A 57671-nucleotide genomic window follows, 5' to 3' on the forward strand; every position below is an offset into this window, starting at 1 on the left:
TTTATTTTTATTTTTTCAACCTAAAAAAGAAAACTAATACCCCTTTTTTAAAGCGGACGGCAAAGATACAAACTTTATACCCCTAAAACCTAATTAATTTTTACTTCTTTCTAAAATCAAACAAACTATCAATGAACGATACTAACCTACTCGTATTTCCGTTAGCGGGTGCAAATATACACCTCTTTTTAATAATCACAACACCTTTTTCAACTTTTTTATCCCAAAATGAAATACAAATCCGCAAGGTACTGGAATTGAAATATTTATAGATTAAAATTTTTTATTTACTATTTACCCAAAAAAACATAAAGAGAACAAATAAAGCTTTAGCAGCTCTTTTATCCCTTTTAGATTAAATCATCTATACTTTAAAAATCTTTAATTAGAGTATACAAGTCTTACTAAAAAACAAAACTCATTTATTCAAAATATAGTCTACTGCAGCTTCTGAATGTATTTTAGTAGTATTAAAAATAGGAATCTTTAAATCTTCATCAAAAATCATTAATGGAAATTCTGTACAACCTAAAACCACACCTTCTGCTCCTTTTTCTACCAAATCTTGAATAACATTTAAAACGTACGTTTTAGAAACTGGCTTTATAACCCCATAAGTAAGTTCTTCTTCTATAATTCGCTGTAATTCTATAAGTACTTCCTTTTCTTCTGGCACAAAAACTTCAACACCATTATCTTCAATTCTTTTGGTTATAAAATTAGCTTCCATGGTGTAAATGGTTCCTAAAAAAGCGACACTTTTAACCCCTTTATTTTTTATGGATTTTGCAGTAGCATCTCCTATATGGATGATCGGAAAATCTAATTGGTTTTGCACAACATCAAAAACCTTATGCGGCGTATTAGCACAAAACATAACAGAAGTTGCTCCTCCGTTATGCAAACCAATTGCTGCTTCTTTTAACAATGCAGCAATTACATTCCATTCGTCTATTTTTTGTAAACGATGTACTTCTGCCTGATTAATTGTATACACCAATAAAGGCGGATTTGTATTATTACCATAATAATCGTTGATAGATTGATTAATAGCAGCATAATATTCTATAGTAGAATGCCAAGAAGTTCCGCCAATCAATCCTAATGTATTCATTTTTTGATGTGGTAATTTATTTTGTTCCATTTCTCTTTTGGTACTAATTATTGTTTTTGTTTTATCTACCACTTTGTTACAAGAAATCAAGATAAAAAATAACATAGCGTAACTTATCTTTTTTAAAAATGCTTTTTTCATAAACTTGTTTTTTTATAATCTGGATAAAAAACAGTATTCTTTCTTAGGTTTGATTATAATACACTTTTAGGCAATGCTCCTTTCCATCCTTTAGATAATTGAACTGACAAACTTTTTATTACTTCTACTTTATCAGAATGCCCTGCAATATTTTCGGTTTCGTTTGGATCTATATAATGATCATACAATTCTGTAGCTGCAAAATCTCCTTTTTCTTTTTTAACATTATCCCAATGATACCATTCTATATAATGATATTGTTTTGTTTGCATTGAGTACCCCATATATTCTTGTCCGTCTTTAGATATTCTTGGTCTTCGTCTAAACTGTGTAAAAACAGCATCTTTCCATTCTAAATCTGGATTTTCGAAAACTGGAGTTAAACTTGTTCCTTGAAAATAATCTGCTTTATCCACACCTGTTAAATCACACAATGTTGGAAACATATCTACCAATTCTGAAAGTGCCTCTATTTTTTTTCCTTTTGTTTGATTTGCTCCTTTAATTATTAACGGAACATGAGTATCAATATAAAAATTAGTCATTTTTCCCCAACCATTGTGGTCTCCTAACTTCCAACCATGATCTCCCCAAAGTACAATTACTGTATTTTCATACAAACCACGCTCTTTTAAACCAACTACTAATTTACCCACACAAGCATCAACAAAACTAACACTTGCATAATATCCTCTTTTTAAAGAATCCGTATAAGATTCTGGCAAAGGCTCGTCTTCTGGACGACCAATTTTATGTGGATTTGTATAAGCTCTTAATTCGTAATTTGCATTTGCAGACATTGCAGGCGCATTTTTTGGCAACTTAGGGTTTGCCGCTGGCGATACAGAACCAACAGGATATAAATCCCAATATTTTTTAGGCGCTACAAAAGGTAAATGCGGTCTATACAAACCAAGCCCCATAAAAAAAGGTTCTTTTTTATCCTTAATTCTATCAATGGTTTCTAGTGCTAATTTAGTTTGCATGGCATCATAAAACAAAGAATCTGGCACATCTGCATCTTCAATAGCAGGTCCTCTATTCCATCCATCACCATAAACAACTTTACCCTTTCTTTTTTCTAGAAGAATTTCTCTTTTTTCTTTTTGATCTTTTAAAGAAGCAGGCTTATAATAATAAGTCTCTGCATCTCTCTTTGCATATTCTTCTGTATTATATGGGTAAGGTTTTAAATCAGGTTCATCCCAAGAAATAGAATCTGGCATGTAATTATGAAAAATTTTACCAATATTTACAGTATAATATCCTGCTTTGTTAAAATATTGTGGCATAGTAACCGCATCAGGATTTATCTCTCTAAACTTATCACCTAAATGCCAAACTTTTGTTGAATCTGGCCTGTAACCAAGTAAGGCACTCGCCCTAGATGGTGCACAAACTGCAGCTTGAGAATGCGTATTTAGCATTACCATTGATGTTTCTGCTAAAGCATCTATGTTTGGTGTTTTAATTTCTTTGTTACCATAAACACCTAAATCTGTTCTTAAATCATCTATTGATAAAAAAATGATATTTGGTTTTTGTTGTGATTCTTTTTTATCTTGTTGACTACAAGATATTATTAAAAGAAATAAGGATAGTAATCCTATTAAAATTCTCATGTTCGTTTTTATTTAATTCTTTTTAATATTATAAACTTCCACTTTAATTGCCTTTTCCTAACAACTCTATCCATTGTGTTTTGTAACCTATATTTCTAACACCATCAGAATGTCCTTTTCTACCTTCTGGAACTTTTAAATTAAAAGGATAAATATGATCTTCTGAAATCTCCATAGCTTCATAAGTTTCTTTAATTGTTTTTGCTCTAGGTTCTGTAACGTGATAAGTACCATACCATAAATTAGCAGGCGTTATACTTTTATTAAAATACCAATTTGCTATTTGTCCTTTCTTTGCATAATCCCAACCGCCAGAAAAATCAACAACCCTAGCAACTAAATGTTTTTTTGCAATAAATGCCGCCATTCCTCCTCCTTGCGATTGACCAGAAACAGCAATTTCACTCCATTTAGGCTTGCCATCCTCTAAATAAGCGTCCCAGTTACCCGCTTTATCATTTTCCGATAGATAAACTAACAGTTTTGTTAATCGATTTACAATTGCATCTTGAGATTGATCTGCAATCAAAGAGAAGTTGTTATCTCCAAAAATACGTTTTGTTCTAAATTCTGATGTACACTTAACGTTGTTTACCAAATTTACACCACGACAAATTTGCGCAACTGCAGGTCTGTTGATATAAGAAATATTAATAACATGATAACCTTGCTCTACCGCAGTTGCAAATAATTTTTTGGGTCCTTTTAAAGCGATTCCTCCTGTACCTGGCATAAAAAAAAATAATTTGCCTTGTTTTACTGATGGATTGTAAACCACTAAATGCGGAGTATCTGCATCTGTTATTTTGTCATCTGTATCCGAAGGTTTTATTTTTAATACTTTATACTCTTTAGGAAAAGAAAAAGAAGATTGCGCAAATAAGGTGTTAAAAATGCAAGAAATTAAAAAAAATAAAGACAAAAAAAATTTCATTTGGTATTGATTTTAAATTATAATTAGTATTATTTATGTAATTAATAAATTTTTGCAACAAACCTACTTAATACATTTTATTTAACAAAAACCTTAATTAACTATTCTTTTTTTAAGCTTTTAAAGCAAATATAAATAAATATTACACTTTCTATAACAAATCATTAACTAAATCACATCACAACTTAATAGTATTTTGAAATTTATGTTTAACTTTTTTTAATATTAATTAAACATTTGTTATATTTGATTAAATTATAATACGTTTAATTCTAATACACAAGCATTTAAAATTGATAAGATTAGATTTGAGTTAAGTAATCTATCATAGAATAAATTAAATCTATCTACCGATTAATTAAATGGCACAACAATTGACGGAATACTTAGAAGGATTTTAGGAAAACAGAAGTCCTTTTGAATCAATTAAATTGTGATTCGAGTTAAAAGAACAAGATATTCTTAATTTAATTAGAAAAAAACTAAAATCTTTAAATTAGAATAAAAAAGAGTTCGGAGCAGAAATACAAAACATTTAAAGTTTAAAACCGTTACCAAAAGTAAATTTAAATGTTTTAAACAAAAAGCAATACCTAATAATACTATTGCTAAAATGAAACTAGTATATTAACCAATATAAATAATAAGAAAATGGATTTAATTAACAAGGCAAAAGAATTTGAAACAAGAAAAATGAAGTTTCCAACAACTAGTGATAGAATTATGGCAGCTAGAGAAGCAAAGTCTTTAATATTAAGTTTAAACGAGATTTACAAAAAAAATAAAGATTCTCAAATCATGGATATCATGAAACGTTTAACTGTAATTAAACAAAAAATAGAGAAACGTTTAAAAGGAAAACCATTAACTGCATAATAAAGAAAAGTTTTTACTTGTTTTTCTAACTTTTATAATTATATTCACAAAATTATAGAATAAAAATAGAAGAATTAAGAATGGATTTATTAGAAAGAGCTGTAGAGTTTGAAAATAGAAAATTTTCATTTAAAACTACAAGCGATAGAATTTTAGCATCTAGAGAAGTAAAAGCTTTAATATTAGAGCTTAACCAAGTATACAAACAAGATAAAGATCCAGAAATAATGGATCAAATGAAACGCTTAACAGCTGTAAAACAAAAAATAGAAAAAAGATTAAAAGGAAGGCCTTAATGTTTTAAAATTTATTTTCTCTTTTTTAAGTGTTATAAAATTAGAAAATAAACTTTAAATTTTAACGCTAATTAAGTTTCTTAAAACACTTTTTAATCTTTTTTTATTGACAAAAAAGAATTTTCAAAATACTTACTATTAAAAATTGTAAGTATTTTTTTTATATCTAACTGATAAAAAAGAGATTACATTTTTTAAAATTTTATCATCAATAATTATTACAGAAATTATTTAAAAAAAGTGAATTTTATCTTGCCGTATTTAGATATTTGTATTTAATTTGCGCTCGGAAATTTAAAAGCCGATGTAGCTCAGCTGGCTAGAGCAGCTGATTTGTAATCAGCAGGTCGTGGGTTCGAGTCCCTCCATCGGCTCTTTTTAAAAAAAGTCTCAAAAAAATATTTTTGAGACTTTTTTTTTAAATTAAAAACTATTTAACTTAAAAATGAATTCAACTTTCATTTTTGATAACTCTAATGGTAATAAAACATTTATTAAAATAAAAAAACTTAAATAAGTTTAAAAATCTTTATTATTTTAGTAGATAAATTACCCTAATTATAATTATTATGCTAATTATTGGAATTGCTGGAGGTACAGGATGTGGTAAAACCACTGTTGTAAATAAAATAATTAAAGAACTACCTACAGATGAAGTTTGTGTAATATCACAAGATTCTTATTATAATAAAACTGAAAATTTATCATACGAAGAAAGATCTAAAATTAACTTTGACCATCCTAGAGCTATAGATTTTGATTTAATAGTTAAACACTTAAAAAAATTAAAATCAGGAAAAACAATAGAACAACCTGTGTACTCTTTTGTAACCCATAACAGAACCACAGATACTATTAAAACACATCCTAGAAAAGTTGTTATTGTAGAAGGCATTTTAATTTTAAACAATAAAGAATTAAGAAATTTATTTGATATTAAAATATTTGTACATGCAGATACAGATGAACGCCTAATAAGAAGAATAAGAAGAGATATTACAGAAAGAGGTAGAGATATAGATGAAGTTTTAAGCAGGTACCAAACAACATTAAAACCTATGCATCAACAATTTATAGAGCCAACTAAAAATTATGCAGACATTATTATACCTAATAACAAACACAATACAGTTGCAATTGACGTTGTAAAAACTGTTATAAATGATCGTTTATAATGAACTTTCTTTCTAATTTAAAAAAGAACCCCTATTTTAAAATATTTACAAATATTTATATTTTAATCTTAGTTCCTTTTGTTATTTGGATGCTTTTCTTTGATGATAATTCTTATTTAGTCCATAGAAAATTTGATCAAGAAATTAAAGATTTAGAAAATACAGTTTCTTTTTACGAAAAAAGATTGGCTGAAGACAAAAAAACAATAAAAGACCTGCAAGATTCTCTTTTATTAGAAAAATTTGCCAGAGAAAAATATCTTTTAAAAAAAGAAAACGAAGATATTTATATTATAGAATTTGATACTTTAAAAAACTAAATGAGTACGTCTCTATTTGATGAATTTAAAAAAACTTCACCTTCTGCTTGGAAACAAAAAATTCAGGTAGATTTAAACGGTGCAGATTACAATAATACACTTCTTTGGAAAAGTCCAGAAGGTATTGTTGTAAAACCTTTTTACACATCAGAAGATAGAACAAATCAAAAAATAAAAACCCCAGAACAAGGTTTTAACACCTGCCAATCTATCTTTGTTGGTGATGAAAAAATAGCTAATTTATTAGCTATAGAAGCTTTAAAAAACGGTGTAAATTCAATACAATTTATAGCTAACAACACTTTTGATTATAAGAAACTTTTAATTAATATAAACATTAAAGAAGTTTACTTTTATTTTCAATTTAAATTTATAGATAGTCATTTTCAGGTTCAGTTATCAAAATTTATAAATTCAGAAAAAACATATTTTCAAACTGATATTATTGGCAATTTAGCTGAAACAGGTAATTGGTATAGTAATCTACAATCAGATTTTAATGCGCTAAATAACATTCAAAAAAGCACAACAAATTGTATTTCTGTTTCTGGTGATTTATATCAAAACAGTGGGGCAACAATTACACAGCAACTTGCTTACTCTTTAGCACATGCTAATGAATATTTAAATAAATTTGGTGCTGATGTTGCCAAAAAAATACACTTTTCTTTTTCTGTAGGTAATAATTATTTTTTTGAAATTGCAAAATTAAGAGCTTTTAGAACCTTATGGGCTACACTTATTACAGAATACTCCGTAGATAATTTAGAAGCACATCTTTTTGTAAAACCTAGTTTAAGAAATAAGACTTTATACAATAGCAATCTAAACATTGTAAAAACAACTTCGGAATGTATGAGTGCCATTCTTGGAGGAGCCAATACAATTTGTAATATTTCTTATGATACTATTTATAAAAAATCTAATAAATTTGGAGAACGCATTGCCAGGAATCAACTACTAATTTTACAACAAGAGAGTCTACTAAACAAAGCACAAGACTTTGCAGACGGCTCTTATTATATAGAATCTATAACCCAACAATTAGCTGAAAATGCCCTATTGGTTTTTAAGCAAATAGAAAAAAATGGAGGCTTTTTACATCAACTAAAAACAGGTAATATATATAGAAAAATTAAAGAAAATGCTATTAAAGAAGAAACAAGTTATTTAGAAGAAAACCCTGATTTATTGCTACATAAAGACGAATTGATGCAAGAAAAATTAGAGTTATACCCGTTTCTTAAACAACGAAATATAAAAACTTTAATACAGCCAATACATCTAAACAGAACTTCAGAATCACTTGAAAAAGAATATTTAAATTCTGAAACTAATTTAAATTCTTTTTAAATGAATAATACTAAAAAAATATTGTCGAAGCAGAGAAGACAAAAAAAATTAAAATCTGAGGTTAAAAGAATTAAAAAGAAACTTCCTAGGTTTGTTGTTTGGTTTTTATTTTTCTTTTTTGTGAGTCTTTATTTTTTTAATGATAAATTTTTTCTTTTTTTCGGAAACAGTGTTAATGCCATTATAGCTACTGTTATAATTTTATCTTTGTTTTTATTATTTTACATATTAAGAAGTCTTATTCTCATCAAAAACAAACAGAGAGAAAGTAAAGAGATTGGTTTTGAACTGTACAACCTCATGAAATTAGAATCTGAAGTTAAAAATGAGTAGAAAAAATTTACAAAACATAAAACTTAAAAATAGTATTTTAAAAACAAAACCTTTTTTTAATCAAGAAGGTTTTGTTGCTGGTATCCCTCCTTTTTTAAGAGGTCCTTACTCTACTATGTACATACAAAAACCTTGGGTAACAAGACATTTTTCTGGCTTTTCTACCGCAGAGGACAGTAATTATTTTTATCGTGAACAACTAAAAAAAGGGCAAACAGAATTATCTATCTTATTTGATAATGCCACTAATAAAGGTTACGATTCTGATCATAAAAACGTACAAGAAGTTATAGGTAAAAAAGGTGTTGCAATAGATTCTGTAGAAGATATAAAAGTCCTGTTTTATAAAATACCTTTGGATAAAATATCTGTTTTTATAAAAACAGATATAAACTTTTTACCAATTTTAGCATTTTATATTGCTGCAGCAGAAGAACAAAACATCAATACCAGCGATTTGTCTTTAACAATAGAAAGCAATATTCTAAAAAATTCTAATCTATATTCAGCCTCAATTATTACAGATGTTTTTGAATATAGCAGTAAAAATAAATTAGATTTTAATTACTCTATTTCTGATTATTCTTCATTAGAAACAGTTAATAATCCAGAAAAAACTTTGGCTTTTTCTCTTACAGAAGGTTTAGAATTCTTAAGAAAAGCTATTGAAGCAGGAATAAATATTGATGATATTGCTCCAAAATTATCCTATTCTTGGTCAATTAACATGAATCATTTTGCAGAAATTGCAAAAATTCGTGCAGCTAGAATGTTATGGGCTAAAATGGTAAAACAATTTGATGCTAAAAACTCAGAATCTTTCATTTTAAAATCTCACTGTAAAACCAGTGATTCTTCTTTAACACAACAAGATCCTTTTAATAATATTACAAGAGTAACTACAGAGGCAATGGCAGCTATTTTTGGCGGTACACAAAGTTTGCATACAAATGCTTTAGATGAAACTTTTGCTTTACCATCAGAAGTTTCTGCTCAAGTTGCTAAAGACACGCAGATTTACCTGCAAAAAGAAACTAATATAACACAAACTGTAGATCCTTGGGCAGGAAGTTATCACTTAGAAAATTTAACAGAAGATCTTGCTAATAAAGCTTGGAAATTAATCTGTAAAATAGAAGAAAGTGGTGGTATAAGTAATTTTTTTGAAAACGGAACTCCTAAGACAGAAACTAAAAACACAAATAATGATACTAAAATTGGTGTAAATAAATACCAATTAGAAAAAGAAGATCCTTTAACTTTTTTAGAAATAGACGGTAAAGCTGTACAAGATTTACAAATTAAAAAATTAGACAAATTAAAGCCTATAAGAAATAATTTGGCCGTAAAAGAATCTTTAAATAACATTTCTAAAGCGATAAAACATCAAAAAGGTAATTTATTAGAACTAACAATAATAGCAGCAAAATACAGAGCTACTTTAGAGGAAATATCAAATGCATTGTTAAAAGAATAGATAATTTCCTATTTAAAAATTAACATTTTTTTACTCTTTACCTAAACATACAACTACACAATTTTAACTATTTATGTTTTATGAATGTGGTATATTTGTTTAAATTTTACAAAATATAATTAATGAAAAAACTTAGTCTAGCACTTTTAACAATATTATTAGTAGCTTCTTGCTCTAAAGAACACTCTAAAGATTACATTTCTCTTTCTGGAGAATTAACAAACAACAAAGACTCTTTAGTAACAATATCTAGTAGAACAGGCATTATTAAAACAATTTCTATTGACAAAAATGGTTCTTTTAAAGACACATTAACTGTTACAAATGCAGACATCTACACGCTTCAAACAAACAGTCTACAGAGAATTCCCTTATATTTAAAAAATGGATTTGATATTTCTTTAAAAGGAGATTCTGAAGATTTTATGTCTAGTGTTAAATATTCTGGAACAGGAGCCGATAACTCTCAATTAATAATAGCACATTTAGAACAAAGTAAAAAGATTGGAAATCCTGCAGATATACTTGCTTTAGACAAAGCATCTTTTACCAAAAAAATAGATTTATTAAAAAAATCATACGACAGTATTTTAACGGCTTATAACGATTTAGACAGTTCTTTAGTTAGCTTAATTAAAACTCAAAATAAACAAATGTTTGATTATTTTGATAACACCTACAGTAGTAGTCAAAAAATGGCAAAAGGTAAAGTTTCTCCTAAATTTGAAAACTATACAGACTTTAAAGGTGGTAAAAAATCTTTAGATTCTTTTAAAGGTAAATATGTTTATATAGATGTTTGGGCTACTTGGTGCGGACCATGTATTAGAGAAATCCCTTCTTTAAAAGCGTTAGAAAAAGAATATCATAATAAAAATATAGAATTTATTAGTATCTCTACAGACGAATCTAGAAGAAGCGGTGGTTCTTGGGAAGCTGCAGAAAAAAAATGGAGAGACTTTGTTAAAGACAAACAATTAAGCGGAGTTCAACTTTGGGCTGGACAAGATTTTTCTTTTCAACAAGCATATCAAATTACAGGAATACCAAGATTTATTCTAATTGATACTGAAGGAAAAATTGTAGACTCTAATGCACCTAGACCATCTGATCCTAGATTAAAAACATTATTAAATTCTATTCTATAAAAAGAATTTAAATCACTAAAAAAGCTGAACAATTATAAAATTGTTCAGCTTTTTTTTATTTTAATAATTTTAACTATTAATGTTTTTCTGAGTCCTTTAATAAACTAGGAAATTTAGCTTTAAATGCATTTAATCTTGGTATAGAAACAGCTTTTACATAACCTTGGTTTGGATTCCTTTTTTCAAAATTTTGATGATAATCCTTTGCCTTATAAAATTTAGTAAACTTAGTTACTTCCGTAGCTATTTTACCATCATAAACCTCTTTATTTAATTTTACAATCATATTATTAATAATATTTTTTTCTTCGTCATTAGAATAAAAAGCAATTGAACGATATTGGCTACCATAATCTGGGTGTTGTCCGTTTACTGTTGTAGGATTATGAGATCCATAAAACACCGTTACCAACGTTTTAAAACTTACTATTTTAGGATTATAATATACTGCAACAGTTTCTGCATGGCCTGTTGTTCCTGTTCCTGTAGATTTGTATGTAGGATTATTTGTGTGGCCGCCAGCATAACCAGAAACAGCTTCTTCTACCCCTTTTACACTTTCAAAAATAGCTTCTACACACCAAAAACAGCCACTTGCAAAATAAGCTACTTTTGTTTCTTGAGAAGGTATATATGTAGATTTAGATTTACTTACTTCTTCTTTTTTTGTAAAACTTAAACAAGAAAATAAAAGCAAAAAAGCACTAAGAGAAAAAACAGATTTTATCATATTTATAAATTAAATTAATTATTAAATAAAATTTGCATCAAGCATACATAACTGTTTCTTGATGCAAATTTCTTGACTTTTAATTCGATAATAAACTCGAAATTACAATTTTAGTCGTAAGAAATTAAACACTTATACAATTTGTTTACAACTTTAGCATTTTATTAAGAATCCTAGTTGTGCAAAAGCGAATAGATAATTACTTTTGTTATTCATCAAAAAAAAATAAATGGAGCATTTTGTAGTATCTGCACGTAAATATCGTCCTCAAAATTTTGAAGATGTTGTTGGGCAACAAGCCATAACTAATACGTTAGAAAACGCTATAAAAAACAATCATTTAGCGCAAGCTTTATTATTTACAGGACCACGTGGAGTTGGTAAAACTTCTTGTGCTAGAATCTTAGCAAAAAAAATAAATCAACAAGAAGCTGGTCTTTCTGAAGAAGAAGATTTTGCATTTAATATTTTTGAATTGGATGCTGCTTCTAACAACTCTGTTGATGATATTAGAAGTTTAACAGACCAAGTTCGTATTCCGCCACAAACCGGTAAATATAAAGTTTATATTATTGATGAGGTACACATGTTATCTCAGGCAGCTTTTAATGCTTTCTTAAAAACATTAGAAGAACCGCCAGCGCATGCTATATTTATCTTGGCAACTACAGAAAAACATAAAATAATTCCAACTATTTTATCTCGTTGTCAAATTTTCGATTTTAAAAGAATTGGTGTTTTAGATGCTAAAAACTATCTTAAAACAATCTGCGAAAAAGAAAATATAACTACAGATGATGATGCTTTACATATTATAGCTCAAAAAGCTGATGGTGCAATGCGTGACGCTTTATCTATTTTTGATAGAGTTATTAGTTTTTCTGGTAAAAATTTAACTAGAGAAGCTGTTGCAGAAAACTTAAATGTATTAGACTACGATACGTATTTTAATATGACAGATTTATTGTTAACAAACAAAATACCAAACGTTTTAAATGCATTTAATACAATCTTAGCAAAAGGTTTTGAAGGAAATCATTTTATAAACGGATTAGCTAGTCATTTTAGAGATTTATTAGTAGCAAAAGATAAAATAACTATTGATTTATTAGAAGTTGGTGATGCTGCAAAAAAGAAATATTTAGAACAAGCTACAAAAGCAAGTATTCCTTTTTTAATGCAAGCAATTAACAAAGCTAATGATTGCGATTTAAACTATAAAACAAGTAAAAACCAACGACTGCTGGTCGAATTAACATTAATGCAAATTGCCTCTATCACTTTTGATGGAGAAAAAAAAAAGCCAGCTAACTACATAATTCCGGCTACTTTTTTTCAAGCACTTTCTCCTCCTAAAAAAGAGATTGTAAAACCTGTTGAGAAAAAAACAGTAATTGCACAATCAGAAAAAGTAGAAAAACCAAAGCCTAAGTTAGCAAAACCTATTTTAAAATCTGTAGGCCGCAGAGCCTCTTCTTTATCTTTAAAAAGTATTTACGAGAAAAAAGAAGTAAAAAAAGCTGATATTGAAGAAAACTTTGACAATCATCCTAAAGATTTATTTACGGAAAAAGAACTACAAGAACACTGGAAAAAATATGTTGCTCTTTTAAATAAAAAAGGAGAAAGAAGTATGGCTTCTATTGTAGGTACAGATTTACCTAAATTAGGACAAAATTTTAAAATCTACTTTACAGTACCTAATAAATTAATGCAGGATCAATTTAAAAAAGGACGTCCTAAATTATTAAGTTTTTTACGTGAAAACTTAAATAATTACGGTATTGATATTCTTGTAAAATTAAACGAAACTGTAGAAAAAAAGTTTGCTTACACTCCCCAAGAAAAATTTAATAAGATGAAAACAATAAACCCTCTTTTAGATAAATTACGTCAAACTTTTGAGTTAGATATGTAAAAACTAACCTATTAAAACATCAATTTTTCTAATTTTTGTTTATTAAAAAATAGAGTCAAAAAATTATTCTTCTTTTAAAACTCTATCTCTTTACCTAAATAACACAGTTTTAAATTTTCTTTAGGCAGTTCGGCTTTTTCAAACTCTGCAACTAAATAAATTCCTTTACCCTTTTCTATAAATAAAGGTACAGATTTTTCTTCTTTAGCTAATACTTTTAATGCTCTAGAATAAGCTTCTTCATCAGCTATTTTTACCTCATTAATTTCAGGATTTTCTCTATAAGCTTCACTTAAATTTATATAATCATCGTAAGGTGTAAAAAAACGAGATCTGTCTTTTATAGTAGTATCTACACTTTCTTCTGATGAGGCTAACTTATAAGATCCTTGCTCTCCAAAAACATCAGAAAATGTAACTAAAGCATGTTTATTAACAGCATCACTACCAGATAAAGCTATTAAATACCCAACATCATTTAACTCTATATTATTGGTTAACCCATCATCATAAATATCAACTTCAAAAGCTTCTAAATCTTCATCAAGAGCATTTTGCACAAAAAATCTATTAGAATCTATTAAAATAATTCTTTTTCCTTTATCTCTTAAATACTTAGCAATTAATATTGCTGGAAAAGAAGCTCCTACAAATAAAATAGCATCCGATTTTTTTAAAAATACACCAATCATTTTTGCAAACAATCTGGCTGTAGTTGCATTTAATAAAACTGTACCTAAAACAACCATAAATACTAATGGTGTAATATACTCTGCTCCTTCTACACCTTGCTTTAATAATTTACTTCCAAATAAAGAAGCTATACCTGCAGCCACAATTCCACGTGGACCAACCCAACTAATAAATACCTTTTCATTAAATTTTAGTTTAGATTTACGTGTACTTGCAAAAACAGCCAACGGTCTTATTATAAAAACTACAGATGCAAACAAAGCAGCTGTTTTCCATGTATACAGCAACAACAAATCTTCTATATTAATATTTGCTGCTAATAAAATAAACAGTATAGAAATTAATAAAACACTTAAAGATTCTTTAAAGTATAATAACTCTTTTAGGTTACTTAATTTTCCGTTACCTAAAACCATTCCCATTACAACAACAGCTAATAAACCAGACTCATGTGCAAACATTTCTGATAAAACAAAAACCAATAAAACAGCAGATAATGAAACTACATTTAATAGATAATGTGGAATTAATTTTTTGTTTACTGCATAAGCTAAAGCATGTGCAAACGTAAACCCGAAAGTAGTACCAAAAAGTAAAATTTTTGCAAACTCTATTAATGCTGTTTTAGTAAAACCGCCACCACCACCAACACTTATAAATTCAAAAACCAATACGGCAACTAAAGCCCCTATTGGATCTATCAAAATTCCTTCCCATTTTAATACAGTAGAAATATCTTTTTTTAGAGGTATGTTTCTTAAAATTGGTGTTATTACTGTTGGCCCAGTTACTATTATTAAACCTGCAAAAAGAAAAGAAAGTTCCCAACCTAAATCAAACGTATAATGTGCTACAAAACCAGCTCCGAAAAAAGTAATAGTAGAACCTAATGTTATTAATTTTGTAATTACCGGACCTACATTTTTAATTTCGCTTCGTTTAAGTGTTAAACCACCTTCAAAAAGAATAATACTTATTGCAAGAGACACAAAATAATACAAACTTTCTCCAGGAAAAAGTCCTTTTTCTCCATTCCAAACAGGTTCTATCCATTTAGATCCGTCATCACTTAAAAACTCTGCTGCAATAGGACCAACTAATAGACCTATTAAAATCAAAGGTAAAATTGCAGGAATCTTAAATTTCCAAGCAAACCATTGTGCTAATATTCCTAAAATGATAATTCCAGCTAATTCTATCATATTTTTTATTAAATCTATTAAAAAGTAAATTTAAGAATGTTTAACTCTCATCAAAATAAAATTTATATTTTTTTTCAATTTTATAAATTTTATTTATTTTTTATATTACTTAATTAGTTTAAACCTTATTTTTTTGGTAATTTTTCATAAAAACGACTTAACAGTTTTATAGTTTAATAACTAGTATGCTTTTATTTCTAATAAAAAAGAGAAATAATTAGATATCTTTTAATAGATGAATTAATTTTGTATTCTCTAAAGAACTAATAATTCTTTATAAACATAAAATAACTTCTTCTTTTAAGGTAGAAATCAAAAAAAAAGACAATAAATGTTAGGCTTACAATTTGAAACAGAAACTTCTTGGGCAGACATTGCAAAAGATAATTTACAGCAAATATTAACAGATCATGCTTTTTTAGAGCAAAAAGCAGCTTCTAATGCAGTTTCTATTATCATAAATTATTCTGAAGAAACAGAATTAGTAAAAGAAATGAGCAATATTGCTATTGAAGAAATGCAGCATTTTAAAATGGTACATTTATTAATGGTGAAACGTGGAATGGTTTTAGGTAGAGAACAAAAAAATGATTACGCTGTTCGTTTACAAAAATTCTTTACTAAAACTAAAGATAGAACAAACGCTTTAATACAACGTTTATTAATTGCTGCTTTAATAGAAGCTAGAAGTTGCGAGCGGTTTAAAGTGTTTTCTGAAAACATGGAAGATGAAGAGTTATCTAAATTCTACAAAAATTTAATGATTTCTGAAGCGAACCATTATACCACATTTTTACAATTTGCCAGAAAATACCAAGACAGAGAAATTGTTGACGAAAAATGGAATGCTTTGTTAGCTTTTGAAGCAGAAATGATGCGTGAACGTGGAAAAACTGCTAAAATTCACGGATAGTTTTTGCTTAGTTATTATAATTAAAAAATTACTCTTAGATATCTAGTAAGTTAAGAACCTTATCTTTTAAACTTAAACAAAAAATGTTCTCTAAAGAAGAAGCTGCACTTTTACGTAAAGAATTTTGGACAAGTTTTGGAAAATCTTTTCCAAGAAAATGGTTGTTGTATAACACCAAAATAAAAGGTTTTTCTTTTAAATTTGTTGGAGAAAGAAAACAAGCTATGGTTTGTTTAGATATAGAAAATCCGGATGAATTGGTTAACTTACTTTATTACGACCAAATGCTTTCTTTAAAAACATTGTTAGAAGCAGAATTACCAGAAGTTATTTTTGATGATGATTACTTATTAGAAAGCGGTAAATCTATTCATAGAATTTATGTGCCTTTTGATAAAAAATTTAGTATTTACAACAAAAATTCTTGGAGGGATTGTTTTGAATTTTATGTTGAAACAATGGAAAAATTCGAGCTTTTTTTCTACGAATACGAAGATGTTATAAAAAATATATAACGCTTATTATTGCTATTTGTTTATTAATAAGTTTGCGTTAAGGATTGAAACGGCATCCTTTTTTATTTGGTATTGCTGCCTTAGTAGCAATACCAAATAAAAAAGATATAGTGGAAAGTCTGACCTGAAAGGTAACGCCCTAAAAAAAATCGTTCAAACAAATGAACGATTTTTAATGCACTTTTCCTTCTTTCTTTACTTTATAAATTTTATGCTTAACGGATAATTTGGTTCTTGATTGTTACTTACTTTAATTGCATTAATTATTGGAAAAATTAAATAGAAAAATCCGATTGCAATTAGTCCTAATATTCCTAATCCTAAAAGTAAAATTAGCGGAATACAGATTAATATATAAATGAACATAGATATTCTAAAATTTATAATTGCTTTACCATGCTCATCCATTCCAAAAACTTCGTCTTTTTTAGTTAGCCATAAAATTAATGGAACAATAAAACCACCAATACCTGTTACAAAATCTAATAATTGACTTAAGTGTGTTAGTACTAATAATTGTTTATCTTCTTTCATAAATTATTTAAGTTTGGTTCTATTTATTTGACGACAACTTTCTTTATTTGTTACAATTTATAAAAAAATCTTCATATTTATCTAAAAATAAGCCATTAAGCTTTATATAAAGTATAAATAATGTTAAATGGGTTAATTAACATCCAAATGGGTTAACATCTAATTTATATGAGCAAAGCACTGTTTTACTTAAAAAATATCTTTGTATCAATAATAATTTAAAACCCAAAACAATATGGATTACTTGAATATAGACAATCAAAAAATTTTACCTGTAGTATCAGAATTAAATGTACTACTAGCAGACTATCATGTGTATTATCAAAAATTAAGAAATTTTCATTGGAATATTTTAGGAAAAAACTTCTTTGACTTACATAATAAGTTCGAAAATATGTATAATGATACTAGACTTAAAATTGATGAAATTGCAGAGAGAATTGTAACTCTTAAATACCACCCTATTAGTAAACTATCTGATTATATAGAGGTTTCTAAAATTAAAGAATCTAGCCCGTTATTAACCGATGAAGAAATGGTGGCAGAAATTATTGAAGATCATAGAATATTATTAGAACAACTTAGTAAAGTTATAGATAGATCTGAAAAAGCAAAAGATGAAGGTACAATAGATTTAATTGGTGCTTATATAAGAGAGTTAGAAAAATCTACATGGATGTTAAGTGCATGGTCTAAAGATACTAAAGAAGAACTAAATAGCAGTTTTGTAAAATAGTAATTTCTTTAAAAAAAAAGAAAATAAACATTTATAAAACTTAAAAATCATCATGGATAAAATAATAGAGAAACTACAAAATTGGAAAGACATTTTTATAAAAAACATACCCAACCTTGCTATTGCAATGGTTGTGGTTGTAATTGCATACTTTGCTTCTAGAGCTATAAATAGTTTTATTACTAAAACTTTAAGTAATAAAATAAAACAAGAATCTGTACGGAATCTAGTTTCTAGGGTTGCTTCTGCAATTATCTTTTTAACAGGTTTATATATTGCAATGACGGTTTTAAAGTTTGATGATACTTTAAAAGCAATTGTATCTGCCGCTGGGGTGTCTGGTATTGTTATAGGTTTGGCCTTACAAGGTACTTTATCTAATACTATATCTGGTGTTGTATTATCTTTTAGACAAAATTTAAATATAGGTAATTGGGTAGAAACCAATGGTTATGCAGGTGAAGTTATAGATATAAACCTAAATTATTTTGTTATTAAAGAAGCAGATAATAATATGGTAGTTATACCTAATAAAACCATTTTAGAAAGCCCATTTAAAAACTATTCTTTAACCACAAAAATGAGAGTTGCTTTAGAATGTGGTGTAGAATATGGCGCAGATTTAGAAAGAGTAGAAGAATTAACAAGACAAACAATACAAGATAATTTTGATCAAAAACAATTTGACAAAAGTGTTGAATTCTATTTTACCGAGTTTGGTGATAGTTCAATTAATTTTTTATGCCGATTTTGGATAGAATCTGAAAATGCTCTTGAACGTTTAAAAGGAAAAAGTAAAGCCATTATAGAAATTAAAAAGGCTTTTGATAAAGAAGATATTAATATACCGTTCCCAATAAGAACTTTAGAGTTTACAAACAAATTAAATGTAAACAACGATATTGCTAAAAAGAATATTTCTGCTAATTAATCTTATTTTTATCTTTCAATAAATTTTTAAAAGAAGCTCAACGTAAAATGTTGAGCTTTTTCTTTTGGGATAAAATCTTTATGTATTTTTGCAATATGATTAAAAACGATACTATTATTGCTTTGGCAACGCCTGCTGGGGTTGGTGCTATTTCTGTTATTAGACTTTCTGGTGAAAAATCTATTGATATTGTTGATGCTTTTTTTAAATCGATTAAAAAAGGAAAAACTCTTAAAAGTCAAAAAACACACACCATACATTTAGGACACATTGTACAAAATAATGTTCTTTTAGATGAAGTTTTAGTGTCCGTTTTTAAAAACCCAAACTCTTATACTGGAGAAAATGTGGTAGAAATTTCTTGTCATGGTTCTAGCTTTATTCAACAAGAAATTATTCAGTTGTTTTTACAAAATGGCTGTAGAATGGCCGATAATGGTGAATTTACCATGCGTGCTTTTTTAAATGGTAAAATGGATTTAAGCCAAGCAGAAGCTGTTGCAGATGTTATCGCTTCTAATTCTGCTGCTAGTCATCAAGTTGCCATACAACAAATGCGTGGTGGTATTGCAAATGAACTAAAAGATTTACGTGCTAAATTATTAGATTTTGCCGCTTTAATTGAGCTTGAATTAGATTTTTCTGGTGAAGATGTTGAGTTTGCAGACAGAACTAAATTTAAAGAATTAGTAGCTAAAATTACATTTGTTTTAAAACGTTTAATTGATAGTTTTTCTTTTGGTAATGCCATGAAAAACGGAATTCCGGTTGCTATTATTGGAGAACCTAATGTTGGTAAATCTACTTTATTAAATACACTTTTAAATGAAGAAAAAGCCATTGTTTCTGATATTGCAGGTACAACTAGAGATGCTATAGAAGATGAAATTATTATTGATGGTGTTGCCTTTAGATTTATTGATACTGCCGGAATTAGAGAAACAGAAGATGTTGTAGAAAGTATTGGTATAAAAAAAGCTTATGAAAAAGCAGAAAATGCTCAATTAATTATTTTCTTAATCGATTCTAATAAGTACGCCTACTCTAGTGAGGAATTTTTGGCTGAAATAGAAACCATAAAAAAACGTTTTCCTAACAAACGCTTGCTTGTAATTGCTAATAAAATTGATACTTTGTCTTGCCATGATTCTGCAATTTTACAATCAGAAATTGAGAATCTAATTTTGCTTTCTGCAAAAAATAAAACTGGAATTGAAGAACTAAAAAACGAATTGACTTCTTTAGTTAATATTGGTGCTTTAAGTAATAATGAAACGATTGTGACCAATTCTCGTCATTTTGAGGCTTTAAACAATGCTTTAATTGCCATTACTTCTGTTCAAGAAGGTATCGATTTAGAAATTTCTACTGATTTATTTTCTATTGATATTAGAGAATGTTTACGTCACCTTGGCAACATCACCGGAGAGTACGATATTGATAAAGACATACTTGGACACATATTTGGAAATTTTTGTATCGGAAAATAATCTGGTTTTTATTAAAATAAAGCTAAGAGCTATAGCAAGAATTAATAGACAAAAAACTTATTTATGATATCCTTTTTTTCTAAGGTAGTTTAACAACACTTGTGGTCTGTCAGTTTGTATAATATCTACATTATTATTGATGTACCAATCGTAAACCGAATTATCTAAAACTGCTTTTTCATCATCATGCCCAATATTGTGCTGTTTCCATAAAGCATTTACCCAAACACTTGCTCCTTTAGCACGAATATCATCAAAATAAGATAACAACTCTGTTTCTTCTGGAATTGTAAATTCAAAAGCGATGGCTAATTTATTGTCTAAATAATCATCAATTATCTCTTTAGCTTTTGGGTTTGGCAATCTAACAATAGGCATAAAATGAACTTTATCTAAATACTCTCCAAATTCTTTTTCTACAACATCTCTTGTTTTATTCCCTTTTATAATCACTTGATTTATTGTGCCTGTTTTTTCTAAAAGTGCATAACATTTATCAAAAATAGCATAGCTTTTATCTAAATTGATTAATATTTTATCTTTTGATAAATTTAATACTTCTTCTAAAGTAGGTATTTTATGCGTTGTTTCTACACCTAACCCATCAACTAAATTTAGTTTTTTTAAATCTGATAAAGTCCAATCTTTTACTAAACCTTTGGCTTTTGTTGTTCTATCTATACTCACATCATGTATTACCACCAATTGCCCATCTTTAGTTTCTCTAACATCTATTTCTACCATATCTACTCCCATATCTATACAGTTTTGGATAGCTTGTAAAGAATTTTCTGGAGCATTACGCCAATCTCCTCTATGAGCAACTACAATAATATCTTTGTTGGTTGAGTCTTCTAAATTAGTTAATAATTCTTCTATTGATGTAACTTTTTCTTGATCATTTATTATTCTGTTAGCTTCTTTTTTACAAGAAATTAATAGAGTTAATAACGCTAATATTAAAAAATTTAGTTTCATAATCTTTACCTTTATGTTGTTAATATTAGAAGTACATTTATTTGAAAGCCTAATAACAACATCAACAAAGAAAAAGATATTAATCTCTTTCAGTTTTAAATAATTGTAAAAAAAATATTTTCTTTTTTAACATTCTTAACTTAAAACTTTATTAATATTGATGTTAATTTTAATTACTTAAACAACTAATGTTTTTAACAGTAGTAAAATATATCCCTAAATAAAAAACGAAAAATGAAATGTCCTTGTAATCCTTCTAAATCATATGATGATTGTTGCAAAAAAGCACATTTAAACATACATTCTGTAACTACACCAGAAGTTTTAATGAGGTCTAGATATAGCGCTTTTGTAATGGCTAATATAGATTATCTTCAAAAAAGTCATCATAGTAAAACCAGACCTTCTAAACGTAAAAAAATGAAATACTTGCTTGGACAAAATCTGTAGAATGGATAAAATTAGATGTTTTACAATCTACCAAAAATACAGTTGAGTTTAAAGCTTATTTTTATGAAAAAGGCTCTTTGAATGTAATACACGAAAATTCTTTTTTTGAAAAAGAAAACAATTATTGGGTGTATAAAAATGCCTTATAAATTAAAATAGGAACAATAAAATTCTTTCTTCTAAAAAGTTAGTTTAATGGTGTAATCCTTTACTTCTTAAAAGTTCTAATAACATTTCTGGTTCATCAGTTTGAATTATATTAGCACCATTCTTTATCAATTCTTCAATTACTTTTTCTCCGTTTCCATAACGAATTTCTGCATCTTTTTCTCCTAAGGTATTTATCCAAATTCTGGCATTATTTTCTTTTAAAAAATCGCCTGTTTCTTTAGTGTTAAAATCAGAATCTATATGAATTACTTTTGGACCAAATTTTACCATTGCAGAATCTGCCATTTGTAAAGAATATGCTCTTGGCATTAATTGTGCAGATTCATCTAAACTTTTAATACTGTCTAATTGATGGTAATCATTATCAAAATAAAAAACCTCATCTTTATTTCCATATTTATTTACCGCTTTTACCAACCCGTCTACATTATCAGTTTTCATATCTACATCAACCATAATTTTACCTTTTACTACCTTTAAAAATTCTTTAAAAGTTGGTACAGATTCTTTACTAACTCTTCCATATGGTGCTTTTAATTTAAAAGCTTTAATTTCGGCTAAGGTTAAGTCTTCTACTTTTCCACTGCCCGTTGTTGTACGATCTATTGTATTATCATGCATTAATACAAGGTAACCATCCTTGGTAGTTTTTACATCAACTTCTATAATATCTACACCTAATTCAATTGATTTTAAAGTAGATGCTATAGAATTTTCAAAATTACCCATATGTGCTCCTCTATGAGCTGCTACTAAAACATTTTTAGAATTAGCATTTTTAAATTCATTTAAAGTCTTTGTTATATTAGTTGCTGTTTTAGGTAGTTTAGCAACTGAAACTTCTTTTTCTTTTACACAAGATATTTCTAAAATAAAAACTAATAAAACAATTATATACTTTGTAATTTTCATTCTTTAATGATTAAAAAAATATTTGAAACGTCTAAGTTAGTTGCCTTTTTCTAAATCTTTCTTTAATCTAATAGCTGTGTCTGGCACTTTATTAATCAACGTTTTTTTACCATCCTTTTTAGTTATCTCAAAAGCATCATATAATGTACCAATAGGTGTATAAGCACCATATTTAATAGTATCTTTTGATACTGTTATAATTTGAAAAAGCTGAGTATATTCACCTCTTCTAACCATCCATTCTTGATCTTTAGATTCGTACATTTTTGGTCCACTTACAGAAACTGCATATATAGTACCTGCATCTTCTACAACCGTTAATCCTTTACCTTCATTTTTAGGAAATCCTCTTGCATACGTATGATCATGACCTTGTAAAACCAAATCAACTTTATATTTATCTATTAAAGGCTTTATAGCTTCTCTTAATTCTTTGTTATCACGCCCTTTTGCAGTAGAGTATACTGGGTAATGTGTTGTAATTACAGTCCATTTTTTTGTGTTTGATTGCAATACAGAATCTAGCCACTTTACTTGTGCGTCTCTTGCTTTTTTACTTTCATCAAATCCTTCGCTATCTAAAGAAATTATTTTCATTCCTTGATAATCTATCGCAAAACAAGTTTCTTTTAAAGATTCTATTGGTCCGTTTTCTGGCAAGGTAAATTGTGGTCTCCATAAAGAGGATAAAACACCTTTTCTGTATTCATGATTACCAGGAGTCATCATACTTGGTACCGTTGCATGTATAAAACTACCTGCATAAAACCACTCTCCCCATTCTAAATTTGCATCTCTATCGTTAATTAAATCACCTGCATGTAGCATAAAATCTACTTGAGGAAATTGACGATAAGAATTACGAATAACTCTAGACCATAATGATTTTACGTTATTTTGAGCATCACCAAAATAAATAAAACTAAATGGTTTTTCTTCTCCAACATTAGCTGTTTTATATTGCAACCATTCACTCCAATAAGCATTATCTTTACCTCCATTACCTACTCTATATACATAAATTGTATTTGGTTGTAAATTATTTACAACAGCAGAATGATATGTAGCTTTAACAAGAGGTTCTCTTCTATTTTGATTCTCAAATTTTTGGGATATTGCATTTACTTTTCTTACATCTCTTAATAAAAATTCTGGCCCATCTGTTGCCAAAGCTATTTCTACAACACCATTAGATACTTGTTGATCTGTACGCCAATTTACAGCTAAACTATGTGCTGCATCTGTTGTAAGGTTAGCTATAACTCGATCTGGTGTACTAGATGGAAATATTAATTTATGAGCAACTATAGAATCGTAAGCAGAATAATGTGTATGCTTTGTACCATCTTCATGTGTGTGCTGTGCTTGTAATAAAGAACCAAACATTATTGTTATTACTAAAAAAACTAAACTCCTTTGTATTTTCATTATAGATATTTTTATAATATCAAAATTATTTTATCGCATAATAAAAACCTATTTCCTATTGTCAATTAATAGTTAAGTATTCGTTAGTTTTTTCAATTTTTAACAAAAAAAACGTATTTATTTAAACTACACATTACATTAAATTAAACTCTACATTAAATTAATTATATAGTATTGACACCTTAAACAAACTCCCTTAAACATGCAATTTGTCTTTGAAAAAATTTTTGTACCCAACAATCATACATTTATTTCTAGACAAATAAGAAGTGATAAACGATTTAATAAAAGTCTTTTATTTTCTACATTATTATTTTTTCATTTATCAGTTTTTGCTCAATTAGATAAACTACCTTTAAAAGGTATTTGTGCTCATAGAGGTGCTAATAAAACACATCCAGAAAATACAATTACAGCTTTTAAAGAAGCTATTCGTTTAGGGGTACAAATGATTGAATTTGATGTACAATTAACAAAAGACAAGAAACTTGTTATTATGCATGATGATACAGTTGATAGAACCACTAATGGATCTGGTAAAGTTTCTGAATTAACATTAAATGAAATTAAAGAATTAGATGCTGGATCATGGAAATCTAAAAAATTTACTGATGAAAAAGTACCAACACTAAAAGAAGTTCTACAAATAATGCCAAAAAATATTTGGCTTAACATCCATTTAAAAGGCAATAAAAAAATAGGAATAGAAACTGCTAAAATGATAATTGCAGAAGACAGAGTTCTTCAATCTGTAATTGCTTGTGGTAAAAAAGCTGCTAAAGGGGTATTAAGTATAAATTCTAATATTAAAATATGTAATATGGAACGCCTAGATTCTCGTACAGATTATATTAATAAAACTATCGAGAAAAATTTTGCCTTTTTACAAATAAAAAGTAGTAGAAATAATGACAATATGCTAAGTGATCTAAAAAAGTTAAAACTAAAGGGCATTCGTATTAACTATTTTCATTCTGAAAAAAAAGAGCAAATACAAGAGTTGCTAGATTTAGGTGTTGATTTTATTTTAACGGATAATTTAGCTGAAATGTTAGATGCTTTTTCTGAAATAAAATAATAAGATAAATCCATAATCCTACAACAGAATACAACACAAAATTATTTGATTTTTTTACTTATCCTTTCTCGTATAAAATTTGTTGCGTTTTAGTTATGCTAAAAGTAAGCAATTTATTAAACAACTTTGTGCCTGCGTATTTTTCCGAAGGAAAAATTTAGCAGCAATAAAGTTTATACAGTGTTGTGTATAGTTTTATTCTATTTCATCAGTTACTTCAAGAAAATATTCAGTCAGATTTTGATATTCCTCTTCTCCAGGAATCCAACTGGCAAATTTCCAATATTTCCAACTTTCATTTTCCTTTGTTGGAGGAATTATGAGAAACCACTGTTCTTCATTTTTTCCTCCAATTATTATACTTTTAAATAATTCCTTACTTACTTCTACATTACCTGCTTTTCTCCATATTTCAATTATTTCAGAGTTGAAATTTTTCAAGAACTGAATTTGAGATACTTTTTCAAAACTTGGTTCAACAGCATTATTATAAGTTGGAAAACCATTCGCGATTTTCAAGAATTCTTTATAGTCTTTGGGTAATTCAATTCCAAGTCTTAATTCAGTTTCTTTAATTTCTTCATTTGTTGCAGGAGGGTTTCCAATCCATTTATTTTTCTTCTGTTCTGATGTGAAATTATTATTGTCTTTTGTAGTTAAAGATTTTTCAAAAAGTTCAGTAATAATTTCTTTCATTCCAATTGATTTAAAGGATTTTTGTGAAAACATATTCTCACATTTTCCAATTAATACTAGATTCAATAAAATTCCAAAAGTTAGTTTTTTAATCACTGCTGTCAATTGTACACAACTATTAATAACTAATATTAAATTTATTCTTTTTTAATACTTAAGCTGTTCTAAAAATAATACAAAGCTTTTCTTTATTTAAGATCATTTACATTTTTTTTTTAGCCAAGTTATAAATTGTTCTTTTTTATTAGTATTCTAAATATTACTAATTTTAAAATATAGTTCCCTTTTTAGCACTAAAAAACAATTAGCATAAAACCAATTGCTGTTATAGTCTTTTGCCCTTTAAAATAAGGGAAAATGGGCTATAATTTACACAAATGGAACATAAATTATAGAAAACTACTTGGTTGATTTTTAGATTTACATTTTAAAACCTAACAATTATATTTTTTAATTATATAAAATTTACTATTTAAAAATTATGGAAACAAGTTATACAACCCGCTACGCATCTAGTCCTAAAACTGTAAAAAAATACGATACAGAAGAATTAAGAGAAGAATTTTTAATTCCTGATTTAATGGAAGCAGGAAAAGTAAAATTTACATACACTCATTACGATCGTTATATCGTTGGTGGAGCTGTACCTGTAGAACCTTTAAAATTAGAAACTATAGATCCTTTAAAATCTGATTTCTTTTTAGAAAGAAGAGAAATGGGTATTATAAATGCCGGAGCAAGTGGAACCATTTCTGTTGATGGGGAAGTTTTTAAAATGAATCATAAAGATGCTTTATACATTGGTAAAGGAGCTAAAGAAGTTCTTTTTATGAGTGATGATAAAGATAACCCATCAAAATTTTACATTAACTCTTCTCCTGCTCACACAGCATACCCTACAAAACATGTTACAAAAGAAGCTGCTAATAAAGTTGAATTAGGAAGTTTAGAAACAGCAAACCATAGAACAGTAAACCAAATGATAATTGGCGGAATTGTAACAACTTGTCAATTACAAATGGGAATGACAGAATTAAAAACAGGTTCTGTTTGGAACACAATGCCAGCGCATGTACATGATAGAAGAATGGAAATCTATTATTATTTAGACATTCCACAAGACCAAGCCGTATGTCATTTTATGGGACAACCACAAGAAACTCGTCATATTTGGATGAACAATCATCAAGCAGTAATTTCACCACCATGGTCTATTCACTCAGGAGCAGGAACATCAAACTATACTTTTATTTGGGGAATGGCGGGTGAAAATTTAGATTATAATGATATGGATGTTGCTAAAATTACCGATTTAAAATAAAAAACATGTCACAAACATTATTTAACATACAAGGAAAAATTGCTCTCGTTACAGGATCCACACATGGTTTAGGAATGGCAATGGCAATGGGTTTAGGAAAAGCAGGTGCTACTATTATTGTAAACGGAAATTCATCTCAAGAAAAAATTGATGATGCTATTAAAGAATATCAAAAAGAAGGTATTACTGCATACGGATATAAATTTAATGTGGCAGATGAAAAACAAGTAATAGAAGCTGTTAAAAAAATAGAAACAGAAGTGGGTTCTATAGATATTTTGGTAAACAATGCCGGAATAATTAAAAGAACTCCTTTAGTAGATATGGAAGTAGCAGATTTTAAGCAGGTTGTAGATATAGATTTAGTAAGTCCTTTTATCGTTTCTAAACACGTTGTAAAAGGCATGATGGAAAGAAAAGAAGGAAAAATCATTAATATTTGTTCTATGATGAGTGAGCTAGGTAGAAATACCGTTGGTGCTTACGCTGCAGCAAAAGGTGGTTTAGTAATGCTTACTAAAAATATGGCTACAGAATGGGCTCGTTTTAATATACAAATAAATGGTATTGGCCCTGGTTATTTTGCAACTTCGCAAACAGCACCTATTAGAGTTGATGGACATCCTTTTAACGATTTTATTGTAAACAGAACGCCTGCAAAAAAATGGGGAGATCCTAATGACTTGGCAGGTGCTGCAATTTTCTTATCATCAAAAGCTAGTGATTTTGTAAACGGACATATTTTATATGTAGATGGTGGAATTTTAGCAACTATTGGTAAACCCTCAAACGAAGAATAATGAAAAAAATAATATTCCTTTCTTTTGCACTTGCCGTTTTTATGTCTTGTGATAAAGAAAACAAACCAATTTCTAATATTGTAATTAAAAATAATTTAAATCTCGATAGAGAATTTGAAACTGTAGAAATAGACATTTCTGCAGTTCAATTAAAAGAAAATTCGTCATTTATTATTCTTGATAAAAATACAAATCAAGAAATAATATCTCAAGTAATAGATAATGATTTAGATGGTAAAAATGATATTATTATTTTTCAACCTAAAATAAAGGCAAATTCATCTAAAGAGTATATTTTAACAAGTACAGATATTAAAAAAGATTCTGTACCTGTTTACTGTTATTCTCGTTTTGTGCCAGAAAGAACAGACGATTATACTTGGGAAAACAATAGAGTTGCCTTTAGAACTTATGGGCCTGTTGCTCAAAAAATGGTAGAAGATTCTTTACCTGGTGGTACACTTTCTAGTGGTATAGATGCTTGGTTAAAAAGAGTAGAATATCCTATTATTAATAAGTGGTACAAGAAAAATTCGTTAGATATTGGTGCTTATCATAAAGATTCTGGCGAAGGTTTAGATAACTTTCATGTTGGTTCTAGTCGTGGTGTTGGTGGTACTGCTGTTAAAATTGATACTTCTTTTTATTTTTCTAAAAACTTTACTTCTTACAAAACCATTACAACTGGTCCTATTAGAACAAGTTTTGTATTAACTTATCCAAATTGGGATGCCAACGGAAAAAAAATAACAGAAACAAAACATATTTCTTTAGATTACGGACAAAACTTAACTCGTTTTGAGATTGATGTTAAAGGTACTAACAACATTTCTGTAGGTTTAACTCTACATAAAAAAGACGGTAAAACTTCATCAAGTGATAATTGGATTAGTTACTGGGAACCGTTTGATGATTCTGAATTAGGACAAGGTGTTGTAACCACAGATGAGTATTTTATCAATTCAGAAAAATACCTAACTTCTAAAATAGACCAAAGTAATTACTTTGCTCATTTAAAAGTTATTAATAATAAAATAATTTATTATGCTGGTTTTGGTTGGAAAAAAAGTAATCAGTTTACAACACAAAAAGAATGGGAAAATTATTTAGAAGATTTTTCTAAAAAAATAAATAATCCATTAGAAGTTTTATAAAAAATTATAAACTTAACACATAATTTATTCCGTTTAAGAATTATTAAAAAACAATAACTCTTAGGCGGAATCTATTTACAAGAAAAACGGAATTCTTTAGTAAACTGCTATTACTGTACCCAAAAACTACAAGACAAGTATATTACCTAAATTGTATATAATATTAACAATTTACTAGTGGAAAAAGAAGGAATTCTAGAAATTTATTTGTAATATCGTCTTCTATTAAACTACCTAAAAGGTAGTTATATCGATAAGCAAATAAAAACTAAACTTACTATTTAGATTAATAATTAAAATGAATTTAAAACTCTACATATTCTTCTTCTTTTGTGTAATTTCTAGTGTAACATTTGGGCAATTTAACAACCTTAAATTTGAAAACATCGATACTATAGACGGGCTTTCTAGTAGTACCTGTGTAGAGATTTTTCAAGATAAAGAAGGTTTTATGTGGTTTGGTACCATTGATGGTCTAAACAAATATAATGGTTATGAGTTCGAAATTTTTAGATCTGTTTTGGGTAATTCAGAATCTATAAGTAATAATAGAATTAATGCAATAGAAGAAGATAATGAAGGGAACCTTTGGATAGGAACCAACAATGGTTTAAATTTTTTTAATAAAAGAACCAATAAATTTTCTCAAATAAACCTTTATAAACAGCTTTCTTTATCTAACAGTTCTCAAAAAAATATTAACGATTTATTATACGATAGCATCAACAATATAATTTGGGTAGCAACAAATAATGGCGCTATTAAAATTGTACTTGGTGATGATAATGTAAACACCAAAAACTATCATTTTTCTTACTATATAAACGATCAATCTAATTTAAACTCAATAGATAATAATGGAGTTAATGTAATTTTAAAAGATGATGATAATAAAATATGGATTGGTACAAACGGTAAACATTTAAACCAATACAATCCTTTAAAAGACAACTTTAATCGTGTTTATATTGATCATAAAAAACCATATGAACTAAATCATATACCTAAAAGAATTTTTATAGATGCAGATGGCGATTTTTGGATTGGTAATGATTTAAATAATTTTATTTTATGGAATCGAGAAAGAAATCGATTTAGTCATGTTTCTTTAGCAGAAAATCATACTCCTATTTTTAGTATTTTTCAAGATAATGATGGTTTATTTTGGGTTCCTACAGAAGGTCAAGGTTTGTATTTACTTAATAAAAACGATGAAAATATTAAAATAGAAAAACATCTTAAAAATACAATTTCAGATCCTTTTTCTCTTCCTAATAATAAACCTTCTAAAGTTTTTCAAGATAAAAATGGTATTTATTGGATTGGTAGTTATGATAAAGGTGTAAGCAAATTAGATCTTACAAAACATTCTTTTGGGCATTATTATTACAAACAAGATAATGATAACGGATTAAGTGCTAAAACCGTACAATCTGTTTTACAAGATCATAAAGGAAGAATTTGGATTAGCTCTTATAACGGTGGTTTAAATTTATTTGATGAAGAAAACAATCAATTTAAAAAAGACATACATAATGTTAAAAATAAAAATTCTTTAAGTTCTAATAAAATTCTTTACACGTTTGAAAGCCATGATGGATATATTTGGATTTGTACTTTAGATGGAGGCTTAAACAGGTTTAATCCAGAAACCAATCAAATTAAACAATTTTTACATAGTGATAATGATTCTTTATCAATTGGTCAAAACTCTGTTTGGGCAGGTGTAGAAGATGATAAAAATAGAATCTGGTTTGGCTTAAGAACCGAAGGGTTAAGCATGTATAACCCTAAGAATAATCATTTTACAAATTATAAAAATAATTATGGTAAAAAGAATAATTTAACGAGTAATAATATATTATGTGTTTTTATAGATTCTAACAATAGGTTACTTATTGGTACTTCTTTAGGTGTAAATATGGTCGATTTAAATACACTAGAAGATTTTACACCTAAACATATAGAGTTTACAGAAATTAAAGGTAACGGAATAGAAAATAACGGAATAAATTACATTACAGAAGACCATAATAAAAATATTTGGATAGGTACCGATAGTGGTGTTCATCAACTAGACAACAATTTAAAACTAAAAAAATCGTACACTTCTCAAAACGGATTGCCAAACAATCTTGTAGTAGGTATTGTAGAAGATGATAATTATAATTTTTGGATTACAACCAAAGGTGGTTTGTCTTTTTTAAACTCTAAAACACAAAAATTTAAAAATTTCAATATTCACGATGGTTTACAAGGACCAGAGTTTCAAAGTAAATCTATAGAGAAAACAAAAGATGGACGTATAATTATTGGAGGTATAAACGGATTTAATATTTTTAACCCTAACGATATTAATGCTCCAGAACCGGTATTACTTCAACCTAAAATAACTGCTTTTAAATTAAACAATAAACTTGTTAAAGTTGGCGATTCTATCAACAAAAGAGTTCTCTTAAAAAAGACTATTTCAGAAACAAAAAATTTAGAACTACATTACAATGAAAACTATATTTCATTTGAGTTCTTATCATTATATTTTGAAAATCCAGGGCAAATACAATATGCTTATAAAATGGATGGTATTGATAATGATTTTATTAACATAGGAAACAACAGAGTAGTTAACCATTCTAATTTACAAGCTGGTAACTATACTTTTGAAGTAAAATCTTCTATTGATGGCCAATGGGATAAAGCTAAAATCACTAAAATAAATATAAAAATATTACCACCTATGTGGTTAACCTGGTGGGCATATCTACTATATTTCTTAGTAGGATCATTATTTTTTGGTATAATTTTACATTATTACACACGTAAGGTAAAAGAATCTCAAGAGCACGAATTAGATCAAATGAAACTTAAATTTTTTATTAATGTTTCTCATGAGTTTAGAACACCATTAACTTTAATATTAAATCCTGCAGATAAAATATTATCTAATTTCCACTCAGACAACGAAATAAAAAACTCTGCTATTACCATACAAAGATCTGCTAGAAGACTTTTACATTTAGTAAATCAGCTACTAGATTATAGAAAAATGGATGTTGGTATGGCTCCTTTACAGTACGAAAAAGGTGATATTGTTTCTTTTAGTAGAGAAATTTTTTGCCTTTTTAAAGATTTAGCTGCAAAAAAAGAAATCCATTACGAGTTTAAAACATCTTTTAATGCCATAAATACATTGTTTGACTTTGATAAAGTTGAAAAAATTATTACTAATCTAATTTCTAATGCTATAAAGTTTACAAATAATGATGGACGCATTACAGTATCTATTGATAAAATAAAAGAAGTTAAAACAAAATCTAAATTTTCATTTTTTAAGAAAGAACATTTAACTGATTATGTAGAAATAATTGTAGAAGATACTGGAGTGGGGCTTAATAAACATCAAATTAAAAATGTTTTTTCGCGTTTTTATAACTTAGACATTACAAAGGCTGGTACTGGTATAGGGCTTAATTTTACAAGAGGATTGGTAGAGTTATGTGGTGGAGAAATTTTTATAGAAAGCGAGCAAAAAAAAGGAAGTAAATTTATTGTACGTTTACCATTAAACATTAAAGCTAAAGCAGAAAAAGTTGAAAATATTAAAAATGAATTTTTAATAAACTCTATGAAAGCTGTAGAATATGATATGTTTATTTCTAACGATTCTTTAAAAGACAATAATACTGAAGAACAAAAACCTTCTGCTGATAAAAAATTACCTACAGTATTAATTGTTGAAGACAACATAGAATTAAGGAGACATTTAACAAACGATTTAAAAGATTCTTATATCATTAAAGAAGCTCCTAATGGAGCTTCTGGTTTAAAAATGACGAAAAAATATTATCCAGACATTGTAATAAGTGATGTAATGATGCCTAAAATGGATGGTTTTGAAATGTGTAAAATGATAAAAACAGATTTTGAAACATGTCATATTCCTGTGTTACTTTTAACTGCAAGAACTTTAGATGAAGACAAAATAAACGGTTATGATAATGGTGCTGATGGATATATTTCTAAACCTTTTGTAACAAGTTTATTAAAAGCTAGAGTAAATAATTTACTTGAAACTAAAAAAAGGTTAAGAGATCGTTTTTCTAAAATTGGTGGTTCTATCTTAGCAAATGAGGTTACTACCACTAATATTGATGAAGTTTTTCTTGACAAGGTTACAAAAGTAATTTTAGAAAACATAAGTGATATCGATTTTAAACAAGATCATTTATTAAAAGAAATAGGTATTGGTAAATCTCAATTTTACAGAAAAATTAACGCTTTAACAGGCTTAAATCCTAGTGGTTATATTAGAAATATTAGATTAAAACATGCTTCTGAGTTATTATTACAAAAGCAATACTCTATAAAAGAGGTTACGCATATGTGTGGTTTTAATTCTACTGCTTATTTTAGCAAAACATTTAAAGAATTATTCAATCAAACACCTACACAATACATAGAAAATAAAACTGATACTAATAATAACGATGATTAAAATAAACATCAGACTATCAAATTAAAGTAAAAAAGGTTCATTATTAAATTAATGAACCTTTTTTAATGTAACAGATAAAATACGTTTCTATTTTGGTGATAATTTGTAGACTTTAAAATTATCTACTGTCATGTGATTTTTAACTGTTCTTAAACCAAAATATCCCGAAGTATAAGGGTTTGCATCTTTAAAATCTGCAAACAAAACATCATCTCTGTAATATTGAATAGTACCTTTGTGTGCAACAATTTTAATATGATATTCTTTGTTAGCTTCTAACATAAATTCATCATCTTTTAAATCATGCTCTGGTAATAAAGGTCTTTCTCCGTTACCAACATATCTTCTAAACCTAGTTGTTCCGTTATCATTTCCTCCAACTCCCATATAGTACAATTGAAGACTATCATAATTAGAAAACTTACCTCCTCTTTTTTCAGAATTAGCAAACAAATCATTAGGATTCTTAGGATCTTTTGCCATCCAAAAACAGTTTAAATCAGAAACACGATCATTAGGTCCTTCATTTTGTATCAGAAAAACATCATATTCTATTTGAATTGATCCAGAAAATTTTTCTTTTAACCAAACCGTACAACCAGCAACATCATCAATTTCTAACTTACTATCTAAAATCTTTACAGTTCCTTTTGGCATTTGTTCTATTTGCCAATTTGTTAAACCGTTATTAAAGTCTTCTTCAAAAATTAACTCTTTTTTTAAATCTTCTCCTTTAATAGTTACAGATTTATTGCTTGAAGAACAAGCAGCTATCAACCCTAAAAAAAAGGTTGCTAAGATTAACTTTCTTATTTTTATCCAATTTATTTTCATTTAATTTACTTGTTCTATTAAAACCAAACTCCATGGTGTAATTTGGTGATTTATGGTTAATACTCCTTTTTTATCAGCTTTTACATAAGTAGTTTTCATTGTATTGGCATATTCTTTCATTTCTTTAATTTCTTCTCTTGTTGGTGGCTCTGGTTTTCCCATTGCTTCCCAATAATTATGGATATTTCCGTGGTCTTTATCTAAAATTTCTATTTTAAACATTGTACCAGCATCCAATCCCTTAAGTGTAAAATTTAACTCTTTATTAGTTCCTTTTTCTCTTTTATTACTTCCAGAAGGCACAGCATCTTCATATTCTACAGGATAATTATATGCCAAAGCAACTACATTGCCATTAGAAGATTTTTTACTTACAAACAAATAATCATCTTTATATAATTTTTGATCTCCTAATTGATGTAACATTCTGTATGCATGATAAGATGGTTTTACCAAACCTTGATAATTAATCATACCAAAACCACCATGAAAAATACTTGACGCTCCTCCTTTTTCTTCAAAAATATCAGTAAAAGTCCAAAAAGCCAAAGAATTTGTTAAACCAATACATTCTAAATTAGATTTTACAATATAAGCTGCAGCAGGCAAACGATCATGCATAGCATCTCTACTACTTGGACTTGTATTCCATTCTGTTAAATGAATTTCTACATCTGGATAATCACTCTCTGCAATGGTTTTATTTAACCATTCTAAATCTTCTTTTAAAGATTTTACATACCTTGTTAAACCTCTTCCTTTTCCGGTTTCTGGATTAAATGCATAATCTGTTGGATATGGATGTGTTGTAACAAAATCTACCGGTAAATTTTCTTTTTTACAGTATTTTAAAAAATCTTCAATCCATACGCCATGCCATTTTAATTTATTTATATCTTTTACGGTAAATATTGCTTCCGAAACTTCATTATTAATAATTTCTTCATCAAAACGAGCATCTGGCACAAAATTACTTGTAGACGGTCCTCCTATTTTTAATCTCTCATCAACAGATTTTACAGCCAATGCAGATTGTTTGTACATTTCAAAATATTGCGATTTTGTACCGTGCCAAAAAAACGGATATAAGTTAGGTTCGTTCCAAACTTCAAAATACCAAGTTAAAACTTCTTCAATACCATACCTGTCTACACAATGTTGGGTAAAAGCTTTTATCAAATTATGCCATTGTTCAAAAGTATCTTCTTTAGGAGTAACTTTTGCTTTCCACCAAAAAACAGTTTTAGAATTTTCTGCTGCCATACTAGAAGGTAAAAATGCCAACTCTACAAATGGTTTTACATTTAAATCTAACAATCTATCAAAAACATCATCTATATATTGCCAATTGTACACTAATTCTCCTTTTTCTTCTACTATAGGAAACATATCATCATGGAACAAACCATGAAAACGTACGTACTCAAACCCTAAATTTTCTTGTACTTGCTGCATTTGCTCTAACCAACCAGCTCTTAAAGCTTCATTTGCACGTCCTGCACCAACCATTTTACTCCAATAATGCTCAAAAACTTCTCCCTTTTTCTTAACATCAATTTTGATATCATTTTGTGCATTTAAACTTAAAACACATCCAAAAATTAATCCGTAAATTATTTTTTTTATCATATTCATCCTTCTTTTATTTTTAGTTAGTTGTTTTATTAATATTCTTAAAAAACAAGAGTATTTATCGATTTTGCAGTTAACTCTATTGAAACGTTTTTATCATCAACTTTTACACTTACTGTATCAGAAGTTTCTTTGGCATTGTACAACATTACAATTACACGTCCGTCTTTTAATTTAAATGCTATATGATTTTTACCTTCGGATGATTTTAAAAAATAATCTCCTGGTTGTATAAAATGAGACAGATGTTTAAATAAATAAAACTCATCTGTATAAGTTACTTTTTTGGTTGTTTTATCTATAACTACCATAGAATTTTGTGGCCATCCCCAAGCACTTTTTCCTGTTTCATCTAAAATCATATTCCAATACATATAAGATCCAGATCCGTTTTTAAAATAATGTACAATGTCTTTCCAAGATCTTTCTACAGATGTCCAATCATTTTCATGCTCACCACACTTATTTTCTGTTTGCATTAATTTTAAATCTGGAAAAGTTTTATGCACAGTTGGTATTGATTTTGCTCCTCCCCATTGAAAACCTGCACCAGAAATATATTGAGCAGTAGATTTGTATTCTAAAATTGTTTTTACATAATTAGGATTTCCAGAATTTACGGTACCTAACCAAATTTCTGTTTCTAAACCGTCTTTTACAAACTGTGGTCCTAAAAAATCATTGATAAAATATGCCATATCTTCTGGTCTCCAAGTACAACTTGGCCAGTTAGGCTGAAAAGCAATCTCGTTTTGAGGCATAATAGCAAATAAAGAAACTCCTGCATTTTTGTAAGCTTGTACAAATTTTGAAAAATACAATGCATACGCTTTTAAATATCTTTCTTGCATTTTAAATGCTGTTGCATTGTTAAGTATTTCTGCTTCAGGATTCATTTTATTTCCTTTTTTAGCATTTTCAAAATCTCCACTTCTCATTGCGTAATGCTCGTTAACTTTCATCCAAGCTGGTGGAGACCAAGGTGATGCCCATATTTGTAAATTAGGTTTTACTTTTAGAGCTTCTTTTAAATACGGAATTAAAATATACTTATCTCTATCAATATTAAAATCTCTCATTTCAAAATCTTCTGGCACATCATTACTAGAATAATAACTTAAAGCATAATCTGATGCTCCAATAGGAATTCTACACATAGAAAAATTTGCTCCTTTTTCTGAAAACAACTCATTAAAAACCTTTTTAGATTCCTCTTTAGGTAATACACTTAATGCATCCCAACCTAACTCGTTAAATGCACCTCCAATACCGTCTACTTTTTGTAATAAACTATCTGTATAAACTGTAATGTCTGGTATATTTGTTTCGGTATTATTCTTTATTTTTTTTGAAGTTTCATCCCATTTTTTTGATGTTGTTGACGAAATAATTTTCACTTTTTGAGAAAAAACTACATTTGATAACATCATCAAACTAAAAAAAATAATTACTCTAAAACTCTTGTTCTTTAATTTATTCATCTATAAAATAATTTACTTTATTGTACTAAAAATTGCTACTCTTAATCCTTCTTTATGATAGAAATTTGCTTTTTCTGTTGTTGCAGATCATTAACATTGCAACCTTAAATATGTATTGTAATTTCTACCAAATCTGTGTGAATATTTCATATTAATTATGCTGTTTTTATTGGGTTAAAGGCATCATCCTTATTTGTCATCAAAAGGATTTGAATGCTTTATAAAAATAAAATTTAGTCTATAATTTTTTTGTAAAATAATATTCAAACTATATAAATTATTAACCTGATGAGATGTTATTTCTAGTTTTTCTATTCTTTTCTAATAAAAAAAGCCCTATTAATATATTAATAGGGCTTTTATCATTTTTTTTTTAATTTATTACTCTTCTGTTGGTTGATTCCATAATCGATATGGATCTTTATGAGCTTTCATTTCCTCTAATAATAAAGCTTCCATTTCTGCTAACTTTTCTGCATATTTTGGATTTTCTGCTAAATCAGTTTCCATTTCACCTTTTTTATGATGTTCTGGTAAATATTCGTTTGGGTTTTCTGCTAAATTAAATAACTGTGTTTCTCTAACAGCTCCATCCATTACATCGTATTTTATTAATTTCCAATCTCCTTTTTTAACAGATCTCATTCCTGGTTTTGTTCCTCCGGCGTAAACACCGTACATTACATCTCTAATTTCTTCTTTTTCTCCATTAATTACAGGTACAAAACTTTTTCCTTCTACAGTTTCTGGAATTTCTATTCCTGCTAAATCACACAAAGTTGGTAATACATCTAAAAGGTAAATATTTCCGTTTACTCTTTTTCCTGATGTTATTCCAGGTCCTTTAATTATAAACGGAACTCGCCATGTATGTTCGTATAAATTTTGTTTTCCCATTAAACCGTGTCTTCCAATAGACATTCCATGGTCTGATGTATAAATAATGTATGTATTATCTAGCTCTCCCATGGCTTCTAATTTGTCTAAAACTTTACCTAATTGTATGTCTATATTTTCTGAACATGCATACTCTCTACCCAATTCATTTCTAACGGTATTTTCATCTCTATTTTTCCAAACACCACTTACACGTTCTTCATCTCTTAAATTTGGGTGTCCGTGAAAAAATGGATGCTCTTCTAAATAATTATCTTGTAATTGTGGTTGTTTTTCATTTAAAACAGGCACGTTATTTTTATCTCTATGATTTACAGAACCGTATTTTTCTAACAATTCTGGTGTTCCATCTCTTTTATCATGAGGATGAGAAAAACCGAAGTAAATTAAAAAAGGATCTTCTTCTTTTGCGGTTTCTCTTTCAGACAAATAGTTTAACACTTGTTTAGAGTGCCATGCACTACCGCTTTCTTCTGTTCCGCCTCTTTTGGTTGCATCTTTAACTACTGTAAATTGTTTATTAGCATTAGGGTAAGAGTTACCTTTTTTACAGGTACGCATTGTTTTATAACCTGCATTATTAAAAACAGCTCCCATTGTAAAGTCTTCTATTTTATTATAAGAAGTATCTTTTTGATTGATTGCACTATTGGGTAAATTCCATAAAGAAACACCACTCATAATCATATGTCTAGATGGTGTACAAACAGCTCCATTCATAGATCCCATATTTCTTGCTTGGTCAAAAACAATTCCGCTTTCTGCTAATTTATCTATGTTTGGCGTTTCTAAAATCGAATTAGGATCGTAAGTTTTTAAATCAAAAGGAGATTGATCATCAACCAAAACAAAAAGAAAATTTGGTCTCTTTTTTTCTTTCTGTTTCGTTTCCGATTTTTTACATCCTAAAAAAAGTAATACTGTTATTATTGATAAAATAAGTCTATTTTTTTTATTTGATAATTTCATTTTCACTGTTTTTTAAATCACTTGTAATAATCTTATTAACAATATTATATCTTTTCAATTTTTGCATAATATGCACCAATTTCTACATTATCTTCTAAAGTAAACCATGTTTGTAAATGAGTTTCTCCTTTTTCTAATTCTACTGTATATTCTACAAATTTTGATGTTAAATCTACTTCTTTAGACAATTCTTTATCTTGTATTTTTATTCTAGAATTTTTAATATTTAAAGCTTTTCCTTTTTTGCTTTCGGTTACACTTGTGCCTTCAAGAGCAGGACGTATAGGTGCTTTATCTCCTAAAGCTAGATGAGTTTCTTCTGGCCAACGAAGTAATTTTATAGAATATGTACCAGATTCTTCTACTTTAACTCGCCAAAAACCATTATTTACTTGCGCTTGTCTTATATGATCTTGTTTCCAAGGTGTAAAGGTTTCACTATGCCAATCATGACAAAACAAAGTGGTTGGATTTTCGGCTTCATTTCCGACGATAAAATAAGGTTTTTCTTCGAAAGTTGGAGAAATTTCTGCCCACCATTTATCATATTCTTCTTTATATTTTTCTACTTTTTCTGGATATTGTTCTGCAATATTTGTACGTTGTTCTGGATCTGTATCTAAATTATAAAGTTCTGTTCCTTCTACTAATCTCCAATTTTTATGCATCAAAGCAGTTCTTTTCCAAGGCACAGGATCTGTAGAAAATTGTGTATTAACATATACTATTCTATCTTTAAATTTAGAGTTATCGCCTTGCATTAAAGGTACCAAACTAGAACCATCAAATTTTAAATCTTCTTTTAACTCTAAATTACATAAGTCTACCAAAGTTGGAAAAACATCGTAATGAGCCGTTAATTCATTGATGTCTTTACCTACATTTATATTGCCATCCTTCCAATGGATAAAAAACGGAACTCGATGTCCGCCTTCATACATACTTGCTTTTACACCGCGCATTCCGGCATTGTTTCCTTTGGCAATAAAACCATCTAATCTATCTTGCCCTTCTCCCATTTTACTTCCTGCAGAAGATCCATTATCTGTAGTAAAAATTAAAATGGTATTATCCATTAAATCAATTTCTTTTAAATATGTTACTAATTTCCCTAGGTTTTCATCAATATTTGCAATCATTCCATAAAATTCTGGATTAGGAATATTCTCATTATTTTTATATTGATCAGAATATTTATCTGCTACCCAATATGGCGAATGTGCTGCATTTGTTGATAAATAACAAAAGAAAGGTTTGTCTTTTTGTTTACTGATGTAATTTTTAGCATTTTCGAACCAAACGTCTGTACAATAACCCTCAAATTTTTCTAATTTACCATTGTGCATATATGTATCATCAAAATAATCGTTATTCCAATAATCCATTGTTTGTCCTACTCCTCCACCGTTATTCATTAAAACCTCATCAAAACCTTTGTCTTGTGGACGAAATGGATAATTATCTCCCAAATGCCATTTACCAAACATGGCCGTATTATATCCATTTTCTTTAAAAACCTGAGCCATTGTTTTTTCTTTTTCTAAAATTAAAGAACGTCCTTTTATGGTAAAAAACACTCCCGTTCTATAATTATGATGCCCTGTCATTATAGCTGCTCTTGTAGGTGCACAAGTAGGGCTTACATGGTAATCTGTAAATCTTGTACTTTTGCTTTGTAAAGCATCTATATTTGGTGTTTTAATTTCTTTATTACCCAAAGCAGCAATGTCTCCATAACCAACATCATCTACCATAATTAAAATTACATTTGGTTTCTTTTTTTGCTGTACTGCTACTTTTTTTTCTTTTGAAGAACATGATAAAAAGAATAAAAGATAACTACATATTATTGTGTAACATGAAACTTTTTTTATTAAACCTAAGTAAGTCATTATTTTTATTTTAAATTTTATATAACAATTCTAATTAAGAGAAAAGCTGCTAACAAAATTAAAAATATTCCATTTTTTACATTAAATACTATATTCATTATTGTTAACTTAAAGCCCATTTTACCCTTAAAAAGGTTTATATTTTTAATCTAATAAAAAAAAGACTGCCTAAAAAGACAGTCTTTTCTACATTCAGCTAAAACTGAATTATCAACAAATAAATAATACACTATTTTAAATTAATTACTCTATAATCTCCTTCAGCAAATTTCTTTTCTTTTTTATTCTGAATAATTATTACCGGTACTTCATTATGTAAAAATAATTGTCCGTTTTTTATCTCTAAAACAACATTACCCAACGTATTTGTAGTAATTGTATAACTTTTTGCTTTTAACAAATTTCCTTTTCCCATAAAGAGAATTAAATCTCCATTTTTTTCTTGTCCTACCAAAGCGTAAGAAGCATCAGAAATCATACTTTTATATGTTGCTTTGTATTTATTTTTAGATGAAAAAATATAATCTTTTCTTTCTGATTTATGTGTGATTTCTAAACCTACAAACTCTTTGTTATTATTTTCATCTTCAAAACTTTTTATACTTTTTATGCTTTTTCCTTCTGTTGATGTAAAAGGCTCATAAACAGATACAAAAGGATGTTCCCAAGCTTCTCCGTGTTGACGAGCCGCTAAAGTTAAGTAAGGAGCTTTCTCTACATCATAAGGTAAATTATGCTTTTTAAAAGCTTTGTTTGGTGGCGATTTTAATGAAAATATTTCACGCCCTTCTGTACCTTTCATCCATAAATTCATAAACACATCTTCTTGTCCTTCTGGTCTATCTATTTTCCATTGTGCTTGATAATCTTTATCACTTTTAATTGATTTTTTATCCCATTGATAGTCAAAAGCATATAAATATCCACCTGCAAAAGCCATTTCTTCACTTGGTGTTAAATCTAATGGTTTTTCTAAAGCATCCATAACTTGCATACTTTGCCCTAAATTATGATAGAAATAATCGTGAAACTTGTCTCCTTTTCGTTGTTTTTTAGAACGAAAAATATCAATATAATAACCTGTTGTTTCTCCTGTTTTAATTGTGCTTAGCAATCTACTTTGATCGCTACGTGTTTCTGGTTCTAAAAAATAAACATCAGAAAAAGTAATATTTTTATAGAATCCTTCTTTTTTTTCTGATTTTGGATATTCTCCCATCAAATCAAATGCATGATTACTAAACATTTCTGTGTATGATGAAACTCCGTCTACCATTACCGTATTATGTGCCGGAAATTGAGAGTAAAACTCAAGGTAAATTGGTTGTAAATAACCCGCTCCTTTACCTGGATCTGCACCTTGCACAAAGCCTTTACCATACAATTCTAAATTAATTCCGTTTGCATGCATGTGGTTACCCAAAGATGCGTTTAAAGATGCCATCATTCCATTTTTACCACTTCCCATTCGTTGTACATGCCAACTTACGTTTGGTGCATAAAATGTTTGAGTGATGTAATCTTTTATATCTGCCGTTTTGTATTTGTCATTTAATTCTAACGGTTTTGCAGCAAAAAAAGAAGAAATATCTGCTTTTGGTTTTTTATTATTTGTTGCTTTTTCTGATTTATCTGTAAACAAACGATACATGCTTGTAAACTCTTCTTCTAATTTTTTATCATCATTTTTCTGCGCAATACGAATCATGTTACTTATTGCATCTGTATAAATTGGACCGTAATACGTATCTCCAAAAGCCACAATTTGTCCGTTTGGAAATAGATATTGTGGTAACATTTTTACAGCTTTATTAATAGTTGGTGTGTAGGGTAAAATGTTATGATCAAATGTATTATCAAAATCATTGATAAAAGTGGTTAAATCTTTAGTTACTCCTTGAGAGTATCCTGGACATTCTGCCCAAACTCCCGTATTTTTATCATAACCAAAATCCATAAATTTAGTAAGAGACCATTGGCGAGCAGAAGTAACGTTTAATATATAATTGATATAGTATTCTCTACCTTTTTTATCTTCATAGTTTTTATCATCTTGTAAAACCATTGCAGCTTTTAAAATGATTTTTGCCTGATGAAGATTCCAATTATTTTGTGGCACACCATTTTTAATAATTTGATCTGTCCATCTCTTTATTGTCTTATCATACATTGCTATATTTTCTGGATGATTTTCTTCTATATATTGATGTAAAAAATCATACAATTCGGCTATATTTTTTAGCGTTCCTTCATGAATTACTTGAAAATTAGTAAAACCTACAAGTGTTTGAATATGACCATTTAATAAATCGATAGGTTCACTTCTATAAGACATACCTTGCATGTATGTGTGAAAAACATCGTAAGAAAACTTAGCAAACTTTTTATCATTTTCTAACCAATATACAAATGCCGCATCACGCGATAAACTAATAATTTGATCATTAATTGCATAAATTGCTCTACCTGTTTTAGAAATTTCTGCCCATTCAAACGGATTTCCTTCTTTGGTTTTATTTGGCAAATACAATCCACGAGGATCATCCATATAAGGTAAAACGTCTTCTAATTTTGGTACTCCATAATTAGACGTATAATCTCTAGAACCTACAAAACGAACTGTTGGTACAGGTGCTTTACCGTCTGCATGAGAATAATTAATGCCGTTGATATAAATGTTTGTAGATTTTGTTTTCCAATACATTTGCAAACGAGAAACCATCCATTCTGGATCGTTTACATGACGCGCTACGTGTTCATCTATTCTATTATGAATTCCGTTTAAAACATCTGTTGCCCAAGATTCTTTTTTAATTGTTTTTTTTAAATCTTTTTTACCAGATTCTGTAATATACAATCTTGGATATCCTTGTTCTAAATTTGTTGGAACAGGAATATCTGCATTTGTTTGTGCTTCTAATTTTATTACTAAAACAAAACTTAAACAAAAAATTAATCTTCCTACCGTTTTATTTCTCACTTTACTTTTATTAAACAATGTGTAAATATTTTTATTGCAATCTAATTAAATAGATAAATTGGTACTATAAACTATTGGTCTATGAGTATAAATTATAATCTAAACTCAAATAAATTAAGAAATCTATTACCTATTTTTTTAAATGCACATAATTGTAATATACAGCTCCTATCATTTTACCAGACACGTCATAAAACCAAGTTTGAATAAAAGCAGGACCTTTTGGTAAGTTCTTTAACGTAAATTTTACCCCGTCTGCTTTTGAGTTTGCTTTTTGAGTTTCATCTACATAAACAGTATCTCCATTCCAAATTTTAATTCGTGCACTTGCAATTGGCAAAGCAACACCAGAACCTGCAGAAGTTAGTGTAGTTTCTTTTTCTATTTCTTTTGGCCAACGTCTTAGATCAAAATTATAAGTGCCTGTTTTTTCAAATTCAACAGCTATAAAACCACTTCCTGTAGCTCCTTTTTTAACAGCATCTTGATCCCAAATTACAGTTCCATGAAAATCCATTGCATGTAAATCTGTTTTTGGTTCTTTATCGCTTCCTAAAATAATTCTTGTATATTCATCTGATCTTTCATCAACAAGCTGCCACCATTTTTCATATTCTTCTTTTAATTCTGATACAATTACTTTATGAGCCGGATTTTTAATTACATCTATTTTTTGCTTTTCATCAACTAAAACATCATACAATTCCCAATCAGAATCTGCACTATTACGAATTAAACGCCATTTATGTATAATTGTGTTTCCTTGCCAAATATCTTTTTTAACTGATAGTTTTTTATATTTTTCTGGAAACTCGGTCCACATATCATTAATTGTTACGGCTCTGTTTTTGTATTCCACAGGATCATTTGATGGATCTGTATCTAAAAAAGGTTTAAAACTTTTTCCTCTAATTTTTAATTTTTCTGGTCTGTTAGGTATATCTTCTAAATCTAAAATATCCATAAATGTTGGCAACCAATCTATATGTGCAGTAAGCGGTGTTACTTCTCTAGCTTTACCAACACCACCAAGTCCACCATTTTTCCATCTTACAAAACTTGGCACACGTGTACCTCCATCATAATTAGAACCTTTGCCACCTCTAAGATGTGTACCTCCACCATTATCTGTTGTAAAAATTAAAATGGTGTTATCAGCTATTCCTCTATCATCTAAAAATTGCATTAAACGTCCCATATTTTTATCAATATTTTCAATAGTACCTGTTTTGGCGTTAACTCCTTCTCTTGTATCTGGTGGTTTTACATGTGGTGCATGCGCAGTACCTAAAGGAAGATAAACGAAAAAAGGTTTTTTCTTTTCTATATTATCGTCCATAAACTCCATAGCACGATTAAAAAAGAAATTATTGGTAAAAGCTCCTTTTATTCCATCATCTTCATCTTCCATTTTAACCAACTTGTCATTTACCCAAATACTCGCATGGTTATTTGTATTATTCCAATAATCGGGTTGTTGTCCTGTTCCTCCTCCTTTTATCCAAGCAACGTATTCGAAACCACGATCTTTAGGTCTAAAAGGATAATTGTCTCCTAAATGCCATTTAAAAAAGAGTCCGGTGGCATATCCATTTGCTTTAAATATATCTGCCATTGTAATTTCATCGGCTCGCATCATATTTCTACCATTAATGGTGTGCCAAACTCCAACCACATCACTCGGTCTACCGGTTAAAAGTGCTGCTCTTGTTGGCGAACAACTAGGTGAAACATGAAAATCTGTTAAACGTACACTTTCTTCTGCTAGCTTATCTATATATGGAGTTTGTGGGCCATTTTTTTTATAATAAGAAAAAGCATTGTGACTAATATCATCTGGCATTACAAAAATAACATTGGGTCTTTCTTGTGCAAAAGTTGTAGCAATTGCCATAAAGCATAAAGTAAATGTTGTTATTAGTTTCATGTTTTTATTTTTTTAAATGAGAAAGAATAAAATTAGTTGCATATTGATTTAAATCTTCCATTGATGGAGAAATATTTGATCCACTAAAACTGTGTCCTGCATTTTTTATGACCAATAATTCTACATTTGCTTTTTTCTTTTTAGCAACTTCAACCATATAAGTAGAGTTAATAAGAGGCAATACAATGTCTTTATCTCCATGAAGTAGTAAAATGGGCGGACTATTTTTTTTCAGCAATTCCGTTGGACTCAATAATTTGGCTAATTTTGGTTTATTCTTTAAACTATCACCTAAAATTCTATCATAAGAATCTTGTTTTTCAAATAACGATCCAGGTACCAACTCTGGGTTTAAAAGTGATGTAGCAGGAAAATAAGAAACTACACATTTAAAATTTAGAGAAAACTTTGCCGTTTCTATATCTCCTTTAAAATCAGAATTTTTACTTAAAGCTGTTACTAAACTTAAATGACCTCCTGCAGAACCTCCCCAAATACCATATTCTTTTGTATCTAATTTATATTTTTCTGCATTTTTTAAGAGAAATTTTGCTGCATCTTTTGCATCTACAACAGCATCATAAGCTGTAGATTTTCCTCGTGTTCTTCTGTACTCTATGGTAACACAAACAACACCTTCTTCTAGTAAAGATTTTAAAGTACCTACAAAAGATTTTCTAAATACCTTGTATCTATCTCCTCCTCTCCATCCTCCTCCATGAACATGTAACATCCATGGATTATTTTTTTTGATTTTATCTGCATTCGGATAATAAATATCCATTTCTAAACTAATACCATCTACTACCTTATAAACAATATCTTTTTTATAATTTAAGGTCTCTATCAACTCTTTAACTTCTGGAGTTTGTCCGTAAATTATAGATTGAAAAAGTAAAAAAAAGACCATTATTACTTTTGTATAAAAACTCATTTTTTATTCTGTTTTTCTTTAATCAATATTAGTTTTCACTTTCAAAAACTTGCTCTAACTCTATATAATCTAAAGCAAATGGTCCTTTTGATGGTTTCCAATTACGTTTAAATATTCTTACTAAATTGTCTCCTTCTTTTAATTCTACAATTCCAAAATCTATTACTGTAAATTCTTTAGATTGTGGAAAAATAAAATTATTGTACTTGTAACTATTGATTAACACATCATGATTTGAATCTCCTTCTGGTGATGCGTATCTTACTTTTAATCTGTATTTTGATTTTTTAGCTACTTGTGCCAACATATAAACATGATCATAAGGATTATCAAAATTTGTTACATAACCTTTACCACTATATCCTTTTATCCAAGTATCTACATTTACATTATATAATTCTCCTCCAGCTGCAAAACCATTTTCTGCTTCTAAATGAAGCGTTGTTTTAGTTCTTTTTGCCAGACCTAAACCTTCTTTTGACGGAACAATAGGAATGATATCTCCATTTTTATCATACTGTAAATAATCTGCCATTACATTTCTGGTTTCACTTAAACCACCAGATAACCAAGCACTGTGATAAAACATTATATCTTTTCCTTTATAAGTAACAGTTCCTCCATGGTTTGTTCCACTTTGCCCTTCAAAATCATCAATAAAAGTGCCTTTAAATTCATAAGGACCTAATGGATTATCTGCAACAGCATAAAACATTTTTTCTGGCCAACGTCTTGGTGTTAATCCTGGATATGTTAAATAATATTTTCCTTTACGTTTGTGTACCCAAGGACCTTCAAACACATATTTTAACTGAGAAGTTAACTCTACATAAGTTTCTGGTTTTATAGACATTAAATCGGCATTTAACTCGGCTGCAAAACATTTACGATCGTGTCCCCAAAACAAATACGGAGTTCCGTCATCATCAATAAAAATTGCAGGATCTTGCCCAAATTCTACACCTTTTACATATCCTAAATCGTTAAAAGGTCCTTGCGGAACATCGCTAACAGCAATGCCTGTTCTAAAAAGTCCTATTCCTGCTTCTTTCATACAATACACTAGGTAATACTTGTCTCTATAATATGCGGCATCCATTGCCCAAGCATGACTTTCTGCCCAGTTTACATTTTCTAAATGTAAAATACGACCATGATCTGTCCAGTTTACTAAATCTGTTGTAGAAAATGCGTGATAACCAGTCATACCATAATGGTTATTAGAACCTGGTTCATCATGACTTGTATAAACCCAAAGTTTATCTGGATCATTTGGCCAAACATGTGGAGAAGGATCTGCTGTAAAAACATGTGTAAAAACTGGATTTTGTGCAAAATTTATTCCTGTAAAACACAAAAAAAAGACGATGATTTTTTTCATTTATTTTTATTTAAAAATTTCTTTTAATTAAACCTAACACCTTTTACAAAATCATTTGTAATTACTTGATTCGCTTTAACTTTATTACCATCTAAAATTACATTTTCAAATGTTACACCTTCAATAGTATGTGTATCATCAAAACCAATTAATTGCATACTTGCATGATCTTTTATAATATAGGGTTTCCAATCTGTACCGTCTTGAAAACCTGTTAACGTAGTATCTATAGGCGCAGAAGTTGCTACAATGTCTTTAAAAATTACGTTACGTACATTTCCACGTTCTTCACTTTCTGTCCATCGTGTTTTTCCTATCCAACAAGAAATTAATCTACGTGCTTCTTCTATTCTTATATCTCTAAAAATAACATCGCTAATTAATGCATCATCGCAATGATAAACTCTTAATGCAGTTTCTCTTCCTTTATCATGAATTACATCACAATCTTCAAAAATTACATTGGTTACATTTTCTTGAATTTCTGCACCAATACTTAAAGAGTGTGCCAACTCATTCCAGATTACACATTTACGCGTATGTATGTTTTTCACTTCTCCTTTTCCTTTAAATGATTTTATTACAACAGCATCATCTAACGTGCGCATAAAACAATTTTCTACCAATGCATTTCTACTGTTAGAAATATCTACTCCATCTGAGTTTCCTCTCCATCCTAAAATTTTAATATTATCTACATGAATATCATCTGTAGCCTGTAAAGGAATCGTCCAATGACTTGGATCTAAAATAGTAACGCCTTCTATGTTGATATTTTTAGAATGTTGGGCAAAAATAGTATAGCGTCTTTTTTTCTTTGGGATAGCAGCCTGATCTATAATTCCGCGACCTCTTATTGTAATATTTTCTCCTTCCATAAAAAATGTAGGAGGTGTTAAATTTTGACTAATCATTTTTTCTATTGGTTGCTCTTCTGCATCCACAATAGCTTTTATATAAGCTCCTCCTGCAATATAAACTGTAGTATTTTCTGGTATTTTAATATGAGTTACCTCGTGTAAACCGGGACCAAAATACATCACTTTTGGATCTTTTGGATCTGGAATATTTGTTTCCATAGGATTTGCAAAAACATGTAAAGATTCATGCCAATCTCCATTAAACTCTATCGTTAATGCACTAGGTTTATTTACCGTAAAAAACACTTTATTATCTTCTATTCTAGCATCAATCTCTAAAGAAGATGGTAGAATTTTTACATCTTTAATTGTTTCTGAATAAGTAACACTTAATTCTACTTCGTCTTTTCCTATATCAAAAGAAGCCAAAGATGCATATCCAAATTTAGAACGTGAATGATTTAAACGAGGAATAGGACTATCTGTAGCCACTTTTGTTTTATAAACAGGTACATTTTGCCCTTCTACTTCTACTATATAAATACTGCTAACATCTACTCCCTCTGGTGCAGCATAAACTTTAAATTCTTTAATTTGTATATCTTCTTTTTTACAAGCTGTAGTTACAATTGCAATACATACAAGCATTAAACTTATTGATAGTATTCTTGTTTTAATCAATTTCATTGCTGTTTATTTTTTATTAACCTTAATACTTTGTCCTTTATTTTCTATAATTTCTCCATCTGTTTCTATGATACTGTTTTTCGCCATTTCTCCGATGGAAATAGGCATTCCTGTTTGGTTTATTAAATGAAGTTTATTTACTTCAGCTTGACTATAGGGAGACATCGATTCTCCATGCATTGGTGGTGTGTAACCCACCAAAATTGGTAATTCTTGTGTTCTCTTTTTTCCTTCAGCAGCTTTTAAAACTACTTTATTATTAGTACCCAAAACAGTAATTAATGAATGTACTTTTCTATCAGATTCTGCTGAATCAACCATCAACTCAACATCTACATTACTACCCTCAACAAACAAAAGAGGTCCGTAATTAGCATCTCCTTTACAGTTAATCATTGTGGTGTTATCTCCAATCCAATACGCACGTTCTGTACCGATAGTTTTGCAATTTTCTAAGCGAGCTTCATTAAAACGAAGTTCAAATCCTCCACGAGTATTTTTTGCTGTACAATTTTTAAAAGTGATATTTTCACACTTGCCATAAGTTCTAAATCCATCTTCGCAAAGCGATTTCATATAACCCGGAGTTACAACATATTCCCCTTTACGGTTTTGCGTCCATGTTTTAAAATTAATCTCAAAAGCTGGACCTGATGTTTCTGCTAATATTTCGTCGGTAGAACGTACTTCGCCTTCTGCATAACAATCTTCAAAATATACATTCTTTGGATGTTGCTGAATAAAAAAACAATGACCAAACGAGCGATTATACACTTTACATCCATACAATTTGGTTTCATTTCCTGTTACCAAAAGTCCACTATGTTTTCTGTGTTTTATAGTAGTTTCTTTTTGTTTTCCTTTCCCAAATAAATCTCCATATCCATAAGGATAAGATCCTGCAACATGCAAAGTAATCTCTTTAAGAGTATTATATGCTCCGGCTACTTGAAGAACAGTACCACCTTTTGAAGTTCCTTGTCCGACACATCTAATTGTTAACCCAAAAAATGTGTTGTTAGAACCTGTAATTAAAAATTCATCAGAATGAATAGGTGGGTTTAATAAGGTTCTAATCTCTGTATCTAATTCTATTTCTACACCTTTTAAATTAAAAATATTGTTACTACCACTAAACGTAATATATTGGTATATTTTACGTGTTTTAATACTATCTAGAGTTAAATAATCCGTTAATTTATATACTCCTGGCTCCATAGTAATGGTATTTCCACTTTCTGCGGCATACTTTGCCAAGGCTTGCAACGAATTAATTTTTATTTTTTTAGCTTCTACTACATAACTAATAAATAGTAAACTGAATAGGAATGCTCTTGATATTATTTTCATTTTCAATGTTATTAAACTTTATTTAGCGATCTATTAAACACCTGTCGTTAACTGAATTCAAACCTCAATGTAGCTCCTTCATTCATTACCAAACCAGCATCAAAAGCAACAACATATTGGTTTGCATCTACTTTAAACGATGTATGAACAAGACTTCCATTCAATGTTACTTTACTATTTATTGCAGAAACTTCTTTTACCCTATCTAGGGTAAACTCTTGCAGTTTTAATTGACCATAACGTACATCTATTTCGGCAATTAATTTACCTGCATCTATTTTTTGAACAAACTGCCCCCAACCTTCTGCTGTGGTAAAGGCTGCTTTAAAATTATCTTGTTGCATACGTGGTCCAAAAGCCAATTTTCCTTCTGGCCCATTGTATTTATAGCCACACATAGCCATAAAAGCACTGTAACTTGCCAATGCACGAGCATAGTGATCTCCACATTCTACTTCGTTATATGGGTTTCGTAAATTGGGTTGATAACGATCGCTAATAGCTTTACCAATAGCCAACCCTTTTTCTAACATTCCCTCCCAAATCATATGAGCGGATACTTGCCATTCAAAACCAGACATACACTCATTGTAGTATTTGTGAAAATGTTTTTTTTGTGCATTCTCTTTTCCAAAAGGCCATGTACACATTACCAATCCTGCATCTCCTTCTGCTGCATACCAACGTCCTTTGGGATGGTCTTTTCTAAAATCTCCAATATTTGGTGAGAAATTATACGTCCAAAGAGACTCTAATGCTTTTCTAACTTTATCTCTTGGTAACACAGAGTCTAACCCTAAATTATATAACCAAAACTCCCCTAGTACTTGATCAATATGACATCCTGTAGTAGAACCACGTGTTTTTTCTGGTTCTAATTCTGGAATATGAATAAAGTATCCATATTCTTCTTTCCACATTAAATCCATCATAGAGCTAACACCTTTATTTACGAGTCTTTCATAACGCTGCGCTACTGCTGGTTCTTTCATTTGTTTGGCCATTACAGCAGATGCTTTAAGGGCTGCATGGTACATGTTTGTTAACCAATGTACTTTTCCAAACCAATTACCATCTAGAGTATTGTGTTGTGCGCCACTCATCACTCCATCTTCATCTTCGTCCCATGTTTTAATCACATAATCCATAGACAATTTGGTACGTTCCCAAATGCCTTCTAAAAAACGATAATCTGTGGTCATTTGACTTTCGCGAAGTACTCTAAGAATGGTACCACATTGCCCATCTGGAGCTTCTCTAAAAGCCTTGGTAGAACAACGGAAATTCATAGCTCCTGAATCATCTTTAAAACTACGATCGAAGTCTACTTGTTCTCTACATTCTTTTTCAATTACTGGAAACAAACGTGCCAATCCTTGAGCATAATGCCATACATGGGTACAGTTACCTTCACAACAAGTAACTCCTTCATCTAAACTATATCGTGCATCTTGCATTCCCATTCGACCTGCCACTTGCGTTTGCATACAATCCACAGGAATAAACGTACGCTCTAAAAACCAATAAGGTAAAGTAGAATCGTACCAAGTGTCTACCCATTTTTTTGTGTTTTCTCTAAGTTCTTTTTCTTGTAAGGCAACTACGTTTGCAGACTCACTTGCACTAGGCCATTGTGTAGCATAGTAATTAATGTCTCTTGTCCACTCCGTCTTTCCAAAACCAGTTACATGTCTTGCATTTGGAAAACGCCATGACAATGTAAAAGAAATGGTTGTACGTTCTCCTGGTTTTAGTTTTACATTACGACCTAATGATGCATATGCTTTATCGCTAAAAGGTCGCTCTTGTATTTTTTTACTTTTTTTATTGGGTTTATCGGCATCAAACAATGCTATTTCTCCAGGTTGAGAACGCATGGTATCTACAAAATCTGGTTTGTCTGCTCCCAATAAACCTAATGCTACTGCTCCAAAATCATTGGCATGATCAAAAGGAACAGTTTCACTATCTTCAGATTGAGTATCATTCAATGGTTTTGTCCAACATTCTACCACAGACAATTCATCAAATTCTTGATACTGACCCAAACGAACTCCGTTGCTATTCTGTTTTCCTGTTCTATAATTCAAAAAATTCTCAATCCAACCTGCAATAGCTACCTCTTGTTCTTCATCAGAAGTATTTTCTAGGGTATATCTCATTACCGTAACAGGATAACTAGAGTCATCTCTATTTAAAGGTATAAACGGAGTATAGGCTTCTAATTGAATAGCCACAGGACATTTATGATCTCGGTAAGTTACCTTACCTATTGGGTATTTATTAGTAAAAACAATGTCTTGAAAACCACTAGCATCAAGCCTAAATACTTGTTTTTCTTTTTTTGAACCAACTTGCAAAGCAAATCCTTGATCTATTGGACTAGAAGGACTAACTGGCTTCATGTACTTATGGCCTTGTCCCATTTCTTTCCAAACCTCGTCTGGTTCTCCATCCAAATTCCAACACCAAAGTCTACCATCTCCACCTAAATATATTTGACCTGTTCCAATACCATTAATTGGCATCCCAATATATTTTAAGTTATCTCCTGTTGCATGCAAAGCTTTTCCTCTTGCATACAAACTATCTATCCATTCTTTGGTTAGTTTTTTATCTGCTGGAATTACGTGATCAAAATCTTCTTTTGAAAAAGGACCTGCCATTAACTTAACAGGATTAATGGCTAACATAGCAGCAGTTAAACTTACCTTTTTTATAAAACTTCGTCTGCTAGTATCTAATACTTTATCATTATCACAACATCCTGAAGTTGAACAACAACCACTTTCCATATTATTTTTTTCCATTACCTAAATTATTTTATTTTTGATAAAAAACTCTTGTACTTCTACTTGTCTTAAAACTTTTTCATTTTTAAATGATGTGTTTCCAAATTCTTTCAGTTTTATTGATTTTAATAAGATTTCTCCTTATAAAACTTTAATAGCAATATTTTTTCACTTGCATTTTATCGTTTAGTACGATTACTTTTATTTACCTCGTTTTCTAAATCTGTTGCTTCTCTTACTTTACCAACACTCTTTATTTTAACATTTGTTGTTTTTTTAAATTTAATAACTTCTGCATAAGTTTTATTTTCTAATAAAATATCCGTTGCATGCATCTTGGCATTTTCATTAAAATTGCCATAACCTTCCCAAACCGACAACTTAATTGCCATGGTTTCTGGAATAAATTTAGAATCCTTGGTTTTAATAACCACTTCATGCCCTGTTCCATTAATTTTTGCTAGTAAATTATTAGCTAATCCATCTCTACTATCTAATATCGTCATCTCTACTTTGGCGTTTTTAGCATTGGTATACGGAATGCAAAAAGCTTCACCATATCTTGCATTGGCACTACAATTAATCAATGTATCGTTGTTACCTATGTTATAACCCGTAGCCACACAATCCTTTACAACACAATCTATAATTGTATCTCCAGAAGTACTTAATCCGGTACAAATACCTCTTCGCATTTGAGTTACTACACAGCTTTTAATAGTGGTATTTTTAGTTTTATGTCCGTTATATTCTGGATACATGCGTATGCCATCTTCACTAAGTGAAATTATTTCACCAGGTAAAATTTTACCATCTTCTGCAACGATAGTACCTTCTATATAATTGCCTTTAGCTGCATAGAAATTTTTATCGAAACCATAGCCTGATGTTTCTGCCAAGATTGCATCTGTTGTACGAAGTAAACCATCTACCTCACAATTTTCTATAAGAGTATTTTCTGAACCCTGTAAAAAGATTGCATGCCCCATAGCTCGCATATGAACTTTACAACCCAATAATTTTACATTTTTTGCTGGATATCCTACACGAATACCGTTCATTTTACGAACATCTCCTCCTCCTAAACCATACAAATATCCGTAACCCCAAGGATTAGAACCAGCGGTTCTAACTTCTACATCTTTTAAAGTAACATTTTCCCCAACAATATTAAATATCTTATTTTTACTTTGTCTACCTGGTGTATTACCATAAGTTTCGATATACAATACTTCTAAAGTAACATGATTTCCAGAAATTTCTACAGCGCAGTACATACTGTTTCCATCATCACTTTTAATTAAATCGGTACGACTAAACAGCTTGGTATCTACCATAAAACGTGCACCTCTTAAATCGTAATAAGAATTATTAGCGGTAATTTCTAAAAACCTAATTTTCTTAGCATCATCTATTTGATAATTACCAGGACTTAGTTTTACATGAACATTATCTTGTTTTAAATAGGTTTTAAAATCCTTAAGCGTATGTACTTCTATAACTTGTATTTGCTTGTTTATTTTTTGAGCCTGAGTTAAAACTCCCATAAAAAAAACGGCAAATATAGTTAGCATATATTTTTTCATATTCGTTACTTATTTTTAGTTAGTTTGCTCTTCTCTAATTATTTTATCATCTTTTAATTCTTTAACAGTTACTTTTATTTTACCATCTTTACTTTCTAAATTTTCAATAATAAGATGTTGTACACGACCATCTTTTAAGGTAACGGTTAATTCATTTTCGTTTTTAGCTTCTACAGATTTCACCAAAGATTCATTTTCATAAGGTTCTATTACAGAAAGATACCTTGTTTCTTTTCCTTTAGTTCTTACTGCCATCGATTTTAACCTAGAAGTTTCATCACCCAACGGAAAATCTCCACCGATAGTAGCTTCAAACTTTACAGCCCCTAACTGAGAAATATCTATAGTAACTACTGCTTCTTTTTTAGTGTTTATTGGCATTGCAGGAGTAGATTTACTCATTGGTTCTCCTCCTATTTTTATAGGTCCGTTGTAGTAATCTTTGCCTTTGGTTTCTGGTTCTAAAACATTGGTATAAGTAACTGGTAATTCAGATACATATACAACAGAACCATCTGCCTTCACAAACCTTGCATTTCCCCAAAACAAAGTATTGTTGTTGCTTTTTCCTTCTATAAGTGCTTTTAATACTATTTTAGATTTTCCGCTTACCTCTAGACTGATGTCTTGGCTACCTAAAATCCAAGCACCTGTTTTGTCTTTTAACAATTCTTTACCATCAGCAATTACTGAATAGTGTACTTTTTTGTTGACTCCAAAACTCTCTGTAGAAGTACCAAACATTACTTCTGCTTTTTTAGGCCAAGCATTAAATACATCTATTTTTAGAGATCCCTCTAAGCTGTGTGGCAACCTAACTCCTCCGTTATCACAATCATCTCCCCAACACATTTCAAACTTGCTACGGCTAGTTCCTTCTGTTTGATACCAATTACAATCTGTAATAAACTGAGCACTTCCTAAAGGATCTTGGTTCATTTGTTTGGTATGCTTTAAAAACTGAGTGTTTTCTGATTGAATTCCTTTAAATCCTTTTGCTTGAAACATCCAATCAAATTCATGTTCTTTTTCTGCTTTTAAATAATCTGCTAACAATACATAATCATCTAAAACTACCATCAACCTACGTTGATATACGGGTTCTGTAAATCCTGTAACTTCTGAATACGCTGGAGCATTTTCTGGAATAGGAATAGACCTTCCTTCTTCCCACACTTTTTCGGCAAAGGTTTGTTCTTGTTTGTAATTAATCCCTCCATAAGGAGCATAACTCCATTTAGAATTGGTTTCTACCACAGAAGCTTGCATCATTTCTCCTGAATGAAATAGCGAACGTGTGTTAGGTACTGGTTGTTGCATTTTTTGATCTACCACAACCATGTTTTTGTTTAAGGATACTTGTTTCCAAAACTTATACAAGTAGCTTCCGTAACCATACCAAAACATTAAAGTTCCGTAAAAACTACGACCGTAACGACTCATGTGTACCAAGTTGGTTCTATCAAAATGACCATGATATCCACCGTGAGAACCATAATGCATGGCTGCTTGTATTTGTTCTGATTGTTCTCTAT

The 57671-nt window shown here is 29.3% G+C and carries 45 protein-coding genes and 1 tRNA gene (1 of these 46 running past the window's edge); 22 read left to right on the forward strand and 24 right to left on the reverse strand.

Annotation, left to right across the window (positions count from 1 at the left end):
- Positions 1–418: 418 nt before the first annotated feature.
- From KI686_RS13425 to KI686_RS13435, 3 genes are read right to left on the reverse strand one after another with little or no spacing between them, the layout of a single operon-like run.
- Positions 419–1255, reverse strand: coding sequence for an aspartate/glutamate racemase family protein (locus tag KI686_RS13425; protein ID WP_237589838.1), 837 nt, complete (start codon positions 1253–1255; stop codon positions 419–421).
- A 53-nt stretch (positions 1256–1308) separates the two neighbouring features.
- Positions 1309–2877, reverse strand: a complete 1569-nt coding sequence (locus KI686_RS13430) for a sulfatase (RefSeq protein ID WP_237589839.1) — start codon at positions 2875–2877, stop codon at positions 1309–1311.
- Positions 2878–2920: 43 nt separating this feature from the next.
- Positions 2921–3811 (reverse strand): BPSS1187 family protein, encoded by an 891-nt coding sequence (locus KI686_RS13435; RefSeq protein WP_237589840.1) that lies wholly within the window; start codon positions 3809–3811, stop codon positions 2921–2923.
- Between the two features lie 651 nt (positions 3812–4462).
- On the opposite strand from KI686_RS13435, the gene KI686_RS13440 reads away from it, so the two are divergent.
- From KI686_RS13440 to KI686_RS13480, 9 genes are all read left to right on the forward strand, one after another.
- Positions 4463–4687 carry a hypothetical protein gene (locus KI686_RS13440; RefSeq protein ID WP_237589841.1) on the forward strand — a complete coding sequence of 75 codons (225 nt, stop codon included), beginning with the start codon at positions 4463–4465 and terminating at the stop codon, positions 4685–4687.
- Between the two features lie 80 nt (positions 4688–4767).
- The gene (locus tag KI686_RS13445) at positions 4768–4983 is read left to right on the forward strand and encodes a hypothetical protein (protein WP_237589842.1); all 216 of its coding nucleotides are present in this window, start codon (positions 4768–4770) and stop codon (positions 4981–4983) included.
- Between the two features lie 300 nt (positions 4984–5283).
- A tRNA-Thr gene (locus KI686_RS13450) sits at positions 5284–5357 on the forward strand.
- A gap of 195 nt (positions 5358–5552) precedes the next feature.
- On the forward strand, positions 5553–6158 hold the full coding sequence (gene udk / locus KI686_RS13455; protein ID WP_237589843.1) for a uridine kinase: 606 nt from the start codon (positions 5553–5555) through the stop codon (positions 6156–6158).
- Positions 6158–6478 carry an FtsB family cell division protein gene (locus KI686_RS13460; protein WP_237589844.1) on the forward strand — a complete coding sequence of 107 codons (321 nt, stop codon included), beginning with the start codon at positions 6158–6160 and terminating at the stop codon, positions 6476–6478. Before udk ends, KI686_RS13460 begins: the two co-directional genes overlap by 1 nt.
- Positions 6479–7831 carry a methylmalonyl-CoA mutase subunit beta gene (locus KI686_RS13465; RefSeq protein ID WP_237589845.1) on the forward strand — a complete coding sequence of 451 codons (1353 nt, stop codon included), beginning with the start codon at positions 6479–6481 and terminating at the stop codon, positions 7829–7831.
- Entirely contained in the window at positions 7832–8164 is a 333-nt protein-coding gene (locus KI686_RS13470) for a hypothetical protein (RefSeq protein ID WP_237589846.1), read from the forward strand. It begins immediately after the preceding gene.
- Positions 8157–9641, forward strand: coding sequence for a methylmalonyl-CoA mutase family protein (locus tag KI686_RS13475; protein WP_237589847.1), 1485 nt, complete (start codon positions 8157–8159; stop codon positions 9639–9641). Before KI686_RS13470 ends, KI686_RS13475 begins: the two co-directional genes overlap by 8 nt.
- Positions 9642–9763: 122 nt before the next feature.
- The gene (locus KI686_RS13480; RefSeq protein WP_237589848.1) at positions 9764–10789 is read left to right on the forward strand and encodes a TlpA family protein disulfide reductase; all 1026 of its coding nucleotides are present in this window, start codon (positions 9764–9766) and stop codon (positions 10787–10789) included.
- A 76-nt stretch (positions 10790–10865) separates the two neighbouring features.
- On the opposite strand, the gene msrA is transcribed toward KI686_RS13480, so the two are convergent.
- Entirely contained in the window at positions 10866–11519 is a 654-nt protein-coding gene (gene msrA / locus KI686_RS13485; protein WP_262914001.1) for a peptide-methionine (S)-S-oxide reductase MsrA, read from the reverse strand.
- A gap of 229 nt (positions 11520–11748) precedes the next feature.
- On the opposite strand from msrA, the gene dnaX reads away from it, so the two are divergent.
- Positions 11749–13437: a DNA polymerase III subunit gamma/tau gene (gene dnaX, locus KI686_RS13490; protein WP_237589849.1), complete on the forward strand. Its 1689-nt coding sequence runs from the start codon at positions 11749–11751 to the stop codon at positions 13435–13437.
- Between the two features lie 74 nt (positions 13438–13511).
- Here the strand turns inward: dnaX and KI686_RS13495 are convergent, their stop codons facing one another.
- Positions 13512–15332 carry a cation:proton antiporter gene (locus tag KI686_RS13495; RefSeq protein ID WP_237589850.1) on the reverse strand — a complete coding sequence of 607 codons (1821 nt, stop codon included), beginning with the start codon at positions 15330–15332 and terminating at the stop codon, positions 13512–13514.
- A gap of 331 nt (positions 15333–15663) precedes the next feature.
- On the opposite strand from KI686_RS13495, the gene KI686_RS13500 reads away from it, so the two are divergent.
- Positions 15664–16245: a MiaE family protein gene (locus KI686_RS13500; protein WP_237589851.1), complete on the forward strand. Its 582-nt coding sequence runs from the start codon at positions 15664–15666 to the stop codon at positions 16243–16245.
- An 83-nt stretch (positions 16246–16328) separates the two neighbouring features.
- Positions 16329–16760: a DUF4268 domain-containing protein gene (locus tag KI686_RS13505; protein WP_237589852.1), complete on the forward strand. Its 432-nt coding sequence runs from the start codon at positions 16329–16331 to the stop codon at positions 16758–16760.
- A 195-nt stretch (positions 16761–16955) separates the two neighbouring features.
- Here KI686_RS13505 and KI686_RS13510 read toward each other — a convergent pair whose 3' ends face one another.
- Complete coding sequence (locus KI686_RS13510) at positions 16956–17294, reverse strand: DUF4870 domain-containing protein (protein ID WP_237589853.1); 339 nt, start codon at positions 17292–17294, stop codon at positions 16956–16958.
- 235 nt (positions 17295–17529) lie between these two features.
- Here KI686_RS13510 and KI686_RS13515 point away from each other — a divergent pair, with 235 nt between their 5' ends.
- From KI686_RS13515 to mnmE, 3 genes are all read left to right on the forward strand, one after another.
- Entirely contained in the window at positions 17530–18030 is a 501-nt protein-coding gene (locus KI686_RS13515; RefSeq protein ID WP_237589854.1) for a Dps family protein, read from the forward strand.
- Between the two features lie 52 nt (positions 18031–18082).
- Complete coding sequence (locus KI686_RS13520) at positions 18083–18961, forward strand: mechanosensitive ion channel family protein (RefSeq protein WP_237589855.1); 879 nt, start codon at positions 18083–18085, stop codon at positions 18959–18961.
- 95 nt (positions 18962–19056) lie between these two features.
- Entirely contained in the window at positions 19057–20451 is a 1395-nt protein-coding gene (gene mnmE, locus KI686_RS13525; RefSeq protein ID WP_237589856.1) for a tRNA uridine-5-carboxymethylaminomethyl(34) synthesis GTPase MnmE, read from the forward strand.
- A 57-nt stretch (positions 20452–20508) separates the two neighbouring features.
- Here mnmE and KI686_RS13530 read toward each other — a convergent pair whose 3' ends face one another.
- Complete coding sequence (locus KI686_RS13530) at positions 20509–21429, reverse strand: glycerophosphodiester phosphodiesterase family protein (protein WP_237589857.1); 921 nt, start codon at positions 21427–21429, stop codon at positions 20509–20511.
- A 234-nt stretch (positions 21430–21663) separates the two neighbouring features.
- Between KI686_RS13530 and KI686_RS16790 the strand changes: the two genes are divergently transcribed.
- The gene (locus KI686_RS16790) at positions 21664–21879 is read left to right on the forward strand and encodes a YchJ family metal-binding protein (protein WP_262914002.1); all 216 of its coding nucleotides are present in this window, start codon (positions 21664–21666) and stop codon (positions 21877–21879) included.
- A 5-nt stretch (positions 21880–21884) separates the two neighbouring features.
- On the forward strand, positions 21885–22028 hold the full coding sequence (locus tag KI686_RS16795) for a YchJ family metal-binding protein (protein WP_368735873.1): 144 nt from the start codon (positions 21885–21887) through the stop codon (positions 22026–22028).
- 43 nt (positions 22029–22071) lie between these two features.
- Here KI686_RS16795 and KI686_RS13540 read toward each other — a convergent pair whose 3' ends face one another.
- Positions 22072–22962 carry a glycerophosphodiester phosphodiesterase family protein gene (locus KI686_RS13540; RefSeq protein WP_237589858.1) on the reverse strand — a complete coding sequence of 297 codons (891 nt, stop codon included), beginning with the start codon at positions 22960–22962 and terminating at the stop codon, positions 22072–22074.
- Between the two features lie 36 nt (positions 22963–22998).
- On the reverse strand, positions 22999–24390 hold the full coding sequence (locus KI686_RS13545) for a purple acid phosphatase family protein (protein ID WP_237589859.1): 1392 nt from the start codon (positions 24388–24390) through the stop codon (positions 22999–23001).
- A gap of 202 nt (positions 24391–24592) precedes the next feature.
- Between KI686_RS13545 and KI686_RS13550 the strand changes: the two genes are divergently transcribed.
- Positions 24593–25468: a glycerophosphodiester phosphodiesterase gene (locus KI686_RS13550; RefSeq protein ID WP_237589860.1), complete on the forward strand. Its 876-nt coding sequence runs from the start codon at positions 24593–24595 to the stop codon at positions 25466–25468.
- Positions 25469–25663: 195 nt separating this feature from the next.
- Here the strand turns inward: KI686_RS13550 and KI686_RS13555 are convergent, their stop codons facing one another.
- Positions 25664–26164 carry an SMI1/KNR4 family protein gene (locus KI686_RS13555; RefSeq protein ID WP_237589861.1) on the reverse strand — a complete coding sequence of 167 codons (501 nt, stop codon included), beginning with the start codon at positions 26162–26164 and terminating at the stop codon, positions 25664–25666.
- A 481-nt stretch (positions 26165–26645) separates the two neighbouring features.
- Between KI686_RS13555 and kduI the strand changes: the two genes are divergently transcribed.
- The 4 genes from kduI to KI686_RS13575 all read left to right on the forward strand — a co-directional run bounded on the left by kduI (position 26646) and on the right by KI686_RS13575 (position 33934).
- Positions 26646–27485: a 5-dehydro-4-deoxy-D-glucuronate isomerase gene (gene kduI, locus KI686_RS13560; protein WP_237589862.1), complete on the forward strand. Its 840-nt coding sequence runs from the start codon at positions 26646–26648 to the stop codon at positions 27483–27485.
- Between the two features lie 5 nt (positions 27486–27490).
- Positions 27491–28285 carry a gluconate 5-dehydrogenase gene (locus KI686_RS13565; RefSeq protein ID WP_237589863.1) on the forward strand — a complete coding sequence of 265 codons (795 nt, stop codon included), beginning with the start codon at positions 27491–27493 and terminating at the stop codon, positions 28283–28285.
- Positions 28285–29439: a BT3233 family polysaccharide utilization protein gene (locus KI686_RS13570; protein ID WP_237589864.1), complete on the forward strand. Its 1155-nt coding sequence runs from the start codon at positions 28285–28287 to the stop codon at positions 29437–29439. Before KI686_RS13565 ends, KI686_RS13570 begins: the two co-directional genes overlap by 1 nt.
- Positions 29440–29737: 298 nt before the next feature.
- Positions 29738–33934: a hybrid sensor histidine kinase/response regulator transcription factor gene (locus KI686_RS13575; RefSeq protein ID WP_237589865.1), complete on the forward strand. Its 4197-nt coding sequence runs from the start codon at positions 29738–29740 to the stop codon at positions 33932–33934.
- A gap of 87 nt (positions 33935–34021) precedes the next feature.
- Here the strand turns inward: KI686_RS13575 and KI686_RS13580 are convergent, their stop codons facing one another.
- From KI686_RS13580 to KI686_RS13645, 14 genes are all read right to left on the reverse strand, one after another.
- Positions 34022–34768 carry a DUF6250 domain-containing protein gene (locus KI686_RS13580; RefSeq protein WP_237589866.1) on the reverse strand — a complete coding sequence of 249 codons (747 nt, stop codon included), beginning with the start codon at positions 34766–34768 and terminating at the stop codon, positions 34022–34024.
- The gene (locus KI686_RS13585) at positions 34769–36397 is read right to left on the reverse strand and encodes a GH39 family glycosyl hydrolase (protein ID WP_237589867.1); all 1629 of its coding nucleotides are present in this window, start codon (positions 36395–36397) and stop codon (positions 34769–34771) included.
- 44 nt (positions 36398–36441) lie between these two features.
- The gene (locus tag KI686_RS13590) at positions 36442–37797 is read right to left on the reverse strand and encodes a glycoside hydrolase family 30 protein (protein ID WP_237589868.1); all 1356 of its coding nucleotides are present in this window, start codon (positions 37795–37797) and stop codon (positions 36442–36444) included.
- Between the two features lie 465 nt (positions 37798–38262).
- Entirely contained in the window at positions 38263–39747 is a 1485-nt protein-coding gene (locus tag KI686_RS13595; RefSeq protein ID WP_237589869.1) for a sulfatase family protein, read from the reverse strand.
- A gap of 44 nt (positions 39748–39791) precedes the next feature.
- Entirely contained in the window at positions 39792–41639 is a 1848-nt protein-coding gene (locus KI686_RS13600; protein WP_237589870.1) for an arylsulfatase, read from the reverse strand.
- Between the two features lie 229 nt (positions 41640–41868).
- Positions 41869–44619, reverse strand: coding sequence for an endo-acting ulvan lysase-like protein (locus tag KI686_RS13605; protein WP_237589871.1), 2751 nt, complete (start codon positions 44617–44619; stop codon positions 41869–41871).
- 130 nt (positions 44620–44749) lie between these two features.
- Positions 44750–46546, reverse strand: a complete 1797-nt coding sequence (locus tag KI686_RS13610) for a sulfatase-like hydrolase/transferase (protein WP_237589872.1) — start codon at positions 46544–46546, stop codon at positions 44750–44752.
- A gap of 4 nt (positions 46547–46550) precedes the next feature.
- A complete protein-coding gene (locus KI686_RS13615; protein ID WP_237589873.1) occupies positions 46551–47480 on the reverse strand; it encodes a prolyl oligopeptidase family serine peptidase in 930 nt (309 codons plus the stop codon).
- A gap of 28 nt (positions 47481–47508) precedes the next feature.
- Positions 47509–48861 carry a family 43 glycosylhydrolase gene (locus tag KI686_RS13620; RefSeq protein ID WP_237589874.1) on the reverse strand — a complete coding sequence of 451 codons (1353 nt, stop codon included), beginning with the start codon at positions 48859–48861 and terminating at the stop codon, positions 47509–47511.
- A 23-nt stretch (positions 48862–48884) separates the two neighbouring features.
- Positions 48885–50408 carry a glycosyl hydrolase family 28 protein gene (locus tag KI686_RS13625; protein WP_237589875.1) on the reverse strand — a complete coding sequence of 508 codons (1524 nt, stop codon included), beginning with the start codon at positions 50406–50408 and terminating at the stop codon, positions 48885–48887.
- Between the two features lie 6 nt (positions 50409–50414).
- Positions 50415–51758 (reverse strand): hypothetical protein, encoded by a 1344-nt coding sequence (locus KI686_RS13630; protein ID WP_237589876.1) that lies wholly within the window; start codon positions 51756–51758, stop codon positions 50415–50417.
- Positions 51759–51805: 47 nt separating this feature from the next.
- Entirely contained in the window at positions 51806–54568 is a 2763-nt protein-coding gene (locus KI686_RS13635) for a GH116 family glycosyl-hydrolase (RefSeq protein ID WP_237589877.1), read from the reverse strand.
- A gap of 161 nt (positions 54569–54729) precedes the next feature.
- Positions 54730–56136 carry a right-handed parallel beta-helix repeat-containing protein gene (locus tag KI686_RS13640; protein ID WP_237589878.1) on the reverse strand — a complete coding sequence of 469 codons (1407 nt, stop codon included), beginning with the start codon at positions 56134–56136 and terminating at the stop codon, positions 54730–54732.
- A 15-nt stretch (positions 56137–56151) separates the two neighbouring features.
- On the reverse strand, positions 56152–57671 hold the 3' end of the coding sequence (locus KI686_RS13645; RefSeq protein ID WP_237589879.1) for a COG1470 family protein. It continues 1984 nt past the right edge of the window; only the last 1520 of its 3504 coding nucleotides appear in the window; the start codon falls outside the window, past its right edge; its stop codon occupies positions 56152–56154.

The sequence above is a fragment of the Polaribacter sargassicola genome, from assembly GCF_021991835.1.
GTDB lineage: Bacteria > Bacteroidota > Bacteroidia > Flavobacteriales > Flavobacteriaceae > Polaribacter > Polaribacter sargassicola.

What these genes read in the sequence shown, in the direction of transcription:
- KI686_RS13640 (WP_237589878.1), bottom strand. Translation starts at nt 56,136, where the DNA reads ATGAAAAAATATATGCTAACTATATTTGCCGTTTTTTTTATGGGAGTT.
- KI686_RS13630 (WP_237589876.1), bottom strand. Translation starts at nt 51,758, where the DNA reads ATGAAAATAATATCAAGAGCATTCCTATTCAGTTTACTATTTATTAGT.
- KI686_RS13530 (WP_237589857.1), bottom strand. Translation starts at nt 21,429, where the DNA reads ATGAAACTAAATTTTTTAATATTAGCGTTATTAACTCTATTAATTTCT.
- KI686_RS13620 (WP_237589874.1), bottom strand. Translation starts at nt 48,861, where the DNA reads ATGAAAAAAATCATCGTCTTTTTTTTGTGTTTTACAGGAATAAATTTT.
- KI686_RS13520 (WP_237589855.1), top strand. Translation starts at nt 18,083, where the DNA reads ATGGATAAAATAATAGAGAAACTACAAAATTGGAAAGACATTTTTATA.
- mnmE (WP_237589856.1), top strand. Translation starts at nt 19,057, where the DNA reads ATGATTAAAAACGATACTATTATTGCTTTGGCAACGCCTGCTGGGGTT.
- KI686_RS13555 (WP_237589861.1), bottom strand. Translation starts at nt 26,164, where the DNA reads ATGAAAGAAATTATTACTGAACTTTTTGAAAAATCTTTAACTACAAAA.
- KI686_RS13460 (WP_237589844.1), top strand. Translation starts at nt 6,158, where the DNA reads ATGAACTTTCTTTCTAATTTAAAAAAGAACCCCTATTTTAAAATATTT.
- KI686_RS13510 (WP_237589853.1), bottom strand. Translation starts at nt 17,294, where the DNA reads ATGAAAGAAGATAAACAATTATTAGTACTAACACACTTAAGTCAATTA.
- KI686_RS13575 (WP_237589865.1), top strand. Translation starts at nt 29,738, where the DNA reads ATGAATTTAAAACTCTACATATTCTTCTTCTTTTGTGTAATTTCTAGT.
- KI686_RS13635 (WP_237589877.1), bottom strand. Translation starts at nt 54,568, where the DNA reads ATGGAAAAAAATAATATGGAAAGTGGTTGTTGTTCAACTTCAGGATGT.
- KI686_RS13505 (WP_237589852.1), top strand. Translation starts at nt 16,329, where the DNA reads ATGTTCTCTAAAGAAGAAGCTGCACTTTTACGTAAAGAATTTTGGACA.
- KI686_RS13545 (WP_237589859.1), bottom strand. Translation starts at nt 24,390, where the DNA reads ATGAAAATACAAAGGAGTTTAGTTTTTTTAGTAATAACAATAATGTTT.
- KI686_RS13475 (WP_237589847.1), top strand. Translation starts at nt 8,157, where the DNA reads ATGAGTAGAAAAAATTTACAAAACATAAAACTTAAAAATAGTATTTTA.
- KI686_RS13495 (WP_237589850.1), bottom strand. Translation starts at nt 15,332, where the DNA reads ATGATAGAATTAGCTGGAATTATCATTTTAGGAATATTAGCACAATGG.
- KI686_RS13580 (WP_237589866.1), bottom strand. Translation starts at nt 34,768, where the DNA reads ATGAAAATAAATTGGATAAAAATAAGAAAGTTAATCTTAGCAACCTTT.
- msrA (WP_262914001.1), bottom strand. Translation starts at nt 11,519, where the DNA reads ATGATAAAATCTGTTTTTTCTCTTAGTGCTTTTTTGCTTTTATTTTCT.
- KI686_RS13595 (WP_237589869.1), bottom strand. Translation starts at nt 39,747, where the DNA reads ATGAAATTATCAAATAAAAAAAATAGACTTATTTTATCAATAATAACA.
- KI686_RS13430 (WP_237589839.1), bottom strand. Translation starts at nt 2,877, where the DNA reads ATGAGAATTTTAATAGGATTACTATCCTTATTTCTTTTAATAATATCT.
- KI686_RS13610 (WP_237589872.1), bottom strand. Translation starts at nt 46,546, where the DNA reads ATGAAACTAATAACAACATTTACTTTATGCTTTATGGCAATTGCTACA.
- kduI (WP_237589862.1), top strand. Translation starts at nt 26,646, where the DNA reads ATGGAAACAAGTTATACAACCCGCTACGCATCTAGTCCTAAAACTGTA.
- KI686_RS16790 (WP_262914002.1), top strand. Translation starts at nt 21,664, where the DNA reads ATGAAATGTCCTTGTAATCCTTCTAAATCATATGATGATTGTTGCAAA.
- dnaX (WP_237589849.1), top strand. Translation starts at nt 11,749, where the DNA reads ATGGAGCATTTTGTAGTATCTGCACGTAAATATCGTCCTCAAAATTTT.
- KI686_RS13465 (WP_237589845.1), top strand. Translation starts at nt 6,479, where the DNA reads ATGAGTACGTCTCTATTTGATGAATTTAAAAAAACTTCACCTTCTGCT.
- KI686_RS13445 (WP_237589842.1), top strand. Translation starts at nt 4,768, where the DNA reads ATGGATTTATTAGAAAGAGCTGTAGAGTTTGAAAATAGAAAATTTTCA.
- KI686_RS13550 (WP_237589860.1), top strand. Translation starts at nt 24,593, where the DNA reads ATGCAATTTGTCTTTGAAAAAATTTTTGTACCCAACAATCATACATTT.
- KI686_RS13565 (WP_237589863.1), top strand. Translation starts at nt 27,491, where the DNA reads ATGTCACAAACATTATTTAACATACAAGGAAAAATTGCTCTCGTTACA.
- KI686_RS13540 (WP_237589858.1), bottom strand. Translation starts at nt 22,962, where the DNA reads ATGAAAATTACAAAGTATATAATTGTTTTATTAGTTTTTATTTTAGAA.
- KI686_RS13425 (WP_237589838.1), bottom strand. Translation starts at nt 1,255, where the DNA reads ATGAAAAAAGCATTTTTAAAAAAGATAAGTTACGCTATGTTATTTTTT.
- KI686_RS13615 (WP_237589873.1), bottom strand. Translation starts at nt 47,480, where the DNA reads ATGAGTTTTTATACAAAAGTAATAATGGTCTTTTTTTTACTTTTTCAA.
- KI686_RS13585 (WP_237589867.1), bottom strand. Translation starts at nt 36,397, where the DNA reads ATGATAAAAAAAATAATTTACGGATTAATTTTTGGATGTGTTTTAAGT.
- KI686_RS13570 (WP_237589864.1), top strand. Translation starts at nt 28,285, where the DNA reads ATGAAAAAAATAATATTCCTTTCTTTTGCACTTGCCGTTTTTATGTCT.
- KI686_RS13515 (WP_237589854.1), top strand. Translation starts at nt 17,530, where the DNA reads ATGGATTACTTGAATATAGACAATCAAAAAATTTTACCTGTAGTATCA.
- KI686_RS13440 (WP_237589841.1), top strand. Translation starts at nt 4,463, where the DNA reads ATGGATTTAATTAACAAGGCAAAAGAATTTGAAACAAGAAAAATGAAG.
- KI686_RS13435 (WP_237589840.1), bottom strand. Translation starts at nt 3,811, where the DNA reads ATGAAATTTTTTTTGTCTTTATTTTTTTTAATTTCTTGCATTTTTAAC.
- KI686_RS13625 (WP_237589875.1), bottom strand. Translation starts at nt 50,408, where the DNA reads ATGAAATTGATTAAAACAAGAATACTATCAATAAGTTTAATGCTTGTA.
- KI686_RS13600 (WP_237589870.1), bottom strand. Translation starts at nt 41,639, where the DNA reads ATGACTTACTTAGGTTTAATAAAAAAAGTTTCATGTTACACAATAATA.
- KI686_RS13500 (WP_237589851.1), top strand. Translation starts at nt 15,664, where the DNA reads ATGTTAGGCTTACAATTTGAAACAGAAACTTCTTGGGCAGACATTGCA.
- KI686_RS13470 (WP_237589846.1), top strand. Translation starts at nt 7,832, where the DNA reads ATGAATAATACTAAAAAAATATTGTCGAAGCAGAGAAGACAAAAAAAA.
- udk (WP_237589843.1), top strand. Translation starts at nt 5,553, where the DNA reads ATGCTAATTATTGGAATTGCTGGAGGTACAGGATGTGGTAAAACCACT.
- KI686_RS13480 (WP_237589848.1), top strand. Translation starts at nt 9,764, where the DNA reads ATGAAAAAACTTAGTCTAGCACTTTTAACAATATTATTAGTAGCTTCT.